Genomic DNA, 57,671 nt, shown 5'->3' on the forward strand with positions numbered 1-57,671 from the left:
CTCGACGCGCCCAAAAGCGTTCGCCGCGAGCGCGTACAGCGCCGCAATACCGAACAAGGTGAAACCTTCTCGATGGTCGTGCCGGACGAGATTTTTGAAGTCGCCAGCAGCCTGTGGGAAGCGCCCGATGAGTTTGAACAGGAAGAGTTTGAGTTTGTTTTCCCGGCTACCGCCAGCCGATAACTGACCCACAGGGAGAAGCCGCCATGCCGCAGATTTATGCCCGCCCATTAACGGGGGGGGACACGATCGCCGTGTTTTCCCCCTCATCGGCGGCCACCGCGTTTGCCCCACAGCGCTACCAAAGGGCAAAAGCATTTATTGAGTCGCAGGGGTTCTGTCTGCAGGAAGGCAGCCTGACAGGCAAAAAGGATTACTGGCGTTCTGGCTCCATTCGCGAGCGGGCGGATGAGTTTAATGCCCTTTTGCATGACCCGAACGTGCGCTGCATTATTTCGGCCATCGGCGGCTTAAACAGCAACTCGCTGCTGCCTTATATCGACTACGCGCAGCTGATGAAAGATCCCAAAATCATCATCGGCTATTCGGACGTAACCGCGCTGCTGGCGAGCATCTATCAAAGAACTGGGCTGATTACCTTTTATGGCCCGGCGGTGGTGGCTTCTTTGGGTGAGTTCCCTCCGCTGGTCGACAGCACGTTTGACTATTTCCTCAATATTCTCAGCCGGCCTCAGGCACTGCCGTACACGCTGAGCCAGCCCGCAGCGTGGACCGAGGAAATGCTCGACTGGGAAACACAATCCCGGGCGAAAACTCTGCGTCCGGGCAGTTGGTGCTTCGAGGGCACAGGCAAGGTAGAAGGCCGCGTCATTGGCGGCAACCTGAATACGCTTTACGGCATCTGGGGCAGCGAATACATGCCCGATATCAACCGGGGAGATATTCTGTTTATCGAGGACAGCCTGCAAAGCGCGGCTGAGCTGGAGAGGGAGTTTTCCCATCTTTTACTGTGCGGCGTGTTCGACCACATCGCCGCCATTGTGCTCGGCAGACACGAGCTGTTTGACGACCAGGACAGCGGAAAAACGCCGCTGCACATCCTGAGGGAAGTGCTGAATGGCCGCGAGATCCCCCTCGTCTCTGATTTTGACTGCTGCCACACACACCCGATGCTGACGCTCCCGCTCGGGGTGCGGATGCGCATCGACTTTGACACTCAGGCCATATCCCTGACCAGCCAGTGGCTGGAAGCCAATCAGTAATCGAAAGCCAGCATGCCCGAGCGCCAGACGCTGGTCGTGCGGATCAGCGCCTTATCGCGCAGGAAATTAATCAGCGTGGCGATCACTCTGTCATGGCGCAGCTCGGGGCGGGTGACGATGAATAAATGGCGGCGCAGCGGCTGGGGCAAATCCAGAATGCGCATATTCTCCGGCACCGGCAGCACCGACAGCCACGGCATAATGGAAAACCCCAGGCCCTGATTCACCAGCCCGACTATCCCGCTGTCGCTGGCCAGCTTATGCACCACCTCATTACGCAGCCCCATCTCACGGCAGCGCTCCACGGCGGGGCTTAAGGTGTTGGCGTTCGGCTGGATAAACGGCAGGTTTTCCAGCTGCTGCCAGCTAAAAGGCTGCCGCAGGCGGAAGCTGCGGGGCAGCATCAGTACGTAAGGATCGCTGATGTACGGCACGCCGTGCAGCGAGTCCGTGTAGCCCTGAATGGTAATGCCGATATCCGCCCGCCCGGACACCACCGCGTCGTTGAGGTGATGGTATTCCGTCGCGCTGTCATCAATATCCAGATGAATATCGGGCAGCGCCGTGGCCAGCGCCTCAAAGTAAGGCGGCAACAGGTTCGCCATCGCGCTGCGGAAGCAGGCCACCCGCACGCGCCCGGCAAGCTGCGGCGCTTCCGCCGCTGTCTGCTCAATACCGTCCAGAAGCTGCATGATTTTTTTCGCATCTTTGAGGATTTGCATGCAGGCGGCAGTCGGCACGCAGCCGCTGCGCGAGCGATGCAGCAGGCGCACATTTAGCTGTTTTTCCAGTTCGGCAATCGCATGGCTGATGCGCGACTGAGTACAGCCCAATGCTGCGGCTGCGGCGCTGAAACCATTGTTTTCCACTACGGCTATCAGCATTTCCAGCTGATTTAGCTTTATTCCGGCCATATTTTCAGTCAGTTATTGGAAAGAGCAGCTTTCGACAAATCGAAATTCTTCATAGATAAGGAAAACATATCACGCTTTTCGGTTGCCGCCTACCGGCCTTCCTTCCCATCATAAAGCCAGCCAGTACGGCGCATAAAAGCAAGAATGCATCATCTGAACTAAGCACTTTAAGGAAAACCTGAGCATGCCCGGCATCATTCATTACGGCACCTTTGTCGTCTCTTTCATCCTGCTGTTAATCATTCCCGGCCCCGGGAATCTGATCCTGATCACCAGCGCCAGCAAAGGCGGCGCGCGCAGCGGCTATCTCTGCCTGATGGGGATTATTCTGGGTGACCAGGTGCTGCTGTGGCTGGCTATCGCGGGCGTGGCTGCACTGCTCGAATCCTCGCCGCATGCTTTCCAGGTCATCAAGTGGCTGGGTGCCGCTTACCTGCTATGGATGGGTGTGCAGCTGCTGATGAAAGCGAAAACCAGCGCCCCGCCGCCGCCGGTGACCGGTAAAAGAACGCCGTTTTTGCAGGGCATGGTCATTACTCTGATGAACCCCAAACCCATTCTGTTTTACGTGATGTTTCTGCCGCTGTTTATCGACCCGGCGCGCAGCCTGGGGATCCCGACGTTCGCTATTCTGGCCGGTACTGCCGCCGCGCTGACCTTTATCTACTGTTCGATAATGATCTTCCTGACGACTTCGCTTGCAGAGAAAGTGCGTTCGCGGCCGGGCATGGTTTATCTGCTGGGGAAAGCCACCGGCCTGTTCCTGGCGATATTTGCGGTGAAGCTGGCATTTTTTAGCTGAGGCAGGACAAGTTATTTACGCCCGATTGCTCTGTATTTATTCTGATTCGGCATCTGGCGTTTTACAGAAATATCTCACTAATGGTTACGTGTCATTCTTTTTAGATTGCTATATTCTTTGCGCGGGTATTTCATCTAATAGGGAAATTAATTATATGAGAGTCGTCGTATTACAGGGCCAATATGGTCTGTTCAAAAAAGAAGGGCTTGATCTTTCCATGCCGGCAATACAAACCTGCCTGGGGCTTTATGCCGTATCAGAGCAGCATGATTACCTTCTCTGCGCGCATTTTGATTCAGAAGTCGGGCTGCAGCAAAATTTAAGAGAAATTAAGAATGCTTTAGCCGCTAAAAACATCAGCATGAGCAGCCTTAAAGCAACGGTCTTTGGCGGCGACGGTAAACAAAGCTACGTCCGGTGTTCCCCTCCCAGCAGCCACATAGGGAATGATATTGTCAGCTTTATCAAAGCGCAGGGAGGCAGCGCCGAGTATTCAAATGAGTATTACTCTGGCGTTATCCCCAAAACATTCAACTTTCACTATCAAAAAGGCTGCGGTATCTCCGAGGGGCAAAATCCGAAGGATTTTTCTGGCGCCAGTCAGCAGGCAATGAATTTAGCTAAGCAAAGAATGAGACTGAGGCCTGCTGAATATTCTCTCGCCCATGCAAAAATGGTAGATGTCAGCCGCTTATACTAAAATCCGTTATTTTTGACCTAAAGGAACCGCTTGGTATTATCGGGCATTATTTACAATCCCTTTATGTACAAATTAATCTCGCAGGTTCCTTTATTTTTAATAATGCAATGTACTATCCAACCATTACAAAATTAAGATAATTAATTTAGCAAAGCTGACAATACGAATTCACAATAATATCTTAATTAAGAGATTAACGGGGCATCTTAATGCCCCGAATTAAGCTTACTCAAAACGCTGTAGCGTCCTCGGTAACTGGCTAAACAATTCATAGCCGTCATCGGTGATGAGCAACATATCTTCCAGCATGATCGCCCCGACGCCGATGCCGTAGTAAGGCGTTTCCACGCTAAAGACCATGCCCGGTTCGAAGGTTTCGGTTGCCGCAGCGCTCACGAACGGCGCCTCTTCCAGGCCTAAGAACAGCCCATCGCCGTGCCCTAAATGGCCGCGATTATAGTGCGGCAAGCCATTGGCCTTGATTTTACTCATCGTGTCGTTAAACACATGGCTGAGCTTTATGCCCGGGCCAATCAGGCTGAGCATATGCTCGTGGCCCTGCAAAATGGTTTGGTAGATTCGCTCGGCCATGGCCGTTGGCTGCCCGAACACCACGGTTCGCGCCAAATCCGCCCCGTACCCGGCGACATCCACGCCGCAGTCAAATTTGATCAAATCCCCCGGTTTAACGGGTTCGCGGCTCGGGATGAGTTTTGGGGCAAAATCATCGCCCACCGAGATCAAATGGAAGCGCGACAGGTTGGTCTCCGGGTGCTGCATCACGGCTGCTTTGTAGGCGGCGGTGAGATCCCACGCCGAACAGCCCACGCCAATCGTCTTAAAAGCTTCACTGATGCCATACTCGGTGATCTGCGCGCTTTTACGCAGGAAGGCTATCTCCCACGGGCTTTTGACCATCCGTAGCTCATTAAAGATTGCCGTGGAGTCCACCAGCCGTAGATTCGGGATCACCTTATCCAGCGTCTGCTTGCCGCCGTTGCTCATCGCATTCAGCTCGATAGCGATGTTTTTATCCAGCACGCCCGCATCCGCCAATGTGGACTTGAGCAGCTTGAAAACGGCCTCCACCGGTGGGCCAATCGGCCGCTCTTTCACCACCCGCTGCGGGTTAAAAGGCTCGTCGACATCCACCCAAACCGGGAAGGTCTTCAGCTCATAGTTCGCCAGATCAAACTGCAGGCCAGCCGCCTCAAACTCGTTCATCACGATCAACGAAGGCAGCTTCTCATCCCGGAAAATGACCGCCAGCGCCGCGCCGGTGTGGCGGAAGGTGTACATAAAGAAACTGGCTAACCCGGTGACATGGCAAAAGTTGTCCGGGGTGGTCACCACCAAAGCCTCGATATTGTTCCGTGCCATGATCGCCCTGGCTTTGGCCGTGACTGCCTGGAGATGATCTGCTTTATTCATGGTGCTCGTTACCTCAGTCTTGTTTAACTTTTGCCGGAGTCGGATCGCCAGATGTTTTAACAGATCAATCGGGATTTATATAGCGGGCTTGAAACCCGGACATGAAGTCGATTTTTAACCAAAGACATTTGGTGATATTTTAGCCATACAGTATATGTGCTACTGTATGCGTTATTAACACATACAAAAGCACAGTTCTTGAGGAGGAGCCATGCCTGCATCAGCAAGTATACGAGTGAAAAAAACCGTCACCGTCACACTGGAGCCAGATCTGATTCAGGAAGCCAAAGCGGCAGGAATCAACTTGTCACAAACGTTGCGTAAAGCGCTAAAAGCCGAAATCAAGGAGATTGAAGCCGCTCGCTGGAAGAAAGAAAACGAAGCCGCAATCGACTATCTGAACCAGCTCACGGAAGAAAACGGCCTTTTATCCGACACCTACAGGACGTTCTAATCATGCAATTCACCGTCTACAAAAATACGGGAAAGCCAACGGCTTACCCGTATTTATTGAATGTTCAGAGCAACATCATTGGGCGTAGAAACACCCGAGTCGTCATTCCTTTATTCCCTGCTGAAAACTATAAAGGGCCACGCACGGACAAACTCACCCCATCCATTCATCTGGCCGGTGAAGATTTTATTGTGATGACTCATGAACTCGCGAGCATCCCTGAACGGGTCCTGGGCGCAGAACACTGCAGCGCGGCTGAACATGAAAATACAATAAAAGCGGCGCTTAACTTCCTTTTCTATGGCATCGAGTAGCCTGCTCCTCTTTCGGAAACCGAATTCGTTTTAAAGCGAGGCCTGATTGATGATAACGCGCGACAAAACAAGCAGCGACTGGGTTGATATCAATCGCGATGAAGAGAGCGGCATCGAGAGCATTAACGCCCATTTCTCCGGCCACGCTTACGACGCGCACGATCACGACGAAGTGCTTGTCGGCGTTACGCAGCAGGGGCTCCAGCGCTTTAACTGCCACCGCACCACGCACACCAGCCATCCGGGCAGAGCCATTCTGATTGAACCCGGCGCGGTGCACGACGGCCACGCTCCCGAAGCCGAAGGCTTTACTTACGCGATGCTCTACCTGCCGCAAGTCTGGGTGGGCGAGCACATGCAGCGCCGCGGGCTGGGCAACATCGCCACGCTGGAAGCCGCTTTCCATAACACCCTGGCGGACGACCCGCAGCTAAGCATTGCTATTCAGCAGGCGTTTTTTGCCGTTCACCATCGCGAAGGGCGACTCGCCCGCGACCAGACGCTCGACCACCTTATCGCCCTGCTTTCTCGTCACATCAGCCTCAGGCCGCCTTCCACCTCAAACGATGCGCTTCGGCAAATGCATGAAGTCCGGAATTATCTTCACGATCGTATGCATCTGGACATCGGCCTCGACGAACTCGCGCTGCACTCCGGCATCGACAGGTTCCGGCTCAACCGCCAGTTTAAGCAGGCATTTGGCCAGTCGCCCCACGCTTACCTGGTGCGACTCCGCCTGCGCACTGCCCGTTCGCTGCTGGCGCAGGGGAAAGAGCCAGCGCTGGTCGCCTCACAAACCGGATTTGCCGACCAAAGCCATATGGGACGCTGGTTCCAGCGCGCCTATCGCCTCTCCCCTGTCGCTTACCAGCGCCGCTGCACAAACGTTCTATACTGACCGCCCTGTTATCTTCGATGATGCTTTCTCAGAAAGATGAACGGAGAAGCAGGACAGATGTTTGATACCAAAATTGCCTTTATCGTACGCGACGATTTACCCACCTGGCAGCGCCTGAACGTGGTGGCGTTTCTCGGCACCGGCGTGGCCGCCTCCTCCCCGGAAATCATGGGCGCGCCCTACATAGATGCGAAAGGCCGCGAATACGGCAATTTGTCCGGCCAGCCGATGCTGATTTTCGAATCCGATCTCGCCGGGCTGCAAACCGCTCACCGTAAAGGCCTGGAGCGCGAGCTAACCCTGATCCCATACGTGCACGCCATGTTTTCCACCGGGCATGATGCAGCCAACCGGGAAGTGTTCAAAGCGGAAGATGCCGACAGCATGAACCTGGTCGGCCTGGCAATGCGCGGCCCGAAGAAGATGGTGGATAAGGTGATAAAAGGGATGAAGCTGCATAAGTAAGGGAAGACAAATATAAAAAAGCCCGCAATCGCGGGCTTTCAGCACATCTAGTCAATTAAGAGAGTGATTATTCCCACTCAATCGTCGCCGGCGGCTTGCCGGAGATATCGTAAACCACGCGGGAGATGCCGTTCACTTCGTTGATGATGCGGTTGGACACGCGGCCGAGGAAGTCATACGGCAGGTGCGCCCAGTGTGCGGTCATGAAGTCGATGGTTTCTACCGCACGGAGGGAAACAACCCAGTCGTACTTGCGGCCATCGCCCATTACGCCCACGGAACGGACCGGCAGGAACACGGTGAACGCCTGGCTCACTTTGTTGTACAGGTCGGCTTTGTGCAGCTCTTCGATGAAGATAGCGTCGGCGCGGCGCAGCAGGTCGCAGTACTCTTTCTTCACTTCGCCCAGCACGCGAACGCCAAGGCCTGGGCCTGGGAACGGGTGGCGGTAAAGCATGTCGTACGGCAGGCCCAGCTCGAGACCGATCTTACGCACTTCGTCTTTGAACAGCTCGCGCAGCGGCTCAACCAGGCCCATCTTCATCTCTTTCGGCAGGCCGCCCACGTTGTGGTGAGATTTGATGACGTGTGCTTTCCCGGTCGCGGAGGCCGCAGACTCGATAACGTCAGGGTAGATGGTGCCCTGCGCCAGCCATTTAACGTCTTCCAGCTTCAGCGCTTCTTCGTCGAACACTTCCACGAACACGCGGCCGATTATCTTACGCTTGGCTTCCGGGTCGTTTTCGCCCGCCAGCGCGCTCAGGAAGCGGTTTTCGCCTTCAACGTGAACGATGTTCAGGCCGAAGTGGTCGCCGAACATGTCCATCACCTGCTGGGCTTCGTTCAGGCGCAGCAGGCCGTTGTCCACGAACACGCAGGTCAGGTTTTTGCCGATGGCGCGGTGCAGCAGCATCGCGGTCACGGAGGAGTCAACGCCGCCGGACAGGCCGAGGATAACCTTGTCATCACCCACCTGCTCGCGGATGCGAACGATAGCATCTTCGATGATTTTTGCCGGGGTCCACAGCGCTTCACAGCCGCAGATTTCCAGCACAAAACGCTCCAGCAGACGCTGGCCCTGACGGGTGTGGGTCACTTCCGGGTGGAACTGCACGCCGTAGAAGCGTTTTTCTTCGTTGGCCATAATGGCAAACGGGCAGGTTTCGGTGCTGGCAACGGTCACGAAGTCAGACGGGATGGCGGTGACTTTGTCGCCGTGGCTCATCCAGACGTCCAGCAGCGGTTGACCGGCTGCGCTCAGGGAGTCTTCGATGCCGCGAACCAGCGCGCTGTCGGTTTTCACTTCTACCTGCGCGTAGCCGAATTCACGCTCGGTAGAGCTTTCAACGTGGCCGCCCAGCTGCATGGCCATGGTCTGCATGCCGTAGCAAACGCCGAACACCGGCACACCGGCTTCGAACACGTACTCAGGTGCACGCGGGCTGTTTGCTTCGGTAGTGCTTTCCGGGCCGCCGGAAAGGATGATGCCGCTTGGGTTGAACTCACGAATTTGAGCTTCGGTAACATCCCAGGCCCACAGTTCGCAGTAAACGCCCAGCTCACGGACGCGGCGCGCCACCAGCTGAGTGTACTGAGAGCCGAAGTCGAGGATCAAAATGCGATGTTTATGAATGTTTTCCGTCATTGACGTTAATTCCGAGGCAAGTGATACAAAACAAAAACACCCGGCATAAAGCCGGGTGCATAAAGATTAAGAACCCATACGGTAGTTCGGGGACTCTTTGGTGATCGTCACGTCATGAACGTGGCTTTCCTGGATGCCCGCGCCGCTGATACGTACGAATTCTGCTTTGGTGCGCAGCAGGTCGATAGTACCACAGCCGGTCAGGCCCATGCAGGAACGCAGGCCGCCCATCTGCTGGTGAACGATCTCTTTCAGACGGCCTTTGTACGCTACGCGACCTTCGATACCTTCCGGCACCAGTTTGTCTGCAGCGTTGTCGGTCTGGAAGTAACGGTCAGAAGAGCCTTTGGACATCGCGCCCAGAGAACCCATGCCGCGGTAGGATTTGAACGCACGGCCCTGGTACAGTTCGATTTCGCCCGGAGACTCTTCGGTACCTGCCAGCATACCGCCAACCATTACGGCAGCTGCGCCAGCGGCGATGGCTTTCGCGATGTCACCGGAGAAGCGGATACCGCCGTCAGCGATAACCGGAATACCGGTGCCTTCCAGCGCTTCAACCGCGTCAGCCACGGCGGTGATCTGCGGTACACCTACGCCGGTAACAATACGAGTGGTACAGATGGAGCCAGGACCGATCCCAACCTTCACCGCGCTACAGCCAGCTTCGGCCAGGGCGCGAGCACCAGCGGCGGTTGCTACGTTACCGCCGATGATTTGCAGGTCAGGATATTTAGCACGGGTTTCACGAATACGTTGCAGAACGCCTTCGGAGTGGCCGTGAGAGGAGTCAATCAGCAGAATATCAACGCCAGCAGCGACCAGCGCGTCAACGCGCTCTTCGTTGCCTGCGCCTGCGCCAACCGCAGCCCCAACGCGCAGACGGCCCTGCTCATCTTTACAGGCGTTAGGTTTACGCTCTGCTTTCTGGAAGTCTTTTACGGTGATCATGCCGCGCAGGTGGAAGCCAGCGTCTACAACCAGCGCTTTCTCAACGCGTTTTTCGTGCATTTTAGACAGCACGACGTCGCGCGCTTCGCCCTCTTTCACGGTAACCAGACGCTCTTTCGGGGTCATGTACACGCTAACTGGCTGGGCCAGGTCGGTCACAAAGCGCACGTCACGACCGGTGATGATACCCACCAGCTCGTTGTCTTCGGTGACGACCGGGTAGCCGGCAAAGCCGTTACGCTCGGTTAATTCTTTCACTTCACGCAGGGTGGTGGTTGGCAGCACGGTTTGCGGGTCAGTAACCACGCCACTTTCGTGTTTCTTCACGCGCTTAACTTCTTCAGCCTGGCGCTCAATGGACATGTTTTTGTGAATGAAACCAAGGCCACCTTCCTGCGCCAGAGCGATAGCCAGACGCGCTTCCGTCACGGTATCCATCGCTGCGGACAGCATAGGGATATTCAGACGAATAGTTTTGGTCAGCTGAGTGCTGAGGTCGGCCGTGTTCGGCAGAACGGTGGAATGAGCGGGAACGAGGAGAACGTCGTCAAACGTCAGTGCTTCTTTAGCGATACGTAGCATGGCAATATCTCAACCTGGGGGTGAATGAGAACAGATAAAATATTGCCGCGGCATTATACAGAGCGTAAGCGATTGCATCCACACTTTTTTCGCAAAACTCCTTGCTAATAGCGAAACGGAAGGTAGTATCGACCTAATAACCTGCTGATTTAGAATTTGATCCAGCTCACATGTCGACACAAAATTCCCCCTCAATTTTTACCGTTTCTCGCCTGAATCAGACGGTGCGTTTGCTGCTTGAGCAGGAAATGGGGCAGGTCTGGATCAGCGGTGAAATCTCTAACTTAAGCCAGCCTTCATCGGGCCACTGGTACTTCACGCTAAAGGACGATACCGCCCAGGTGCGCTGCGCGATGTTCCGCAACAGCAACCGCCGCGTGACCTTCCGCCCGCAGCACGGCCAGCAGGTGTTAGTGCGCGCTAACATCACGCTTTACGAACCGCGCGGCGACTACCAGATCATTGTCGAAAGCATGCAGCCCGCCGGTGAAGGGCTGTTGCAGCAGCAGTACGAGCAGTTGAAACAGAAGCTGAGCGCCGAAGGGCTTTTCGACCCGTTGCACAAGCAGCCCCTGCCCGCTCCGGCTCGCCAGGTCGGCGTGATTACCTCTAAAACTGGTGCGGCCCTGCATGACGTGCTGCATGTATTACAGCGCCGCGATCCGTCGCTGCCGGCAATCATCTACCCGACCGCCGTTCAGGGCGCAGACGCCCCGCTGCAGATTGTGCGCGCCATTGAGTTAGCCAACCTGCGTAACGAATGTGACGTGCTGATTGTCGGGCGCGGCGGCGGCTCGCTGGAAGACCTGTGGAGCTTTAACGATGAGCGGGTTGCGCGGGCAATTTTCGCAAGCAAGATCCCCGTTGTTAGTGCCGTAGGGCATGAAACTGACGTCACGATCGCCGATTTTGTCGCTGATCTACGTGCGCCGACGCCGTCCGCCGCAGCAGAAATCGTCAGCCGTAATCAGACGGAGTTACTGCGCCAAATCCAGTCCCAGCAGCAGCGTATGGAAATGGCGATGGACTATTACCTCGCCCAGCGCTCACGGCGGTTTACCCAGCTACACCACCGCCTGCAGCAGCAGCATCCTCAGCTACGTTTAGCCCGCCAGCAAACCACGCTTGAGCGCCTGCGCCAGCGTCTGACCGTGGCAATGGACGGCAAAATGCGCCGGGCGAGTCAGCAGCAGCTGCGCCTTAGCCAGCGCCTGAACCAGCAGCAGCCTCAGCCCCGCATTCACCGCGCCCAGTCTCGCTTACAGCAGCTGGAATACCGCCTGTCGCAGTTAGTAAGCGCTCAGCTTAGCCAGACGAAACAACGCTTTGGCACCGCGCTCGCCCAGCTGGAAGCCGTCAGCCCGCTGGCGACGCTCGCGCGCGGCTACAGCGTGACCACCGCCGAAGACGGCAAAGTGCTGAAGAAAACCAAACAGGTGAAGTCTGGGGACACGCTAACCACGCGTCTGGATGATGGCTGGGTCGAGAGTCAGGTCACGGGCATTAAACCGGTGAAAGCACCGCGGAAGCGCAAGCCCGCGGCGAAAAATGAATAGGCCACTCAGAGCGCGGCGGGAATAAATTCCACGCGCTTTTTAGAAATCAGCCCGTGGCCGTTCTGGCAGAAATAATCCACCGCGCCACACGCTTTCAACACCTGCAGCGGCTTATGGCAGTCCGGGCAAAGCGCTTCGAGGCGGAAGTCCTTCCCGCAGGCATCGCAGTGTGCCCCATCGTCCGTTTGTTTCAGTTCGCTTTTACACGCCGGGCAATTCAGTTCCATGTGGTATCTCCATATAGTAAAACGGGAGCTTAATGCTCCCGTCCGAATTACTTACTTTTCTTGATGTGCTTGATGAGACGCTTACGCTTACGCATCTGGTTCGGCGTCAGGGTGTTACGTTTCCCGGCAAACGGGTTTTCCCCTTCCTTGAACTGAATGCGGATTGGCGTCCCCATCACGTCCAGCGATTTGCGGAAGTAGTTCATCAGATAACGCTTGTAGGAGTCCGGCAGGTCTTTTACCTGGTTACCGTGAATCACCACGATTGGCGGGTTATAGCCACCGGCGTGCGCGTATTTCAGCTTAACGCGACGGCCACGCACCAGCGGTGGCTGATGGTCTTCTGCAGCCATGTTCATGATGCGGGTCAGCAGCGCGGTGCTTACGCGACGCGTGGAGCTGTCGTAGGCTTCACGCACGGATTCGAACAGGTTACCTACGCCGCTGCCGTGCAAAGCGGAGATGAAGTGCACACGGGCGAAGTCGATAAAGCCCAGACGGTAGTCCAGCGTCTCTTTTACCTGCTCGCGAACTTCGTTGCTCAGGCCATCCCACTTGTTGACCACGATAACCAGTGAGCGCCCACTATTCAGGATGAAGCCCAGCAGCGAGAGATCCTGATCGGAAATGCCTTCGCGGGCATCGATAACCAGCAGCACAACGTTCGCATCTTCGATCGCTTGCAGAGTTTTGATTACCGAGAATTTTTCTACCGTGTCAGTAATTTTCCCGCGCTTACGCACGCCCGCAGTATCAATCAGCACGAATTCACGCTCGTCACGCTCCATCGGGATATAGATGCTGTCGCGGGTGGTGCCCGGCATGTCATAAACGACAACGCGTTCTTCGCCGAGGATACGGTTAGTTAGCGTAGACTTACCTACGTTAGGACGGCCAACGATAGCGAGCTTGATAGGCAGATCCTGAGGATTGAAGGCTTCTTCCTCCTCTTCTTCCTCAAACTCTTCGTCATCGGACACAATGCCGTTTTTGGCGTTAAACGCGGCCCAGTAGGCTTCGTCCTCGTCCATCTCTGCCGGCTGTTCGCGCGGGTCGATATCGTCCATCCACGGCACCAGAACGTGTTCCAGCAGGCTGGTCACACCGCGGCCATGGGAAGCCGCAATCGGGTGGATTTCGCCGAGGCCCAGAGAGTAGAAGTCAATCACCGCCTGGTCCGGGTCAAGACCGTCGGTCTTGTTCGCTACCAGGAAAGTTGGCTTCTGGCGGGAGCGCAGGTGCTGAGCGATGGCTTCATCGGCAGGCATCAGGCCCGCACGTGCATCCACCATGAACAGCACAACATCCGCCTCTTCAATCGCCAGCAGCGACTGCTCGGCCATGCGCGTTTCCACACCGTCTTCCGTGCCATCGATACCGCCGGTATCAATACAGATAAACTCGCGGCCTTCGACTTCCGCACGACCGTACTTGCGATCGCGAGTCAGCCCCGGAAAATCCGCAACCAGCGCATCGCGGGTACGCGTTAAGCGGTTAAACAGGGTCGATTTACCGACGTTAGGGCGCCCAACAAGCGCGACCACAGGTACCATTATAAAAGCCTCATTACTCAAAATTTATTAATAAAACAGCGTCAATTTTCGGCTGTTTTTAAAAAGCCAAAACGGCTCCCGAACTACGGGAACCGTTTCAAACGTGACGATTATCCGACAAGTTTAGCGTTTGATGGCGTACAGCGTGCCGTCTTTTGCCTGGATAAGCAGTTTGTCGCTGGCAACCACTGGCGTCGTCTGGAAGCCGGAGCTGTCCACTTTCTGCTGGGCAACAAAGCGCCCATCATCGTTGTTGATCCAGTGCATGTAGCCTTCGCTGTCGCCAACGACCAGGTAGCCATTGTACAGCACTGGCGCGGTCAGGTTGCGGTGCAGCAGATCGCTTTGCGTCCACAGCGTTACGCCGCCGTCTACGTTCAGCGCAACAACGCGGTCATTCTGATCCACCAGGTAAATGCGGTTCCCGTCCACGATGAAGTCGTTCACCGAGCCCATCTCACGTTTCCACATGATCTGGCCGGAACGCAGATCCAGCGCCGTCAGGTTGCCGTTGTAAGCCAGAGCATAAACCACGCCATTCACGATAACCGGCGTAGTATCCACGTCGCTCAGGCGGTCAATTTCTGTCGCGCCAGTCGCCTGGGAGATACGCTGCTGCCAGATAAGCTGGCCCTGCTGCATCAGCACGGCGCTTACGCGGCCGTTATCTCCGCCGACAATAGCGGCACCAAAGGCGGTGGCCGGAGCCGATTCACCGCGCAGGGACAGCGCAGGCATATCGAGGTTAACGCTCCATTTTACCGCGCCGTCAGCTTCGTTCAGCGCCTGCAGCATACCGTTGCTGGTATGAATCAGCACCACGCCGTCGCTCACAACCGGGCGAGACAGCGCTTCGCCAGCCACTTTTGCCTGCCAGGCGATGCTGCCGTCGGAGGTGTTCAGGGCGAAGACTTTCGCTTTTTCGGTGCCAACATAAACGTGGCCGCCGTCAACGGTCAGGCCGCCGGACAGCAGAGCAGGAATATTGCTGGAGAAGAAGCCGGTTTTCTCAGAGAGATCGACCTTCCACTCTTCTTTGCCGTCATCCGCATTCAGCGCTTTCACGGTACCGCGACGGTCAGCAGCATAAATGGTGCTGCCCTGCCACGCCGGATGCAGGTTAGAGTAGAAATCACCGATTCCATCACCCACGGACGTGCTCCACGCTTTTGCCGGAGTGAACTGATTTTCCACCGTTGGCAGCGGGGACATTTTAACCACATCTTCTTCGCCGCTGAACAGGGAGCAGCCGCTGAGCAGCGTCAAGGAGAGCAGCCCAGGCACAAATAGTTTACGCAATTGCATCGGGTCCCTCTTAGCTGGACAAATTATTGATTTTCATCTGCATCATTTCACGCAGGGCCGGAGAAGCATTGGTCTGTGAACCTTTGCTCCACGCATCACGAGCGCCCTGCTTATCCCCTTTACTGAGCAGCGCTTCGCCGCGCAGGTCGGCAACCATCGCTACCCAGCCTTCGCCTTTTACGCTATTCAGGGTTTTCAGCGCGGCATCAGCCTGTTTCTGCTGAATCTGAATGCGAGCCAGACGCAGATTGATCAGCGCCTGCATGTTCGCATCTTTGGTGCTGCTAAGGCCGTTTTGCAGCTGCGTTGCCGCTTTATCCAGCTCGTTTTTATCCACGAACTGCTGCGCCAGCTCTAACGCCGCCAGCGCGCCGTAGGTGTTTTTGTTATCAGCGGCAAATTTCTCGACCGCTTCCAGCGTTTGCGGCTGGTCTGCTTTCACCGCGCTGGTCACATTCTGGTAAGCCAGGGAGGCTTCACGCATGGAGTCGTCCTGGTGACCGTTCCAGTAACGCCAGCCCACCAGAGCGCCGATACCCAGCACAACCCCGACTACCAGCGCTTTGCCGTTTTCCGCAAAGAAGCGTTTAACCGCTTCCATCTGATCGTTTTCGTTCTCGTAAACTTCCACGCAGTCCTTCTCCTTAACGAATAATCACCGGGTAATTAACCCAGTAACGCCTGCAGATGGGCGGCAGCGTCGGCTTGCGCGACGTTTTGTTGCTCACCTGTGCGTAAATTCTTAACCACGACTTCGCCTTTAGCGACTTCATCTTCGCCCAGCACCAGTGCAACGCGAGCGCCCCACTTGTCGGCACGAACGAACTGCTTCTTGAAGTTACCGCCGCCGTAGTTAGTCATCAATTTCAGGGCCGGCACCTGGTCACGTAGCTTTTCAGCCAGCAGCATTGCCGCGCCCTGCGTTCCCTGACCTGAAGATATCAGGTACATATCGACAACGGATTCTGCTTTAAATTCAGGATTAATCGCCTGAACCAGTAAAACAAGGCGTTCGAGGCCCATGGCAAAGCCAACCGCTGGCGCCGCGCGCCCGCCAAGCTGCTCCACCAGACCATCGTAGCGGCCACCGGCACACACGGTACCCTGAGAGCCCAGGCTATTGGTCACCCACTCAAACACGGTGCGGTTGTAGTAATCCAGGCCGCGAACCAGGCGCTGGTTAACGGTGTAAGCAATGCCTGCCGCATCCAGGAACTGGCACAGACCGGCGAAATGCTCGCGGGACTGTTCATCCAGGTAATCGCCCAACTGAGGCGCGTCGTTCAGCAGAGCCTGAACGTCCTGATTTTTGGAGTCCAGCACGCGCAGCGGGTTGCTGTACATGCGGCGTTTGCAGTCTTCGTCCAGCTTCTCTTTATGCTGTTCCAGGAAAGCAACCAGCGCATCACGGTAGTTAGCGCGCGCTTCCAGAGAACCGATGGAGTTCAGCTCCAGGCTGACGTGCTGGTCAATACCCAGCGCGCGCCACCAGCGAGCGGTCAGCATGATAAGCTCGGCGTCGATATCCGGACCGTTCAGGCCAAACACTTCCACACCCAGCTGATTAAACTGGCGGTAACGCCCTTTCTGAGGCCGTTCGTGGCGGAACATCGGCCCGATGTACCACAAACGCTGTTCCTGATTGTACAGAAGACCATGTTCGATACCGGCACGCACGCAGCCCGCGGTGCCCTCAGGACGCAGGGTCAGGCTGTCGCCGTTGCGATCCTCAAAGGTATACATCTCTTTTTCAACCACGTCGGTGACTTCACCGATAGCGCGTTTGAATAACGGGGTCTGCTCTACAATCGGCAAACGGATTTCGCTGTAACCGTAGCTCGCGAGCACCTGCTTAAGAATGCCTTCAATACGCTGCCAGATGGCGGTTTCGCCCGGCAGGTAATCGTTCATGCCGCGAATGGCTTGAATATTTTTTGCCACGTTTGTTCTCTGCTTTATATACAAAAAATGAACCCGAAATCAGGCCACTTACTCAGGTAAACGGCCGTGCGGGCTCAATCATACACGGGAAGCCCTGTGCTTCCCATGCTTCGCATTATTTTTCCAGCTGTTGGATATCAATACGCTGTTTTTCATCCAGCATGCTGGCTTTGGCACGAATACGCGCTTCAAGCTGCGCAATCATGTCGTCGTTGTCCATACGATCTCGCTGGCGGACGCCATCTTCGTAGAAACCACTTTTTTTATTGCCGCCGGTCACCCCAAGCGTGGAAACCAGCGCTTCACCCGGGCCATTCACCACGCAGCCGATAATGGAAACGTCCATCGGGGTGATAATGTCTTCCAGGCGCTGCTCCAGGGCGTTTACCGTCCCGATAACGTCAAACTCCTGACGTGAGCAAGTTGGACAGGCGATAAAGTTGATCCCACGGGAGCGAATGCGCAGCGACTTAAGGATGTCGAAGCCCACTTTGATCTCTTCCACCGGATCTGCCGCCAGGGAAATGCGCAGCGTGTCACCGATCCCTTCAGAGAGCAGCAGACCGAGGCCGATAGCGGATTTGACAGAACCCGCTCGCGCGCCGCCCGCTTCGGTGATCCCGAGGTGCAGCGGCTGATCGATCTGTTTTGCCAGCAGGCGATAAGACTCAACGGCCAGGAATACGTCTGACGCTTTTACGCTCACCTTAAACTGATCGAAGTTGAGACGATCCAGATGATCGACGTGGCGCATGGCGGATTCGAGCAGCGCCTGAGGCGTCGGCTCGCCGTATTTTTCCTGCAGATCTTTTTCCAGAGAACCGGCATTCACGCCGATACGGATAGGAATGTTTTTATCGCGTGCGCAGTCAACCACCGAGCGAATACGCTCTTCGTTGCCGATGTTGCCGGGGTTAATACGCAGGCAATCAACGCCGTACTCTGCGACTTTAAGCGCAATACGGTAATCGAAGTGAATATCGGCGACCAGCGGGACGCTGACCTGCTGCTTGATAAGCTTAAACGCCTCTGCGGCGTCCATTGTCGGCACGGATACACGAACGATGTCGGCACCCACGCGTTCTAATGCTTTGATTTGATTAACCGTGGCTTCCACATCGGTGGTGCGCGTATTGGTCATCGACTGAACGGCGATAGGGGCACCATCGCCGATTGGCACATTACCGACGTAGATCCGCTTGGATTTGCGACGTTGGATGGGTGCGGCATTATGCATGGTAAATCTCCACAATTACGCGTCTGAACTGGCGCTGATTATTCAGCACCGACAGTGAGACGTGCAACCTGGTTAGTTCTGATAAAGCGACTCAGGTCCACAGGTTTGCCCTGATATTGAACCTGTACTGCTGACGGTGCGCCAATTTTCAGTTTATAAGGCGCTTTACCCGCTAAATCGAGCTTCGCATCTTTGCGCTGCAGGCCGCTAAACAGCTTTTTGCCGCTGGCGTCAGTCACTTCCAGCCAGCAGTCAGCGGTGAAGTGCATAGACAGCCCCTGAGAGGCATCCGCAGTCTGATTCACGCCAGCCTGATCGGTTGGCAGTTGGCCTGCGGTTGGGGCTGGCGTTGTCTGGGCGTTATCAACAGGTGCCTGGCTTGGCGCCACAACGGCAGATTGCTGAGCCGCATTTGCAGTAGCGTTTTGCTGAGCTGGCGCAGAAGAAGAAGCGGTGTTCTCCACTGGCGTAGGCAGTTCAACAGGTTGCGCAGGTGTTGATGTAGTAGATGTTGCATCGGCAGGCGTATCACTGCCGGTGTTCAGCGGCACAGACTGGCCGCCGCTGGTTGAAAGTTCGGTGGAAGATTGATCGGCCATGGTCGACAGCTCTTCCTGCTGCGCTTTGTGATTTTGCCACCACCATGCGCCGGTCAGGCCAATCACCACGAACAGAATCAGCCAGGTAAAGCTCATCAGCCAGCCGTCGCGCTTTTTACGACGCTTACCAAGAGAGAAGCTTTGCATCGGCTCAACTTTGGCTGCCTTAATCGGTGCCTGTTTCGCCATCATCGGCAACAGCTCTTCTTCAGGAATACGAACCAGTCGCGCATAAGAGCGGATATAGCCACGCAGGAAAGTAGACGCCAGCTCGGCAGGCGCCTTGTCGTCTTCGATATCCCTGACGGTGGAAACTTTCAGGCACAGGCGTTCGGCCACAGCCTGCTGGCTGAGCCCCATTTGCTCACGTGCATTACGTAAACGCTGGCCTGTGGTTTGTGCTGCATTTGATTCGTTAGTGGCTTCAGTATTCATTAGCTACAACTGCTGGTACTGTTCAAATTAAAGAATTTGGCACAAGTCCTGTACCGCAGCGTCTCCGCTACGTCAGATTGACTCGCACCGCGAAACAAATCTGATACCTGAAGGCTAGCCCTCAGTAAAAATTCCCGATTCCCGCCATGCTGTTAGCGCTAGCTGGCATTTTTACGGGCTACCGGACTCGCCGGTTAGTTAACCATAGTCAGCCTTTGGCTGGCTGTCCGTTAACTTTACGAAATGGGCACAACTAAACTGTTGTTGCGACGCTACATACTGCCTTAAAGCCGCCAGAAACGCACCGTAATTATTATGCTGAATGATGTATTAGGCCACGTTATTGACTGTTCATGCACTTTTGCCCGTTTTTTATACCGCGCCAGGCACCCTCGCCCAGCGCGGCAAATCGCCATCTACAATCAAACAGCTTTTACGGCAATAGGTTCGCCCTGCATACGTTTACGCATAGTGCGTTTGGTACGGTCGATCACTTCCCCCGCCAACTGACCACATGCCGCGTCGATATCGTCGCCGCGTGTCTTGCGAACAATGGTGGTGAAACCATAGCTCATCAGCACTTTAGAGAAACGATCGATACGGCTGTTGGAGCTGCGGCCGTATGGTGCGCCCGGGAACGGGTTCCATGGAATCAGGTTGATTTTGCATGGCGTATCTTTCAGGCATTCAGCCAACTGATGCGCATGTTCGGTACCATCATTGACGTGATCCAGCAGAACGTATTCCACCGTGACGCGGCCCTGGTTGGCGTTGGATTTCTCCAGGTAACGACGAACGGCCGCCAGGAAGGTTTCGATGTTGTACTTCTTGTTGATCGGCATGATTTCATCGCGAATATCATCGGTCGGTGCGTGCAGCGAAATTGCCAGCGCGACATCAATCATATCCCCGAGCTTATCCAGTGCGGGTACCACACCAGAGGTAGAAAGCGTGACGCGGCGTTTGGACAGACCAAAGCCAAAGTCGTCGAGCATAATTTCCATTGCCGGAACAACGTTGTTCAGGTTCAGCAGCGGTTCGCCCATGCCCATCATCACCACGTTGGTGATAGGACGCACGCCGGTTTTCTTCTGCGCACCGATAATCTTCGCCGCGCGCCAGACCTGACCAATAATTTCAGACACGCGCAGGTTACGGTTAAAGCCCTGCTGCGCGGTTGAGCAGAATTTACATTCCAGCGCACAGCCAACCTGAGAAGAAACACACAGCGTGGCGCGGTCTTCCTCCGGGATATACACCGTTTCCACCAGTTGGTCGGCAATTTTGATTGCCCACTTGATGGTACCGTCGGCAGAACGTTGCTCTTCAGCAACTTCAGGTGCACGAATCTCGGCGATCTCTTTCAGCTTATTGCGCAGGACCTTGTTGATGTCCGTCATTTCGTCGAAATCATCACTGCAGTAGTGATACATCCACTTCATGACCTGATCTGCACGGAAAGGTTTTTCACCCAGCTCGGCGAAAAACTCGCGCAGCTGCTGGCGGTTGAGATCGAGCAGGTTAATTTTTTCGGCTTTATTGGAAACAACAACAGGTGTTGCTTCAGGCGTGTTCATTTCAGACATAATGTTTTCCGGCCTCGTTGTTACACGTTATGGCCCCTGGAGGGTTAGAAAAAGAAACGCCCCGGTGAGCAGGCTCTTCCGGGGGCGTTGCATTGTACAAATTCTATGGCATAGATGCCACGACTGAAAGCGAACAACTAAGATATTAAGTGTAAATTCGCTTACAGATTTAGAAATATCAACGTGTGCGTGGGCACACTTCGCCTTCGCCGAAGAAGTAGGCGATTTCACGGGCTGCGGATTCTACGGAGTCAGAACCGTGGGTGCCGTTTTCGGTGAAGCTGTCTGCGTAGTCTGCACGCAGAGTACCAGCCAGTGCGTTAGCCGGGTTAGTTGCGCCCAGCAGGTCACGGTGACGCTGCACTGCGTTTTCGCTTTCCAGCACGGAAACAACGATTGGGCCAGAAGTCATGAACTCCACCAGACCGTCGAAGAACGGCTTACCGTCGTGCTCGGCGTAGAAACCACGAGCCTGCTCAACGGTCAGGTGCAGCATTTTTGCGCCAACGATTTTAAACCCTGCAGATTCAAAACGAGCATAAATGTTACCAATAACGTTTTTTGCCACCGCGTTTGGTTTGATGATGGAAAAAGTACGTTCAATAGCCATGATTACCTCTGTAGATGTTCTGTGTGTCCGGGGAAACCCGGTTATGAAATTGGCGCAGATTATAAAGAGCAAGTTTGTCGTTGCCTATGGATGGAGATAACATTTTTTTAAAATAAGATTAGTTTTGGCAACACTATTGCTGCGGCGGGTGAAATTTCACGTTTTGCCGTCACTGCAGGGTAAAGGTCGCGCTGGCAACCTGCCCGGACTCATCCATCACCACGACCTGATAGTCGCCCGGTTTATTGAGCATTAAGGCCAGCCCGTCGCCTTTGCTCTCTTCGCTTTCTCCGTTAATGAACCACCACCGCTGGCCCTGCCCGCCCTGGCTGGAAAGCCGTAGCGGGAGCTGCATCTGCCCCGGTAAGCGTTTCAAAATAGTGCCGTCACGCACGCCGAGCAGCAGCAGCGGCGTGGCACTCTCTTTCTGTAGCGGTGGGCAACTGGCTGAAACTGCTGGCAAACGAGCAGCACGGCGTTCAGTCGGGGGTAGCCAGGGTTCAAGGGGCAATGGCCAGAGAGCAACTGCCTGTTGAATAGCCCCAGGGCAATCGGCTGCCACTCGCTTACCCTGCGCATCCACCCAAATAAGCTGGCGCGTTCCCTGAGCGCCTTCTTGCCCCGGTGCCAGCAGCGTGGGAGGCTGAGCATCGTCCAGAAGCCATGTTGCCAGCCGTCGACGACAGTTCACATCCCCGGCTGGCAATGCCTGGCCGCCAGGCCAGCAGACCTCTGCGGCAGTAACGGAAGTGGGCCGGAGATCGGTCGGTAAATGGAGCTGCTGCACTCGCGAATTAGCCTGCAGCAAATTATTCACCTGATTAAGCAGCGGTACCGCACTCCCTAACCCAAACTGCCCCGCCACCGGCGTGCTATCAGGCCTGCCGGTCCAGATGCCAATCAGATAGCGCGAATTAATGCCTATGGCCCAGGCATCACGATACCCGTAACTGGTCCCGGTTTTCCACGCCAGAGGGACGACGGGAGGTAAAGAAGCATCCGGCTGAGGCTGGGCCTCCCTGGCAAGAATACGGCGAATCACCCACGCAGCTCCCGGCGACATCAGAGGGCGCTCTCGCAGGGCATCACTTTCCAAAACCCGCAACTGAGCGGCCTTGCCATGACGGGCAAACGCGCCGTAGGCTGCCACTATCTGGTCCAGCCTGGCGCCACCGCCCCCTAGAATAAGCGACAGGTTGGGCTCACTGCCCTGAGGAAAGCGAAGATTAAGCCCCACGTTGCCCATCTGCCCGGCAAAACGCTTCGGCCCGTAGGCCTCAAGCACCTGAACAGCAGGTAAATTCAGCGAACGCACCAGGGCATCGCTCATGCTTACCGGCCCGTGAAAACCGGTGTCGAAGTTCCCAGGACGATAATCGCCGAACCGACGCGGAACGTCCTGCAACAACGACGCCGGATGAATCAGCCCGTCATCCATTGCCATGCCGTAAACAAAAGGCTTTAACACGGACCCCGGCGAGCGAATCGCGGTGATCATATCGACATGCCCAAATCGGCTGTCATCGTTAATATCCGCCGATCCCACCCACGCGCGAACCTGCATTGTAGTGTGATCAACCACCAGCATGGCCAGCGAGGAGCGAGGCGGCAGGCGTGATTTCCAGTCTAGCGCCAGCTCTTCCAGCTGGCGTTGTAAAGGAGCATTTATCGTGGTCGCAATCAACGTTGACTTGCTTTTCGATACCAGTGCCCGCGACAGCAGCGGAGCCAGCTGCGGCATCTGTCGTGGTGCCAGCCAAACAGGCTCCTGCAAAGCCTCATCAACCTGCTTTTGCGACCAGACGCCCTGTTCCGCCATACGGCGTAAAACCTTATCCCGCGCCTGTTGCGCTCGTTCAGGCCAGCGATCGGGTCGCAGGCGGCTGGGAGCCTGAGGCAGCACGGCAAGCAAGGCCGCTTCTGAATAACTTAGCTGCTCAGGCGCTTTTCCAAGATACGCCCAGCTTGCCGCGCCTATCCCCTGTAGTGTGCCGCCAAAGGGGGCGCGATTAAGGTAGAGCGTCAGGATCTCCGTTTTGGAAAGATGCCACTCGAGCTGAAAAGCCCGCCAGACTTGACGTATTTTGCCGCCGAGTGTACGAGGATGGGGATCCAATAAGCGGGCAACCTGCATTGTCAGCGTACTGCCACCAGAGATCACTTCCCCATTGCGCAGATCCTGCCAGGCCGCGCGCAAGATAGAGAACGGATTGATGCCAGGATGATCCCAAAACCAGCGATCCTCATAGCCGATTAGCGCTTGCAGATAGCGGGGAGAAACTTGATTCAGCGCGACGGGATAACGCCAGATCCCTTCGGCATCAGCAAAACGCCAAAGCGGCGTGCCGTCTGCCGCCACCACCACCCGGGCCGGATTGACCTCTTGCAGCGGCAACGGCCAAAGCTTATCCCCCAGCCAGATAAAAGTGGCAACCAGCAGCGGGACTATCAGCCAGAGATAGCCCCGCCGCCAGCGTAGCCTTGATCCGTTAAGCACCGACGTTCTGCTTACGGCACAACGGTCAACGTGCCGGTACTGCTACCGGTTGCCCGCCACTGCGGAACGTACATGGATTCCACCTGCGGTACGGGCACGGTGTAGCTTCCCGGCGTAACGGCTCGGGCCAGATAAATAAGCGTCGCATGCTGGCCTTCATTAAGCGGCAATGCGGCCACAAAGCGGTCATCCCTGAACTCCATATGCTGAATGTCCTGCTGCTGCATTTGGTTCAGCAGAGTCTGTACTTCACTCGCGCTGTCCCCCAGGCTGGCGCTGCTGTTAGCCAGATTCTGGTTTTCCAGCTCCAGCCCGGCCGGCAGTAAATCGACGACCAGCGCATCAGGCACGTTCTTGTCTGCCCAAACGTCCAGCCAGACCATAACCAGCTCACCGCTTTTCAGTGAAGAAAGCGGCCGGGTGTTGCCTTTCGCATCAAGAAAGTGGCGTTCAATATGCAGCACATTGCTGTAGGGAGCCGGTGCCTGCTGCGGATATCCCGCGCTGTCGAGGCGCAAATAGAGGCTGCTCATCCCGGTGTTGGTCACCTGCAGATCAGAAAGCTGCTGCGCGCTCAGATTGCGCGTTACCGACTGACTGGATGCCAGTGGCTGTGCACCAAGCGAGGTCTGCGCCTGCCAGTCGCCTTTCACGTTTTGCAGACCGTGACCGGCAATAAACAACGCATTGGTTTCCTGAGTGGATAACCAACGCTGGCTCCAGGCCAAATCAGACAGCTCAAGCAGTAGCTGGTTTTGAGCGTCGGGTAGCAGCTTATTCTCTTCCAGCAGGCTCAGCATCATCGCTTTATCCCGCAGTTCGCTACCGTAATCCGCCATCCAAATCTGTTTATCGCTGCGCTGAGTTTTCAGCCCCAAAGCAATCGCCTGTTGGCTGCGAGGTTCATCCCCCATGAGCTTCAGGGCCACGCCCAGCTGCACGAGCGGCAGCCCGGCACGCGCCTGATCGTGGCGCTGCCAAAGCTCGCGCAATGCCCCAAGGGGCGCTTTTTGCTGACGAGCCAGCACCAACCCGGCATAAGCCTGTACCGCAAAGCGGCTGGCCGGAGCGTCGTCACTGTAGCGTAAGGCAATCAAACCCGGATCCTGCAGATAGCGCAGCAGGCGCTGATTGGCCTTGCTGAGTGCATCCGCATTGACGCTGTAACCCTGTTCGCCAGCTCGCACCAGGAAGTCGGTCACGTAGGCCGTCAGCCAGTATTCTTCCGGCCCTGCTTTATCCCACAGCCCAAAAGCGCCATTGTCACTTTGCATCTCAAGCAGGCGGGCAATCCCTACATCAATGGCGTTCCGGCGCTGCTGGTCGGTAATACCTTTGATACCCAGCGCATTAAGTTCAGCTTCATTGGTGTACAGAGACGGGAACAGACCGCTGGTCGTTTGCTCAAGGCAGCCATACGGATAGGCTTTTAGCTCACGAATGTAACGCGCCAGGTTCAGTGGCGGACGCCCACTCAGCAGCAACTGCCCTTCCAGGGTAGATTCAGCAATGCCGGACAGATGCTTAGGCGGAAGCGTCCATGTCTCTCCCGGTTTAACCACGGCACCGCTGTTCACCGTCTGCGCAGGGAATGCAGGACGAACGGCGATTTTCCACTGTTTGATTGGGTCAGCCAGCGTTTCACCCGGCAGTGCGAGGCCGTTAATCACGGCTTTGATTTCACCGTCACCGAAACCTTCCAGCGCACGTACGGGAATGAACAGCGTGCCGCGAGCACCAGGCGCCAGCTTCACGTCCATCGTCGACGCGCCATTGAGCGCTAACAGCCCCTGAGCGCTGAGTACCACGCTAAGCTGCTGGGGCCTGTCCGTCAGGTTAGTAAGATCCAGCGCGAGGCGGCTGGTATCGCCACTCGCCATAAACCTCGGCGCGGCCAGTTCGCTCACCAGCGGCGCGGCAACCGTGACTTTTTCTTCGCTATTACCAAAGTGATCGTCGGTCCAGGCCTGCGCCATAACCCGCAACTCGCCGTTGAAATCACCAATCGGCAGCGTCACCGTTCCTTCACCGTTTTCATCCAGCGCAACAGGTTGGGCTTGCTGAGCGATGATAGTGACATGATTCACCGGCTTTTTACCGCCGCGACTAAGCTCATCGCCTTCATCGCCGTCACCGCCGAAGCGCAAAGCAGCCAGTCGCCCTTCGCCTTCAATCACCTGACCGTAAATGTCATAGATATCTGCCCCATAGCGCTTGCGTCCAAAGAAGGCGTCCCACGGATCCGGCGTTTTGTAATCGGTGATATTCAGCACACCGCTGTCCACGGCGGACAGCAGCACGTTAATCTGCTTCGGCACTTCGCCATTTTTCACGCTGGCCTTCACCTTCACGGTCAGGTTCTGGTTAGGCCGCATTTTGGCTGGATTTTGCAACGTCAGATCGAGACGGCGGCTCTCGTCTCCTAGCGGCAGATGAAGGATCCCGACCGCGCGCTTAGGCGTGGCGGAACGCGCCTTGTCTCCGGGGCGAATAACAACGGTGCTTAAGTAAAGATCGTGCCGCTGCCAGCTCTTATCCACCGGAATGGCAAGATCCATGCCGCCTGCCGGAACATCAATTTCTTTCCACCACAGTGGGCCGTCACTGGATTCCACCAGCGCATAGCCTTTACCTGCGGCAGGCGCGGCAATATGCAGATTGATGGTATCGCCAGCTTTGTAAGACGGTTTATCTATTTTTAGCGTCACCCTGTCCGGACGCACTGCACCGGTGCCATCGCTGTTATCCTGCCAGCTGTAACCGGCCCAGAAACGCAGGCTACTGACAAGGTTGCTCTCAGGATCTCGAACTTCCAGGCGGTACGAGCCCCACTCTACCGGGAAGGCAACTTTGCCGGTTTCTCCGGCAGCCAGCGTCAACTTCTGCTCGGCTTCCACCAGATCTTTTTGATCGTACTGAGACCGCCAGCCTTCACTTTCTTCCCAGCTCCAGTAGTAGTCCCGGCGCTCACGAATCAGGCGCACGTCCAGATCGCTTACCGCCAGCTTTTCCCCCTGCGCATCGGCATACACAATGTCGAAACCTGCGCTGCTGTCTTCATCGACGATGGGCTGAGTGCGGGTAGTGTCGGTCCGGTAGTCATAAACCTCTTTGCTGGAAAATTGAGGGCGGATCCCAGGCATTGCCTGAGCTGGCCAGATAGCCTGCTCAACGCGGCGTGTCACCGGGCGACCGCCGGACTCCAGCAGGCTAGCCTGCAAAATAAGGCGCAGAGGAGAATGCGCGTCCCCCCACTGGCTTTCCGCGCTGACGGTCGTGTGCCCTTGTTCATCCAGCGTTAGCTCAACGGCATCCAGGCTACGGGAAAGGTTTTGCTCATTGATATCGCCGAACTGGAACCCAGGCAGCTTTGCAACGGCATCACGTAAAGGGCGCAGGAATAGCTGCCCCTGAAGGCTGTTACCCGCGGCTGGCGCACCGTAGAGATAGCGCCCGGTAACGTCGAAATTGACGGTATCTTCAGGCGCTATCGGCGCGCTCTGCGCCGTGAGATTCAGCGCCATACGCTCCGGCATGAAGTCTTCAACTTTAAATGTCCAGATACGCGGCAGGTTATCCCCGGTGTTGACCCGCATTTGCCAGTTACCGGTTGCCGCGCTTTCGCTCAGAGGCCAGGTAAATTGATAAAGTCCGTTGGCAGACTGCCACACTTCGGTGCGGGTAACCTGGCCGTCCGGTTTTACGACCTCAAGCTTCACCGGCTGCGGCGGGAGCGGTTTGCCATCCCCATTCCTGAGCAGGGCATTCACGATGACAGACTCTCCGGGACGATAGAGATCTCTTGGGCCAAACATGAAGAACTGTTTGCTGTAGCCTTGCTCACCGGCAATATCAAACTCCGCCAGATCCAGCGCCGGGCGGCTGAGATCGAGCAGCGTGGTTTGCTCACCATTGCGCGCCAGCAGCAGCGTGCCTTTGTTCAGCTTCTCAAGCGTGGCATGCCCGTCACTATCACTTTTCGTTTGCCCTACCGTTTGGCCTTTTTCGTTCAACAGCGCAATCTCCACACCCGACTGCGCGGCACCGTTCTCCAGGCTTTGAGTAAAGACATCAATTCTGTCGTGGTAGCGATGCACCGAAACACCAACATCACTCAGCGTGAACAGGGTTGCAGCATTGCTGTAGGCGTAATGCCCGGCCTGGCTCATGATAGCGAGATAGACGCCGGGCTGCTGGAGAGGTTTGATATCACCCAGCGGCAGCATTAACTTCTCACGGGTATTTCGCGCAGGATTTAGGTCAAAACGCCCGGTGTAAACCAAGTCAGCCAGCTTCAGCAGATTGTCAGATTCCCAGTTTGAAACCGAGTTACGGTACTGCCACTGGCTGACAAACGCGCTTAGGGAGCTGTCTTTAATGCGATAAAAGTTAACGTCAACGTTATCGACGTTAAGCGCCATCACCGGCAACCCCGCAATCACTTTAGTCGGCAGCAAGGAGCCCCGGCAGGCAAAGCCAACGCTCGGCTGAATATCACGCGTGGCAATTTGCTTTTCAAAGCCATCTTCGAACGTCGCTTTATTGAGCGCGAGCAGCCCGCTGTCTACGGTCACAATCAGCGTGCGTTTGGGCTCCAGATGCCGCAGACGAAGTTCTTTTAGGTCGCTGGAAAGCTCCCAGGCACCGTCCACTTTGCCGCTGGTTTTATCCACGAGATGGGCAACTTTATTGAAGTCCTGATTGGGGTCGAGCGGAATCGAGAAGGTCAGCACTAACGTACTGGCACCGTCCAGCTGAACTTCAGAGGCATCGAGCAGCTTCAGCGGCTTCCCCGCAGACTGCTGAGCCAGTTTTTCCAGTTGAGCTGCATCCGGTTTAGTTTCAGCCTTACTGTTTTGTTCCGCAGCTGCAGAGGCGGTGGGCTGAACGGTTTGCTGATTGTTTTTATCGTCACAGCCGGAAAGCGCAAGCAGGCCGCAAACCAGTACGGCAAGGCTCGTCAAACGTAGTGCATTCATTCTTTTATCCCTGGCCAATAAGGGCCGCCAAACATTACGTAGAGCAAGTATTATGCGGATTAGCCAGAAAAGCGAAAGTCGGAATACTCTGCCTTGCGCGAAGCCTCGCAGGCGGCAGTAAATTTGCGGGTGTATTCATTAAGTTTTACGAAGTATCTCGCGGTGTCGGGCAAGGCCGCTTGCCGGGTTATAGAAAAACACCGACAATCCATTTTTCTTTGATGAACCGGAGGCTCATTGTGTCCACCTCTTTCTTCGTCGCGAGCGACTGGCTCGCAGAACATATTAACGATGACGATATCCAGATTTTAGATGCCCGCATGGCACCAGCAGGCCAGGAAGCACTTCGCGATATGCCTGCGGAGTACCGTGCCGGGCATTTGTCTGGTGCGGCCTATTTCGACATTGAAGCACTCTCCGATCACACAAGCCCTCTTCCTCATATGATGCCACGTGCAGAAGCGTTTGCCGTGGCTATGCGCGAGCTTGGCGTTAGCAGTGACAAGCATTTGGTGGTTTACGACGAAGGTAACCTGTTCTCCGCGCCTCGTGCCTGGTGGATGCTGCGCACCTTCGGCGTCGAGAGAGTCTCCATTCTGGCCGGTGGGCTGGCGGAGTGGCAGCGTGAAGCATTGCCGCTGGAACAAGGGGACGTGGAGCTGCCGGAAGGTGAGTTCGAAGTTAACTTCGATCCGCTGGTGATCAAACGCCTGACGGACGTGCTGCTGGTCAGCCACGAAGGTACTGCACAAATTGTGGATGCCCGCCCTGCTCCTCGATTCAACGCGTTGGCCGATGAGCCACGCCCGGGCCTGAAACGCGGCCATATTCCTGGGGCGCTTAACGTGCCGTGGGTGGACCTGGTAGAAAACGGTCAACTGAAGACTACGGACAAACTGAGCGAGATCTTCGAACGCCAGGGCGTGAGCTTTGAGCGGCCAATTATTGCCAGCTGTGGTTCAGGCGTTACCGCCGCCGTTGTGGTGCTGGCGCTGACCACGCTGGGCGTGAACGGCGTGTCGCTTTACGATGGTTCGTGGAGTGAATGGGGTGCTCGCCCAGACCTGCCCGTTGAGCCTGCGCAATAAATACAAAAAGGGAGGCACTGCGCCTCCCTTAGAATATGTATAACCGGCCGTTAAATAATGCGGTTTTGCTTGAAGTCGCGCAGGAAGCTGCCCCAACGGCGTTCATAGAACGGCGTGATGTGGGCAATCATAAAGTGGCTGATACCCTTCTCGCCTTCAACAACCTGGCAGATATCAACCGGCTCATCGCCCGGCAACGTATCGGTGGCTACGCTTCCGGCCTGACGAATAATCGCCTCGATGTCGCCGTCGGCCTCAATGCCAATCAGCAGGTTTGGCTCTTCGTCCGCCTGTTCTTTGATGGAGCAGATAAACGCACGTTTGACCGTTTTCAGGTTTTTAAACAACGTGGTCAGAGAGTCAACCATCTGCGCTGGCGGTTCAGCAACTTCGGAAAGCAGCAGTGAAGTACCGCCCTCCAGCACTTCCTGCTGGCTCAGTGGATCGCTTTCCGCGCTGACCAGATGGCTGATTTCATTTGGCGTAAATTCTTTGCCTGTCGGCAGTTTGGCGTTGAGGAACAGCGCTTCACCCAGCGTCATTTCAAATAAAGTGCGCACGGGCATTACCACAAACGCCTGCTCGTGACTGACCGCTTCCTGCAAAGCTTCCAGGGAGGTGAAGAAAGGGATCACCGAAGTGCCGTCTTCTTTTTCCCAGTGCTGCAGTTCAACCGCGCTATCGGCGTCAATCGCTTCACCTTCTGCCGCATTGCCCGGCACCCAAACGGTGGATTCCAGCAGGGTACGGAAAAATGCCGGGCGATGCGCCGGCTCGGTTGCCGCCTGCTCAAGCAGGGTTTCTAATTCGTTCTTTGTTTCTGACATTGTGATTCCGGGATAACGCTTAAGGGGTTTACCCTCACCCTAACCCTCCCCCTGAAAGGGAGAGGAAACAGTTCTGAGTCTCTCTTCCTGAAAGGGAGAGGAGAACCACTCAAAGTGTCTCCCCTTCCAGAGAGAGACTGTCGGTGTTAACTCCCCCCGAACTTTTTTCTCCCTCTCCCCTATGGGGAGAGGGCCGGGGTGAGGGGCAATATTACTTCGCTAACAGCAGATTGGCGATCGCACGCACGCCGAGACCGGTCGCACCAGCAGACCACTGCTCAACGGCACCTTTACGGTAAGTCGCAGAACAGTCAACGTGCAGCCAGCCTTCGTGGTAGTTTTCCACAAAGTGAGACAGGAAACCTGCCGCCGTGCTCGCTCCAGCAGGGTAAGAGGCGTTCGCGGTATTGTTCAGTTCGGCGAAGTTAGACGGCAGCTGGCTGCGGTGGAATTCAGCCAGCGGCAGGCGCCAGAACGGCTCGTTTTCTTCCGCCGCGCTTGCCAGCAGGCGGGCAGCCAGCTTGTCATCAAAGCTGAACAGCGCATGGTAGTCGTTACCCAGGGCCGTTTTTGCTGCCCCGGTCAGGGTCGCGCAGTCGATGATCAGCTCTGGTTTCTGTGCTGCGGCGTCAATCAGGCCATCAGCCAGCACCAGTCGCCCTTCGGCATCGGTGTTCATCACTTCAACGGTTTTGCCGTTGCGGTAGGTGATGATGTCACCCAGCTTCATGGCGTTGCCGCTGATCATGTTATCCGCACAGCAAAGGAACAGCTTAACGCGCTTGTTCAGGCCACGAGTGATGGCCAGAGCCAGTGCGCCAGTGATAGTCGCGGCGCCACCCATATCGGATTTCATGGAATCCATAAACGCGGTCTGCTTGATGCTGTAGCCGCCGGAGTCAAAGGTAATGCCCTTCCCGACCAGGCTCGCATAAACCGGTGCATCCGGATTGCCGGTTGGGTTGTAGTCCAGCGCCAGCAGCACAGGGGCACGGTCTGAGCCACGGCCAACGGTGTGGATACCGGCATAGTTCTGCTCACGCAGGTCTTCACCCTTGGTGATGCGGTAAGAAACGTGGTCGCAGGCAACATCGCACAGCAGATCTACCGCGCGGGAAGCAAGCTGCTCAGGGCCAAGCTCTTCGGCCGGGGTGTTGATGGTATGGCGAACCCAGTCGATCACTTTCAGGCGGTTATTCAGCTCTTTCTGCTCGGTTTCGCTCAGCACCGCCCAGTCAATTTTGCGGGTGCCTTTTGGGGCACGATAGCCCTGCCAGAAAGCCCAGCTTTTCTCAACGTCCCAGCCTTCACCAGCCAGCTGGACGTGCTTCAGCCCCTGGCCGTCAATTTTGCGCGCCGCGCGCTGGATCAGACCGAGATCGTCTTTGCCGGTCAGGTGTAGGGTAATGCCGTCATTGTTAATGCTATACGTCGCCTTTTCGCCCCAGCGTGCGTCCGCTGGCTGCGTGGAAAGGGTGATTTTCATGGCTTCAGTCATTTTCCAATCCTTCATTATTCAGCACAGGCAAAATGCAAAAACGGGCCGCCCAAGGCAGCCCGTGTATCATTCAGCTTCATCTAACCAGACAAGTAAAATCGCTTCCAGTACTTTCTCGTTAGAAGCGTTCGGATCGTCATCAAACTCTTCCAGCTCGCAGATCCACTGGTGCATATCGGTGAAACGCACCGTCTTAGGATCGAGATCCGGGCGGCTGTCGTACAGCGCTTCGCCGATTTCGCGGCTGTCGGTCCACTTCAGTCCCATGTAGGCTCCCGTTAGTGTTCGCGTGCGTGGTTAATGGTGTAACGCGGCATCTCAACCACCAGGTCTTCGTCGCTGACGCGAGCCTGGCAGCTCAGGCGGCTTTCCGGCTCCAGACCCCATGCTTTATCCAGCATGTCGTCTTCGTCTTCGGTGCTTTCCGCGAGGGAATCAAAACCTTCACGCACTACACAGTGGCAGGTGGTGCAGGCGCAGGACTTCTCACAGGCGTGTTCAATCTCAATGCCGTTGCGCAGCGCAACGTCGAGAATGGTTTCACCTTGCTTCGCTTCCAGAACTGCGCCATCCGGACACAGGTCCTGATGAGGCAGAAAAACAATCTTTGGCATATTAAACCTCGTCCACAGAATGGCCGGTCAGCGCTTTACGGATCGATTGATCCATACGACGTGCGGCGAATTCCTGGGTTTGCTTGTCTACGTTTTTGATTTCATTTTGAATAGCGTCGGCATCTTCGCCTGCAGCAGCAGCGCTTAACGCGGCCATCGCGGCATCAATGTCGGCACGCTCTGCGGCGCTTAGCAGCGCGGCATCCGCCGTCAACGCGCTGGTCAAACTTTCCAGCACGCGGGCAGCTTCGACTTTTTGCTCGGCCAGCATGCGTGCCTGCACGTCATGCTCGGCGTAACTCATGGAATCCTGAATCATACTGGCAATTTCACCATCGCTCAGGCCATAAGAAGGTTTCACCTGGATTGAAGATTCAACGCCGGTGGATTTTTCCATCGCCGTCACGCTCAGCAGGCCATCGGCATCGACCTGGAAGGTGACGCGAATGTGGGCCCCGCCCGCGGACATTGCCGGGATGCCGCGCAGCGTAAAGCGCGCCAGAGAACGACAGTCCTGAACGAGTTCACGCTCGCCCTGCAGCACGTGGATAGCCATCGCTGTCTGGCCGTCTTTGAAGGTGGTGAATTCCTGCGCGCGGGCCACCGGGATGGTGGTGTTACGCGGGATAACCTTCTCGACCAGGCCGCCCATCGTTTCCAGGCCAAGGGACAACGGAATCACATCCAGCAACAGCATTTCACTGTCCGGCTTGTTGCCCACCAGAATATCGGCCTGAATGGCCGCGCCAATGGCAACAACTTTATCCGGGTCGATAGAGGTTAACGGCATGCGGCCAAAGAACTCGCCTACGCGCTCACGCACCAACGGTACGCGGGTTGACCCTCCGACCATCACCACTTCCAGTACGTCTTCTGCTTCCACGCCCGCGTCTTTCAACGCGCGACGGCAGGACAGCAGCGTCCGTTTAACCAGAGAAGAGATAAGCTCGTTGAACTGCTCGCGGGTGACTTCGCCCTGCCAGCCAGCCACTTCTACACTAGCGATGGCGGCATCGCTGAGCGCGATTTTGGCGGCGATGGCGGCGTCCAGAAGCTGGCGCTGCACGCGGTCGTCGCTACGGTCGGCAATCCCGGCCTGCTCACGCAGCCAGTCGGCCAGAAGATGGTCGAAGTCATCGCCGCCCAGCGCGGAATCACCGCCGGTAGCCAGCACTTCAAACACACCGCGGCTCAGGCGCAGGATGGAGATATCAAACGTCCCACCGCCCAGATCGTAAACGGCAATAACGCCTTCTTTACCGGAATCCAGGCCGTAGGCAATCGCCGCGGCGGTAGGTTCGTTCAGCAAACGAAGAACGTGCAGCCCGGCAAGGCGAGCAGCGTCTTTGGTGCCCTGGCGCTGCGCATCGTCAAAATAGGCTGGCACCGTGATCACCACGCCATCCAGTTCCCCTTCCAGGGTTTCACTGGCTCGCGCGGAGAGCGATTTCAGAATGTCGGCAGAGATGCGTACCGGGTTCAGCAGGCCAGCAGGCGTTTCAATCATCGGCAGGCCGTTTTCACTGGCCTGCAGGCGATACGGAAGATGAGGATAACGCGTCTGGATGTCCGCCAGAGAGCGGCCCATCATACGTTTTACCGAGCTAATGGTATTCGCGGGATCCTGCGCGGCAAGCGCGCGAGCGTCAAAACCAACGATATGCTCTTGCTGCTGATAATGCACCACGGAAGGCAGCAGGTGGCGGCCTTCATGGTCGGCAAGGGTTTCGGCCTGGCCGCTGCGAACGGTAGCCACCAGCGAGTTGGTGGTGCCAAGGTCGATGCCCGCAGCCAGCCTGCGCTGGTGCGGCGCTGCCATCATGCCAGGCTCACTAATTTGTAATAAGGCCATGTATCGCTTCCAAAAATCGGGCCTGAGTTCAGGCGTTAAAAGTCGAGCAGCTTTTCTTCTAGTTGTTCAATTTGGCTCTGCAATTTATCGAGGAAACGCAGCTTGCGCACAGTGTCCGCCGCCTGTTCCCACTGCTGGTCATCCAGCTGCTGCACCATCTGCGCACTGCGGTTTTTCACCATCGTTTTTACGCGCGAGGCAAAGCTTTCAAGCTTGTCGCTGTCTTTCACCTGCTCGATATCGTCCAGCTCTTCACGCAGCTCCAGCTGTTCCATCAGGAACGCGGTGTCGCGCACGGTGTGCTGTTCATTCGCGAGGTCGAAACCGTTCAGGGACAGGATGTATTCGGCGCGGGTAAGCGGGTGACGCAGCGTCTGCCAGGCCTGGTTGATAGTGGCGGACTGGCTCACGGCCAGAAGCTGTTCTGCCTGAGGGCGGCTGGCGTATTTGTCCGGGTGGAACTGACGCTGCAGCTCCTGGTAACGGCTGGCCAGTTGCTCGGTGTTCAGGGTGTAGCCTGGCGTCAGCCCAAACAGGGTAAAATAATCCATAACAGACTCGGGTTCAGGTCAGGTAAGTGCTGTGTGGTAAAGCAAAATCCCCACGGGCCAGAGCCAGTGGGGAATTGCGCGGGATCAGACGTGGAAGCTTTCGCCGCAGCCACACTCATCCTTCACGTTTGGGTTAGTGAACTTAAACCCTTCGTTAAGGCCTTCTTTGACGAAGTCGAGCTCGGTCCCGTTTAAGAATTGCAGGCTTTTACCATCGACAACCACCTTCACGCCTTTGTCCTCGAACACGGTGTCATCCGCCATCGGTGCATCAACAAATTCGAGAACATAAGCCATCCCAGAGCAGCCTGATGTGCGCACACCCAGACGCAAACCAAACCCTTTACCGCGGTTGGTCAGGAAGGCACTTACACGGGCAGCGGCGCTGTCGCTAAGGGTAATCGACATACAACAACCTCAATAAAAATTTTAACTCGTCATACTTCGAGCCGCTGCCGGGCAGCAAGCTCGAATGCGTTAGAGTTATTTTGTTTCACGTTTGCTTTTGTAATCCGCGATAGCCGCTTTGATAGCGTCTTCAGCCAGGATTGAGCAGTGAATTTTCACCGGCGGCAGTTCGAGTTCGTCTGCGATGTCGGTGTTTTTGATCGCCTGCGCTTCGTCCAGGGACTTGCCCTTCACCCACTCGGTCACCAGCGAGCTGGACGCAATCGCCGAACCGCAGCCGTAGGTTTTGAAACGCGCGTCTTCAATGATACCGTCATTGTTGACTTTGATCTGCAACTTCATCACGTCGCCACAGGCCGGTGCACCCACCATGCCAGAACCTACGCTGTCGTCGCTGTTGTCAAAAGAGCCAACGTTGCGTGGGTTTTCGTAGTGATCAATTACTTTTTCGCTGTAAGCCATTTTTACTTCTCCAGAATCTGAAATCGACGTCCTGACGAACGATCAGTGATGAGCCCATTCGATGGAATTAAGATCCACGCCCTGTTTGAACATTTCCCACAGAGGAGAAAGGTCGCGCAGACGGCCAATGGATTTACGTACCAGCTCGATGGTGTAATCGATCTCTTCTTCAGTGGTGAAACGACCCAGAGAGAAACGGATAGAGCTGTGTGCCAGTTCATCGCTCATCCCCAGCGCACGCAGCACGTAGGATGGCTCGAGGCTGGCGGAAGTACAGGCTGAGCCCGAAGAGACCGCGAGGTCTTTCAGCGCCATGATCAGCGACTCGCCTTCAACGTAGTTAAAGCTGACGTTGAGGATGTTTGGCGCGCCATGCTCCAGGTCACCGTTCAGGTAAACTTCTTCCATATCTTTCACGCCGTTCCACAGACGGTTACGCAGCGTGCGCAGACGGGCCATTTCGGTCTCCATCTCTTCTTTTGCGATACGGTAAGCTTCACCCATGCCGACGATCTGATGCACAGGCAGCGTACCGGAACGCATGCCGCGCTCGTGACCCCCGCCGTGAATCTGCGCTTCGATACGGATACGCGGTTTACGACGCACGTACAGCGCACCGATCCCTTTCGGCCCGTAAATTTTGTGGCCGGAGAAGGACATCAGGTCAACTTTCAGTTGGCTCAGATCGATAGGCAGTTTGCCCACGCTCTGGGTAGCATCAACGTGGAAGATAATGCCACGGGAACGGCACATTTCGCCGATAGCCGCGATATCCTGCACCACGCCGATTTCGTTGTTAACGTGCATGATGGACACCAGAATAGTGTCTTCACGCATAGCGGCTTCCAGCTGCTTCAGGTCAACGATACCGTTGCTCTGCGGCGCCAGATAAGTCACTTCAAACCCTTCACGCTCAAGCTGGCGACAGGTGTCCAGCACGGCTTTGTGTTCGGTTTTGGCGGTGATGATGTGCTTGCCTTTCTTCTGATAGAAGTTAGCCGCACCTTTGATAGCCAGGTTGTCTGACTCGGTTGCGCCGGAGGTGAAGACGATTTCACGCGGGTCTGCGCCAACCAGTTCAGCGATTTGGTTACGGGCAATATCAACGGCTTCTTCAGCCTGCCAGCCAAAACGGTGGGAACGAGAGGCCGGGTTACCGAAGGTGCCGTCCATCGTTAAAAACTGCATCATCTTCTCAGCAACACGCGGGTCTACCGGCGTGGTTGCGGAGTAGTCGAGGTAAATCGGTAATTTCATTGCTCTTAAGCTCCGTACATCACTTCAATGCGAAGAATCAGGCTTAAAATATGTTGCCGTTATAGACAGGGAGCACCGCTCCCTCAACCTGATTCTAAAATTCTTGTTCTTCTGCTTATGCGCGCAGTTTGACGTCAATAGCGTCTTGAGAACGGGTGCTGCGATGATTTTCACTATGTTGACGATCGGACACGTCCAGCACTTCCTGGTTGTTAACCAGTTCACCCAGGGTGATGTTATTCAGGAAGCCGGTCAGGCGATCGCTCAGGTCGCGCCACAGCGCGTGAGTCAGGCACTTATCGCCGCCCTGGCAGCCGCCTTTACCCTGGCAACGGGTGGCGTCTACGGACTCATCAACGGCGCTGATCACTTCACCTACGGCGATGCTGCTCGCGTCTTTACCTAACAGATAACCACCGCCAGGACCGCGCACGCTGGCCACCAGGCCATTTTTACGCAGGCGGGAGAACAGCTGCTCCAGGTAGGAGAGTGAAATACCCTGACGTTCAGAAATATCAGCCAACGGAACCGGGCCCGATTCAGAGTTCAGCGCAACGTCAAGCATCGCGGTTACGGCGTAGCGCCCTTTTGATGTCAGTCTCATGTCTTACTTAACCTCAAATAGCCCCTCGAGCCGGGGGTTTTTAAAAGTGTGATTGTCACATAGCAGGACGCAAGTCTGACATTCCTGAGTAAAATGGTCAACTATTTAACCTACCATTTTACTCAAGTATTATTGGCCCGATTTTTTTGGGTTTTCCAGCGACGCCAGCATGCCGCGCAGGATGTTTAATTCCTGACTTTCCGGGCGTGCACGGGTAAACAGACGGCGCAGTCGGCTCATCACCTGGCCCGGATGGGTTGGGCGAATGAAACCGCTTTCCTGCAGCGCTTTTTCGAGATGCACATAGAAACGCTCTAAGTCATCCACCAGCGGATAAGGGGCGTCTTCCTCTTCTTTAGCCGCTTCCGGCTGCTCTTGCGTGGCGAGCCAGGCAATGCGCACTTCATAGGCGAGGATCTGAACCGCCATCGCGAGGTTAAGGGAGCTGTATTCCGGGTTCGCCTGAATGGCAACGTGATAATGGCATTTTTGCAACTCTTCGTTGGTCAGGCCCACGCGTTCGCGGCCAAAGACGATTGCCACCGGCGCATGCTGCGCTTCGCTGATGCTTTTTAAACCGCATTCGCGCGGGTCCAGCATCGGCCACGGCAGAGTGCGGGAGCGCGCGCTGGTGCCGACCACCAGGCTGCATCCTGCCAGCGCTTCATCAAGCGTATCGACGATCTGAGCATCGCCAATAACATCACTGGCGCCAGCAGCCAGGGCGATGGCCTGGGAGTCCGGTTTGACCAGCGGATTGACCAGCCACAGGTTAGTTAAGCCCATGGTTTTCATAGCACGAGCCACGGAGCCCATGTTGCCGGTATGCGAGGTTTCGACCAGCACGATTCGTACGTTTTGCAGCATTGTCATTCATAGCCTGGGAAGAATATCGCAATATCTTATCATAACCCTGGGACATATTCCGAACGCTCTGCTATACTCCGCCGCGATTTCCGTTCTTTAACATCCAGCGAGAGAGACCGATGCAACATCCAATGTTGACCATCGCCGTGCGTGCTGCGCGCAAGGCGGGTAATGTAATTGCCAAACACTACGAAACACCAGACTCCGTAGAAAGCAGTCAGAAAGGCAGCAATGACTTTGTGACTAACGTCGATAAAGCTGCAGAAGCGATTATTATCGACACAATCCGCAAATCTTACCCGCAGCACACCATCATCACCGAAGAAAGCGGTGAACATGCAGGCGAAGATCAGGACGTGCAATGGGTTATCGATCCGCTGGATGGCACCACCAACTTCATCAAACGTCTGCCACATTTCTCCGTTTCTATCGCTGTTCGTATCAAAGGCCGCACTGAAGTTGCCGTTGTTTACGATCCAATGCGTAACGAACTGTTCACCGCGACCCGTGGCCAGGGCGCCCAGCTTAACGGCTACCGCCTGCGCGGCAGCAATGCACGCGACCTGGACGGCACCGTTCTGGCGACCGGCTTCCCGTTCAAAGTGAAGCAGCACGCGACTCCTTACATCAACATCGTTGGCAAACTGTTCACCCAGTGTGCAGACTTCCGCCGCACCGGTTCCGCTGCGCTGGACCTGGCCTACGTTGCCGCTGGCCGCGTGGACGGTTTCTTCGAGATTGGCCTGAAGCCATGGGATTTCGCCGCAGGTGAACTGCTGGCTCGTGAATCCGGCAGCATCGTGTGTGATTTCACCGGCGGCCATAACTACCTGACGACCGGGAACATCGTCGCCGGTAACCCGCGCGTTGTGAAAGCCATGCTGGCTACCATGCGTGAAGAACTGAGTGAAGCGCTGAAGCGCTAAGCTTTTTTGCCTGATCTTCAATAAAGAAGAGGCAAAAACAAAAGTCCCCTCAGCTTTACGGCGAGGGGATTTTTTTATGCCCGCATTTAGCTACCCGTTCAGAAAGGCCGAATACCTCGCGCCATCGGCTGGGCGCTCAGCCACATAATCAGCGCGGCCACGACCAGGACAATTCCTCCCGCCAGTGCAAGCGTTGACCAGCCTACCTGCCGCCACAGCACCGGGGCCCGGTTCCCGCTTAAGCGAACCGCCAGCGCACGGAAGCTGTGCACCAGCAGCGCCAGGCCGGAAATGGTGATCGAGGTACCTGCCGCCATCGCCAGCGCAGACAGCACGCCCCAGCTAAAGACCCCGATCACCTTGCTGAACAGCAGCACCATAATCGCGCCAGAACAGGGGCGCATGCCCATCGACAGGACAATCATCAGCCTGGCCCGCCAGTCGCTTCCCGCCGTCAGCTGTTTTTCGTCCGGGACGTGCTGATGCCCGCAGCCGCAGTTGGCGTCATGCACATGATGCGGCGTAAACGAGGTAAATTTGGGTTTGCGGCGTAACTGAACCTGTAAACGCCGCAGCGCCCGCCAGCTCAGCAAAAGGCCCAGGCACCCGACAAGCAGATAGCAGCCCTTCTCCAGCCAGAAGCTGCTGAGATGAAGCTGCCGGGAAGGCAAAGCGAGAACGCCCAGCACCACGACCACCAGCGCAATAGCCACCAGCCCCTGCAATAAAGACGCGGCAAAGGTCAAACCGAGGCTGCTTTTAATTTTTGAGGGATGGGTCGCAAGCCAGGTGCTGATGACGATTTTGCCGTGCCCCGGCCCCAGCGCATGGAGCACTCCGTAGACAAAACTGAAAGAGAGCAGCGATAAGCCTGCGCGAGCGGGGTTGTCTGCCACCTGGCGCAGCAGCCCGCTTAATTCCTGATTGATTGAACGCTGCCAGACGGCCGAACTAAGCAGGATTTGCGGCCAGTAAAGCCACAAGGCATAAAGCCCGGCGGCGGCAAGCAAGATAAACAGCGCCAGCGGCCACAGATGGCCCCAGCGGCGGACGGGAGAAGAAGCGGTGATTATTGACATGCCAGCGTCACCTCCTGAGCAAACTGTTTCCCTAAGTCCATGTCCTCCGGCGGGGCGTCAGCTTTATCCAGCGACTGCGCGAACAGCAGCGTCTCTTCGCCAGGCTTTGGCGTGTGCACGGCAACTTTACAGCTTGAGGCCAGCTCCTGCGGCAGATGCACGTCCCCATCGTGGTCATAACTCATGTCGACAAAATAAGTCGGGTCGAAGGTTGAGAAACGGTATGTCTGTCCTTTGAGCGGCTGCGGATGCGCCAGCGGCAGAACAAACGTCAGCACCGCCTGATGATTGCTACGGCTCAGGCCATATTCCGGCGGCAAATTGCCAAACTTCACCTTCTCTTTGTTATGCCAGAACTCGGTAAAGTAGTGCTGGCCCAGCACATTAGCCATCACTTCCGCCGCCAACTTCTTCCACACCGGCGACCCCGGCTTGGCGTCGCCGGCGTCATACAACAGATCTGCTGAAGTAATGTCGTCCATCGTCCACTGCATTTTTAGCCCCGTCAGCTGCCCCTGATCAACCACAGGCGTGGTGACGATAGAGATAAAACTGTGGGGATGCGCCTGCACGCTTGCCGCCGAAAACCCTGCCAGCAGAAAGGCTACTCCTTTCAGGCTGATTCTTTTGTCGCTCATGCTTCCCTCAAGATTTAAATTCTGTGAGCCAGCCGTAATTCCGTGATGAAAAACTAAAAAGGGCAATATATTGGCCGAAACCTTTAGCTATTCTTAACTTCTGACACCACATTGGGACAGCCAGATGATGACTTTACTGACGCCGCCACCCTCTGTGCTATCCAGTTCGCAGCGCCGCTGCCACCTGCTTCTGATGCTCTATCTCCCGGAGCAGATCGTCACGCCGGAGGTCATTGCCAGCCTTAACGGCGTGGATCAGAGGCAAACCCTGCAAGATATAGCCGACACGGGCCATGAGATCCAGAGTTATCACCGTCTCTCCCTGACGCAGCAGCAGGACGGCAGCTACCGGATTGAAGGCACAGTCCTTGACCGCCGCCTCTGCCTGCTGCACTGGCTGCGACGCTCGCTGCGCCTTTGCCCGCAGTTTGTGCAAAACCACTTTAGTCCGGCACTAAAGTCCAAGCTTAAGCATCTGGGGCTTATCAAGGCGCTGTATGACGAAACTAATTTACGTGCGCTGGTGAATCTGTGTGGTCGCCGTTTAAAAAGGCAGTACGACAGCCGGGACAGCCAGTTCCTGACGCTGTTTTTGCAGTATTGTCTGCATCAGCATCACTCCGGCAATGCGCCAGTCCTGACGCCGCAGCAGCGCGAGTGGAGCCAGATGCGGCCTGAATTTGTTGTCGCCCAGGAAATAGCCCGCCACTGGAAGCGCCGCGTCATGCAGCCCGCAGACGTTGATGAACAGCATTTCCTGGCCCTGCTGTTTCAACTGCTCAGAATTCCCGATCCGATTAATGACGAACATGAACAGGATGCCCGATTACACAATGAAATCGCACGGATGATCGAACGTTTCCGCCGTCAGGCCGGGCTTTCTTTTAGCGATGAACAAGGGCTGAGCGATCAGCTTTATATTCACCTCGCCCAGGCGCTGAACCGCTGCCACTTTAATATCGGCATCGACCACAGCCTGCCCGAAGAGATCACGCGTCTTTATCCGAGGCTAATGCGAACCTCGCGAGAAGTGCTTGCGGATTTTGAACAGCATTATGGGATTCAGTTTTCCGATGCGGAAAGGGGCCTGGTCGCGGTGATCTTTGGTGCCTGGCTGATGCAGGAAAGTGACATTCAGGAAAAACAGGTGTTGCTGCTGACGGCCGACGATCGCGAGCTGGAACAGAAAATTGAGCAGCAGCTGCGCGAGCTGACCCTGCTGCCGCTCAACATTAAATATCTGGCGGTGCAGCAGTTTCAAAGCCAGGGCGCCCCGCGTGAAGTGGGGCTGGTCATTACACCCTACGCGACCTCGCTGCCGCTGTTTTCTCCCCCGCTCATTCACGCCACGCTGCCGCTGGGAGAACACCAGCAGCAGCGCATTAAAGCACTGTTAGAGGCTTAGCTTTCCGCAACCGGGCTGACTGCGGCGACTTTGGGCCGCAGGAACAGCGCCGGGGCCGCCACCAGCGCCATGATCCAGAACATCCCGCCCTGCAAATGCTGATAGAGGAAGCCCGAGAAAATCGTCATCACGGCGATACCGCCGCCCATCGCCACGGCGGAGTAAACGGCCTGCAGGCGGATCACCTCGCCGCCTTTGCGGGCAGAGATATAGCGCATCGCCGCCAGGTGGCAAACCGTGAAGCTGCCGCAGTGCAGGATTTGCGCCACAATCAGCCACGGCAGTTCGGTGGTGCTTGCCATCAGGCTCCAGCGAATAATGCCGGTCACGGTGGACAGCAGCAGCAAATCTCTGGCGCTCCAGCGGCGGAACAGTTTGTTGCTGAGGGCAAAGATAACGATTTCCGCCACCACGCCCAGCGACCATAAATAGCCCACAACGGAAGCGGAATAGCCTGCCCCCTGCCAGTAAATCGCGCTAAAACCGTAGTAGGCCGCATGCGCGCCCTGCAGCAGAGAAACACAGGCCAGAAAACGCCAGGCGCTGATAATCAGCCCTTTCCAGGCGGGCCAGCCAGCTGAAGCCTGATGCCGGGTTTCGCCCTGAGGCATAATGGAAGGCCGCAGCATCATGCCAATCAGCATCGACGCCGCGCCAAGGGTCAGCAGGACCAGAATAGCCTGAGAGCTGAACTCGCTCACCAGCTTGCCGGTAATGGCCGAGCCGATGACAAACGCCAGCGATCCCCAGAGCCGCACCCGGCCATAATCCAGCGGCATTTGCCGCTGCCAGGTCCCCGCCAGCGCATCGGTCAGCGGCACCAGCGGCGAGAAGAACAGGTTAAAGCCCACCATCGTCAGCAGCAGCCAGAGCGCGGCATGGCCCAACCAGAAACCAGCGGCAAAGACTAGTGTGGCAAGGGCTAACAGACGAAGGGCGACAACAAGGCGGGAAGGATCGGTCACGCGGGGGGCTAATAATAAACTGCCGAGGAAACGGGCAATCAGCCCTGAGCCTAACAGCAATCCGATAGTTTCCGGGGGAAGCCCGACGCCTTTGAGCCAGACGCTCCAGAACGGTAAAAATACGCCATAGCTAAAGAAGTAGGTAAAGTAACTGAGCGCCAGCCAGCGCGTGGAATGCAAAACCATGATCCCTCCCGTTTTGGAGGCGATAGTGTCGGGGATAGCTGGCTGGCATGCAAGCAAACATTAACAGCGCAATAAAACACATCAAAACAATGGCTATTGCGCGTTAGCTCACCTCAATCTCCATCTCCAGATGCGTGGTCTGGCCCGTCTCCAGCATGACTAAACCCGGCATCCCCGCCTGGTTGTGCGCGTTGACCGGATGCGTTTGCGGTTCAAGACAGATAAACGGCTGGTTCCCCATGCTGAATACCATCAAACAGGCCGCCGGGCTACGCAGACAAATGCTCATCTCCGAGTGGGTAATAACCGCCCTGCCGCTCCAGCCGGAATACCCCACGTTAAGCCACTTGTTCTCCGGCGTTTTTGCACGGGAAAAATCTGCCTGCGGGATGAACGTCCCTTCCCAGGCCAAAGGCAGGTGCTGCTCGCCTTCGGGCCAGTAGCCGCTGGCGGAAAACTGCACCTGGCTGGCTGGCCCCAGCGAAAAATAAGGATGCAAACCCAGCCCGTATATCATCGGCTTCTCGCCAGTGTGCTTCAGCTCAAGGCGGGTTAACAGCCTGTTGCCTGCCAGGCGGTAAGTCAGATTTGCCAGATAGTGAAAACCGCAGGGATACTGGCTGCACAGGCTCAAGGTGACAGACTCAGCTTCGTACTGCTCAACGTGCCAAAGCTTTTGCCAACCATCCCCGTGCAGGAAAAAGTGCTCATCGACGAGGCTGTCTGGCAGCTGGATTCGCTCGCCGTGCAGATGGAAAGCGTTCCCGGCCACCCGATTAGCCAGCGGCAGCATTGGAAACAGCGCCGGGTTCGCCGGATGAAAAATCGGTTTCCCGTGCCTGAGAGATTCAAAGCTGAGAACTGAGGCCCCCTGCGGGGCAACAGTCAAACTAAGAAAATCATTTTGCAGGTGCAGAGTATCCATTAGCGTAGCGCCTTTGCGGCCCGCGCGGGAGAAGCATTCACGCGGCCTTCAGCCAGCTGCTGCTCCAGCGCTTCGAGGCTCACGCCTTTGGTTTCCGGCACGAAGCGGCGCACGTAGATAAAGCCAGCGGCACAGATAACGCCGTACAGCAGGAAGCTGCCGGATGCGCCCAGGCCTGCATTCAGCAGAGGGAAAGTGTAAGTCAGCAGGAAGCAGGCGACCCACAGCGCTAATGTCCCCAGCGACATCGCGAGGCCGCGAACGCGGTTCGGGAAGATTTCCGCCAACAGCACCCAGGTTACCGGGGCCAGCGTCAGCGCATAGGTGGCGATGGCGGCCAGCACCAGAATCAGGACCGGCAGCCCCAGAATACCCAGGCCGTAGGCGGCACCAATCAGCGCATAGATAATTGTCAGCCCAGCGGCCCCGAACAACATCAGTTTGCGGCGGCCAATTTTGTCCACCAACGGCAGCGCGGCGATGGTGAACACCAGGTTAATCAGGCCGGTCGCAACAATCGATTTCAACGTGCTGTTAATGTCGAACCCGGCGGAGGCAAAAATCTCCTGCGCATAGTTGAAGATAACGTTAATCCCGCACCACTGCTGGAACACCGCCAGCACCATACCAATCACGATGATCGGGCGAACCTTCGGTGTCCAAAGCGCGGACCACGACACTTTTTGTGTGTCCTTGCTTAACGTTTCCTGAATATCTTTCAGCGTTGCATCGGCATAGGCTTTACTGCCGATGCGGCTCAGCATTTGGTGAGCGCGTTCGTTTTTCCCGGCGCGCACCAGCCAGCGAGGTGACTCCGGCACAAAAAACATCAGGATCAAAAAGACCACCGCCGGGAAGGCTTCAAAGCCAAACATCCAGCGCCAGCCCACCTGCCCGTTCCAGCTGGCGCTGATTTCCTGCATCGTTGCCTGGCTGGCAACCGGCTCGGCAATCATCAGGTTAATCAGCTGCGCCGCCAGCACCCCAACCACAATGGTGAGCTGGTTGACCGCCACAAAGCGCCCACGCTGTGCCGCCGGGCTGATTTCTGCGATATACATCGGACTAAGCGCCGAAGCGAGGCCAATCCCCACCCCGCCGACAATGCGCCAGAGAACAAACATATCGAAGTGACTTGCCACTGCGGTGCCCCAGGCAGACGCGGTGAACATAATTGCGGCAAGAATAAGGGGGATTTTGCGGCCAAACTTGTCGGCACACCAGCCGGAGAGTATCGCCCCAAGAATACATCCCACCAGGGCAGAGCTCATTGCCCACCCGGAAACGGCCGGGTCGGTAATAGAAAAATAGGCTTCGTAGAACGGTTTTGCCCCGCCGATAACCACCCAGTCATAACCAAACAACAGCCCGCCACAGGCGGCCACCAGACAGATGGTCCAGACGTAACCCATGCGTAGTTGCGATTGCATACTTTCCATGGTCGATCCTCATCTTGTATTTGTAGGGTAAGGGAGCGGGCGCTCATCGTCGCCCGCCAGTTATTGTTAAAGTACGCCGGTGCTAAGGGCCTGACGCAGCAGATGCGCCTTGTCATGGGCCGGGTTAAGGGTCAGCAGGGCTTCCACCCGCTGGTTGAAGGCGGCGATATCCCCCAGGCCGAGCCACCCAAGCGCCTCCACAAACAGGCAATGCTGCTGATGTTGTTTCCGCGGGTCGCCGTTGAGCGCAATCAGGTCCGGCAGGGAAACGGCGAAGAAATCGGCCTCAACCCCGTCGGCACGGTGCGCCTGCGCCCAGTCAACAAAGGCTTTGAATTGCTGATGGGCCGCCTCAAGCTCACCCAGCTGTTTGAGGGCCATAGCCTGATAGAAGAGGTAGTCCACGGGCTGGTCGTTGTAGTAGCGCCCGGCCGCCAGGGAACTCCCGCCCTTCAACGCCTGCTGGAAGTAGGATTTCGCCCGTTCGTGACGCTGCAGGAGCTGCGCACAGCACCCAAGCAGATACCAGATATCGTTGTCGGTTTGCCCGACCAGACGGCCTTCGCCGAGGTTTTCCGGGTAGCTCAGCGCCTGTTGCAGCAGCTCCTCCGCCTGGCCGTATTGGCCGGCAGACATACTGGCCAGGGCGAGCCGCTGTTGACTGATAATGTACTGCCCCGTCACTTTGCCTTCGCCGCCTTCCCACGGGTGGAACTTGCGTTCAGCCAGCACCTTCGCGGCAGCTTCCTGCTTGCCATGCTGGTTCCACAGGCTCAGCAGCTCGGCAGTGAGATCGTCACGTTTTAGCGCAACGTCACGCTTCGCCTCCAGACGGGTAAGACGCTCCTCTGGTGCGCGCCCATTCAGCTTCAGCAGGAAGTCGAGTTCAAACAGGAAGCGCGCATTATCAGGTTCGAGATCAACGGCACGCTGCAGCAGCGTTTCAGCTCGCTGAACGTCCTGCTCTTTGTTCCAGGCATGAATCGCCAGCACGCGCTGCACGGAGGCAAACTCAGGCATCTGTTCAGCGCAGAATGCCCAGCAGGTTAGCGCCTCTGCATAGCGACGTTTGCTGTACCAGAAGCAGCCCAGCAGATACTGCGCAAAACCATCCTGCGGGAGGCGCATCAGCATTTGCACTTCATCCAGCGTGTTAGGGAAGCGAACCCGGGCGGTAAACTGCTCCCGAGCCTGCACGAGATAGTTTTGCTGGCGCTGTGGATCGGATTCCAGCGAGGCCTGCCACAGCAGCGGCATCGTTTCCTGGGCATTCAGCAAGGTGAGCAGTTCACCCGCGGCATTCTCTGCCCCAAAGCTCATTAGCCAGCCGGCCAAAACGCTGACGTTAGTGCCACGTTGCCCGGTCACCTGCCGCAGCTTTTGCTTGTCACCTTCACTCTGGGTTATCGCCCAGCGGGCATAATGCAGGGCATAACTCAGCGGCCAGACGGCAAGCTGCTGCTCAATCCACGCCAGCGCCGTCGCTTTTTCTCCTTGCTGAGACAGCGCCAGCGCTTTCAGCCCCATTGCGAGGTTATTCGAGGCGTTGAACTGCAGGCTTTGGGATACCAGCGTTAAGGCGCGAGCCGTTTCCCCTTTGCGCATTGCCAGACGGGCCAGGGCATAAAATGCCGCATCCCGGCAGTTGCCGCTCCAGCTGGCCTTGTAGTTAGCATCGAAGGCGCCGTCGTAGTCGCCCAGTCGCTCTTTCGCCGAGCCGAGAAGCTGGCTGGCATCGCCATTTTGCGGGTTTTTGTTCAGGCAATGGGCGCGCTGCAGCGCCGCGTCGGCGTGCTCTTTGGCTTTTTGCCAGTTGCCCCGGTTGAATTCGAGCGTGCCCAGGGCGACGTTACAGCGGGAATCGAGCGGATCAATGTCCAGCGCTCGCCGGTAGTAGTCGAAGGCTGACCGGCTGGCGTGCAGATACTGCTCCAGATGCTGGCCAATGAAATAAAGCTCGTCGCAGTTAGCGATCTGTTCAGGCTTAGCCGGGGCCTGCGCCGCCTGCGGCAGAGGCAGCTCTTCCGCGATGTGTTCCAGGTAGCTGAGCACCACTTCGCCCTGCGCGTTGAGTAAGCTCAGCGTCAGCCGCTGCGGCCAGTCATCCGTCAGTTGATGCAGCCAGGCTTCCGCCGGTTTCAGGCTGAGCGGCGTTTGCCACAGGACTACGCCATCGCTTTCAAGACGCAGCGTCACCGCTTCCAGCGGGGAAATGGCGTAGACGCCGAGTTCCAGCCTGCCCTGCTCACGCTCAAGCTTGATGGCCGCATCGGTGCTGGCGTTTTGCAGCGTCCCCAGCTTGCTGTAAGGCAGGAAGTTTTGCACAAACACTTTTTCTTCAAATGGCGCCAGCCAGGTAAAGTCCGGTTGGTTGTCGGTGAACACGCCGGTCATCAGCTCGATGTACGGGCCGTTGGTGTCGGTCAGATTGCGATCCCAGGCCAGGCCAAAGTCGCAGTTGCCCCAGGTCCACTGCTTTTTGCCCGGCGATACATGGTGATCGGCAATGTGCAGCAGACCGCCCTGTTCGCCGTGGTGGTAGGCCCCAACAAAATCGTAATTCGACTTATCGGCCATGTAAGAGGTTGGCACCGGGATGTTTTTGTAGCGCGAGATATCCACGCCCTCTGAGTAATCCACTTTGTAGTAGGTGCCGTGGGCAATCGGGAAGGCGGAAACGTCGCGTTTGCCGTGGTCAAACACCGCGGTCACGTCTGGCGGGAATACGCTCTGATGGTCGTCACCGCCCTTCACCGCCGGATTAGCCCACCACAGGAAGTGGCGCGGCGTGGCGTTGCCGTTAAAGACTTTGCCGGTAATTTCAATCAGCGCTTTTTCCGGGTAAAGCGTAAACCCGGTCATCACCTGCAGGCCGCGCATCGGCTCCACTTCCCCCAACCAGACGGTTTGCGCCCCGCTTTCGTGCTGCTGGAAGGTCACGTCTACCGGCAGAAAAGTGGTCGGGCGGTGGTGCTGAGGCCAGTTGAATTCGATCCCACCGGAGATCCACGGCCCAATCAGGCCCACCAGCGCGGGTTTGACCACTTCGTTGTAGTACACGAAATCGCGCCCCATCACTTTGTCCCAGGCTCGGTGAATACGCCCGCCCAGCTCCGGCAGCAGCATGACGCGAATGAAATCGTTCTCCAGCCAAACCGCCTGATACTCGCGCATTTCACGTTTACCGGTCAGGGTGTCTATGACGCCATAGGGGTAAACCGCACCGGAAGATCCCTGATAGACACGATTTTCCAGGAACATCGGGTTGGGATCCTCTGCTCCGGTGGTCCAGGTAGGGAGTGAGATCGTTTCCTGCCAGACTTTAACGGCTCCGTACATAGCAACTCTCCAGTAAACAAATAACAGTGAATGGGGGATTGCCAACAGTCTGGAGCAGCTGATTATGATTTAATCGCTCAATGCTCACGCAATACAGTTAATGAGGTTTAGTAAACATGCAGCAGTCAGGTTTCAATAATCAGCGGGTACGTCAGCTCAACCGACAAACGCTGATGACGCTGGTATGGCGACACAAGCAGCTGAGTAAATCGCAGTTTGCCCGCTACACCGGGCTGTCCATTCCGGCCGTCAGCAACATCCTTGAGGAACTGGTCGATGAGGGCAAACTTAGCCACTCCAGCGAAAACCTCAGCAGCCGGGGGCTGAACAGCGGCAGCTACCAGATCCCGCCGGAGGGGAATTACATCCTCTGCATGAACGTCACCCCCACCAGCATCGAGAGCCAGCTGTGCAACGCCCAGCTGTCGCCTATAGCCGACTTTGAGCGCCGCGCTATTGTGGCCCCTTCTCCCCAGATGCTGCTGTCGGCCATCGAAGCAATCTGGCAGCAACAGCGAAAAAGCTGGCCGAAAAAAACGATCAATCTCGCTCTGGGCATACATGGACAGGTAGATCCGGTGACCGGCGTGTCACAAACCATGCCGCAGGCTCCCTGGCGGGAGGCAGTGGAAATTAAATACCTGCTGGAAGAGAAGCTGAACATCGAAGTCAGGCTGGATAACGACTGCGTGATGCTGGCCCTGGCAGAAAAGTGGCAAAACAACGGCAACCGGGAAGATTTCTGCGTGCTTAACGTGGATTACGGCATCGGCTCTTCGTTTGTGATCAACGGGCAAATCTATCGCGGCAATCTGTACGGCAGCGGGCAAATTGGCCACACCATAGTTAACCCGGACGGCATGGCCTGCGACTGCGGGCGCTATGGCTGCCTGGAAACCGTGGCTTCGCTCAGCGCGCTGAAAAAACAGGCCCGCATCTGGCTCAAAACGCACCCTGAGGCGCAGCAGCACGATCCGGAAAAGCTCACTTCCCGGCAGCTGGTTCAGGCGCTGCATGCCGGGGATGAAAGGGTCGCCCGCTGGGTAGAAGATTCGGCCAATGCGATTGGGCTTAGCCTGTATAACTTCCTTAATATTCTCAACATTAACCAGATCTGGTTCTATGGCCGCAGCTGCGAGTTTGGCGAAAACTGGCTGAGCGCCATTAAACAGCGCATTGGTTTTAATCCGTTCGACCACGGTGATGGCCTGAAGAGTCACGCCACGCAAATAAACTTCGGGCAGCTCACCCGCGCTCAGCAGGTGATGGGGATTGGTTATTTATATGCCGAGACTGCGCTGATGGAATAACGAGATGGCGTCGGGCGTCATTAATAAAAACATTCATTAACACAAACAACGCGGTAGAGGCGCAGCGGCAATGGCAGGCTCAGAAGTTGTGTATTAACTTTAAATTGAGTCCACTACAGGCGAGCCCGCTATGAACACAGTCCGCTATTTCGATTTTGGTCAATCTCGTGCCCTGATCCTGCTTATTGCCCGTATTGCGTTGATTCTGCTGTTCATTATTTTCGGCTTGCCGAAGCTCAGCGGGTTCAGCGGCACCGTGGCGTATATGGAGCATCTTGGCACCCCACTCCCGACGCTAGCCGCCGCGATTGCGGTGTTTATGGAAGTTGTTGCCGCTATCCTGGTGATCATCGGGTTCTTTACCCGCCCGCTGGCCATTTTGTTTGTGTTTTATACCCTCGGCACGGCGCTTATCGGTCACCATTACTGGAATATGACCGGGGATGCAGTGATGCCTAATATGATTAACTTCTATAAAAACATCAGCATAGCTGGTGGTTTCCTGCTGCTGGCGGTCACCGGCCCTGGCGCGATTTCCGTCGATAAGCGCTAAATTTCTGCCTCACTTAAAGGCCGCTAATGCGGCCTTTTTCATTTGTTTCCCGCTCATTTTTCTTGATACGCTTCAGCTCACAATTTCGTAACATTTTTTGCTGGCTTGCGCCCTCTTTGCTGCCAAAAACGTCCCCTTAACGGCAAATTGTTTATTAATTGTTTCCTATATGTTTCATTTCTGACTGTTAATTAACACCAACATGTCCGTCCAGTTTAAAAAAACATCATATATTTAACTATTTTTTAACTAAACTAGATCTAAAAACAAACAATAATGGGCGTGCATCACATTTAGAAAAACTGCGATTCATTCCCTCTTCCCTTCGTTGCTAGTCTCCTCTCCGTGACATGCCTCAGTCCCTAATAAAAAAGGTACACCTATGAAATTCAAACTCGCATTACTCAGTGCAACCCTGATTTCTGCATGCATGTTGTCCGGTACGGCCGTTGCGGCGGATAAGTATGAAATCGCAGTGGTGGCGAAAGTCACCGGGATCCCATGGTTTAACCGGATGGAAACCGGCGTCAACGAAGCGGCAAAAAAACTCAACGTTAACGCTTACCAGACCGGGGCCTCAACGCCCGATCCGGCTCAGCAGGTGAAGGTGATTGAGGATCTGATCGCCAAGAAAGTGAACGCCATTATTGTGGTGCCTAACGATGCCAAAGTACTGGAGCCAGTACTGAAAAAAGCGCGCGATCAGGGCATCGTGGTGCTGACGCATGAATCCCCTGACCAGCAGATCGGCCAGTGGGATATCGAAACCATCGACAGCGAAAAATATGCTCAGGCCAACATGGACGAGCTGGCGAAAGACATGGGTGGCAAAGGCGGCTATGCGATTTACGTCGGGTCGCTGACCGTGCCGCTGCACAACGCCTGGGCGGATTCCGCCATTAAATATCAGAAAGAAAAATACCCGGATATGTTCGAAGTGACTTCGCGCCTGCCGGTGGCGGAGAGCATCGACAAATCCTATTCCACCACGCTCGATCTGATGAAAACGTATCCGCAGATGAAAGGCGTGATCGGCTTTGGCTCCCTCGGCCCAATCGGCGCGGGCCAGGCGGTACAGAAGAAACGTGCGAAGGACAAACTGGCGGTTGTCGGCATTGCCATGCCGGGCCAGGCGGCACCTTACCTGATGCGCGGCGACATTAAAAAAGCGCTGCTGTGGGATCCTAAAGATGCCGGTTACGCACTGGTTACCGTGGCCGATCAGCTGCTGCAGGGCAAAGCCGTGACCAAAGACCTGACCATTGACGGTCTGGGCAAGGCCGATGTCGACATGGATAAGAAAGTGATCCGTTTTAACAAGATCCTCGAAGTCACCAAAGATAACGCTCAGTCACTCGGTTTCTAAGGCACTCCGCCAACACCAGGGAAACCGGAATGCCGGTCAGCCGACCGGCATTCTCCAACAAGATTATTTTGTGGCGCCCACGTCGGGCGCCGGCAGGGGCATTACCCATGACCGACACATCCGCATTTATCACTCTTGAGAATATCAGCAAGCAATTCCCGGGCGTGCGGGCGCTGGATAACGTCAATCTGACGCTCAGAAAAGGCGAAGTTCATTGCCTGGCCGGGCAAAACGGCTGCGGTAAAAGCACGATCATCAAAGTGATTTCCGGCGTCTATCATCCGGAAAAAGGGGCGCAGATTGCCCTCGACGGCAAACTGTTTCACAGCCTGACGCCCACGCTTTCCGCGCATTACGGCATCCAGGTGATCTACCAGGATCTGTCGCTGTTCCCCAATTTCAGCGTGGCCGAGAATATCGCCGTGCACCGCTATCAGCCCGGCGGCAGCCTGTGGGTTAACCGCAGCGTGATGAAAGCCCAGGCGCTGGCGGCCATGCAGCGCATTGGCGTCACGCTCGACCCGGACAAAAAAGTCGAAAAACTCTCGATAGCCGATCGCCAACTGGTGGCGATTTGCCGCGCCATTGCCGCAGACGCCCGGTTGGTTATTATGGACGAACCCACTGCGTCGCTTACCCGCCAGGAGGTTAACGGCCTGCTGCGGGTGGTGAATGAACTCAAAGCGGACGGGATTTGCGTGGTGTTTGTCAGCCACCGTCTGGACGAAGTGATGGAAGTCGCCGACCGCATTAGCGTGATGCGCGACGGGAAGCTGGTCGGCACCTGGCAGGCCAGCGAGCTGGACAGCAACGAGCTTGCGTTCCTGATGACCGGGCAACGCTTCCACTACAGCCCGCTGCCGGAAAAACCTCCGGTAGAAAAACAGCCGATGCTGGAGCTGCGCGGCCTCAGCCGCAAGGGCAAATACCACAACATCAATCTGTCGCTGCGCAGCGGCGAGATCGTTTCCATCGTCGGCCTGCTCGGGTCGGGCCGCACCGAACTGTGCATGAGCCTGTTCGGCATGACTCAGCCGCAAAGTGGTGAAATGCTGATCGACGGCGTGCCGGTGACGTTTCGCAATAACCACGATGCGATCAAACACGGCATCGGCTACGTGTCAGAAGATCGCCTGACTCAAGGCCTGATCATGGAGCAGTCGATCTACGACAACACGATTGTCACGGTCTTCGACAGGCTTCATACCCGCAGCGGCCTGCTCGATCATGAAAAAGCCCGTCATCTGGTGGCCGATCTTATTCGTGAGCTAAACATCAAAGTCTCCGATGCCGGGCTGCCGGTAAAAACCCTTTCGGGCGGCAACGCCCAAAGGATTGCCATCGCCAAATGGGTAGCGACTAACCCACAAATATTGATTCTCGACTCGCCCACGGTGGGCGTGGATATCGCCAATAAAGAAGGTATTTACCAAATCGCCCGTACCCTGGCGGAACAGGGGCTGGCGGTACTGATGATTTGCGATGAAATCCCTGAGGCGTATTACAACAGCCACCGCGTGCTGGTGATGCGCCGGGGCGAGCTGGTCGCAGAGTTTAATCCTCATCGCAGTAGCGAGCAGGACATTGCTGAGGTGGTCAATGAATAACCCTCGTTTTTCCCGCCTGGCCGGGCAACATGAGTTCTGGCTGGGTCTTCTGGTGGTGGCTCTGGCCGTTGGCCTGAGTATCAGCACCGATGAGTTTTTGTCCCTCGGTAACCTGACGGATGTCGCCACCAGCTACGCCATTCTCGGTATTCTGGCCTGCGGGCTGTTTGTGGTGCTGATTTCCGGAGGGATTGATATTTCGTTCCCGGCGATGACCGCCATTGCCCAGTACGTGATGGCAAGCTGGGTCATTGCCCACGGCGGTAATTTTGCGCTGGCGTTGGTGATTTCCATTGCCGTGGGGCTGCTGCTCGGGCTTATCAACGGCTTCCTGGTTTACTGGCTGCGGGTCCCGGCGATCATCATCACCATTGCCACCCTCAACGTTTACTACGGCCTGCTGGTTTACCTCACTAAAGGCACCTGGCTGTACGGCTTCCCGGACTGGTTTATGAACGGCATTAACTGGTTCTCTTTCACCGCCAAAGACGGTTACCAGTACGGGTTAACCCTGCCGCTGCTGTGCCTGGCCGCAGTGATTATCTTTACCGCCGTGCTGATGAACTACACGCGCCTTGGCCGCCAGATTTATGCCATGGGCGGCAACCGCGAGGCGGCATCCCGGCTGGGGATGAACCTGCTTAAGCTGCACTTCTACGTCTACGGCTATATGGGGATTCTGGCCGGTATTGCCGCCGTCGTTCAGGCGCAGATCACCCAGTCCGTTGCCCCAAACTCGCTGCTGGGCTTTGAGCTAACGGTCCTGGCGGCGGTCGTGCTCGGCGGGACAAGCATGAGCGGCGGGCGCGGGACGCTCACCGGCACCCTGCTCGGGGTTATCCTGCTGGCATTCTTACAAAACGGTCTGACGCTGCTGAGCGTGTCCTCTTACTGGCACGCCGTGTTCAGCGGCGTGATTATCCTGGTCAGCATCAGCGCCACGGCCTGGAATGAAAAACGCAAACTCGCAAGGGAGCTTTGAGATGAAAACCTTCGCCAGATTTTTACCCGGTGACGCCATCATCCGGCTGCAGTGCGTGATTATTGTGGTGGTTGCCGTGGCGTTTTCGCTGCTGCTGGGCGGGCGCTTCTTTAGCCTCGCCAACTTCCAGTCCATCGGCTCTCAGTTGCCTATTCTTGGCATGCTGGCGCTGGGTATGGGAATGACAATGCTGACCGGCGGGATCAACCTGTCGATTATTGCCGGGGCGAACGCCTGTTCGCTGGTGATGGCGGCCATTATCGTCAGCCACCCGGATAACCCGCTGTTCTTCGCGCTGGCGCTGCTGGCGGGTATTGCCGTGGCGGTGGCTATCGGCACGCTAAACGGCGCGCTGGTCGCCTGGGTCGGCGTTTCGCCTATTCTGGCTACGCTCGGCACCATGACGCTGATTTCCGGCCTCAATATTTTGCTGTCCAACGGCACGGTGATTTCCGGCTTCCCGGCGGCAATTCAGTACCTGGGCAACGCCACGCTGCTCGGCATTCCGGTCGCGCTGCTGCTGTTCCTGCTGGTTGCCGTCCTACTCTGGGTATTGCTGGAGCACACCACGCTGGGGCGCAGCCTTTATCTGGTCGGCTCCAACGAACAGGCCACGCGCTTCAGCGGCGTTAACACCGTGCGGGCGCAGATATCGGTGTACGTGATTTCCGCGCTGCTCGGCTGGGTGGCCGCCATTCTGATGATGGCCAAGTTCAACTCCGCCAAAGCCGGGTACGGTGAGTCTTATCTGCTGGTCACCATCCTTGCTTCTGTGCTGGGCGGCATAAACCCGGACGGCGGCTTTGGCCGCATTATCGGCCTGGTGCTGGCGCTCATTGTGCTGCAAATGCTGGAAAGCGGCTTTAATTTGCTGGGGATCAGCAGCTATTTGACCATGGCGCTCTGGGGCGCGGTGCTGATCCTCTTTATCGCATTACAGAATCGTAAAGCCTGAGTTCAGGAGAATCATTATGGCGAGTTACTTCATTGGGGTGGATGTAGGGACGGGAAGCGCCCGCGCGGGCGTCTTTGACCTGAATGGCAGAATGGTAGGCGAGGCAAGCCGGGCGATTGAGATTTACCGCCCACAGGCGGACTTCGTTGAGCAATCCTCGGACAATATCTGGCAGGCGGTTTGCAACGCGGTGCGGGATGCGGTTAACCAGGCCGACATTAATCCGATTCAGGTAAAAGGGCTGGGATTCGACGCCACCTGTTCCCTGGTGGTACTGGATAAAGAAGGTAAGCCGCTGACCATCAGCCCTTCAGGGCGCAGCGAACAGAACATCATTGTGTGGATGGATCACCGCGCCATTACCCAGGCCGACAGAATTAATGCCCTGCACCACCGCGTGCTGGACTACGTGGGCGGGATTATTTCCCCGGAAATGCAAACGCCAAAATTGCTCTGGCTTAAACAGCACATGCCGAATACCTGGTCTAATGCCGGTTACTATTTTGACCTCCCGGACTTCCTGACCTGGCGCGCCACCGGGGATGATACCCGCTCGCTCTGCTCCACCGTCTGCAAATGGACCTACATGGGCCACGAAGACAAATGGGACAGCAGCTACTTCCGCCAGATTGGGCTGGAAGATCTGCTGGAGCACGATGCGGAAAAAATTGGCCGCTATGTAAAAACCATGGGGGAGCCACTGGGCCACGGCCTGACGCAGCGCGCCGCAAGCGAGATGGGGCTGATTGCCGGCACCGCCGTCAGCGTCTCGATTATTGACGCCCATGCCGGCACGCTCGGGACGCTCGGCGCCTGCGGCGTTTCGGGCGAAGTGGCAGACTTCGACCGCCGCGTGGCGCTCATCGGCGGCACCTCTACCGGGCATATGGCCATTTCAAAAGAAGCTCGTTTTATTAATGGCGTTTGGGGGCCTTACTACTCCGCCGTGCTGCCGGGCTACTGGCTCAACGAAGGCGGCCAGTCGGCCACCGGAGCGCTTATCGACCATATTATTCAGTCTCATCCGTGCTATGAGACGCTGCTTGCCCAGGCGAAGACTCAGG

Annotated in this window: 51 protein-coding genes (2 of these 51 only partly in view); 19 read left to right on the forward strand and 32 right to left on the reverse strand. The window is 56.3% G+C overall.

Annotated features, from left to right (window positions below; all coding sequences use genetic code 11):
- Both WFN87_RS10820 and WFN87_RS10825 read left to right on the forward strand, forming a co-directional pair.
- Nucleotides 1–183: the 3' portion of an AAA family ATPase gene (locus WFN87_RS10820; protein WP_336709020.1), read on the forward strand. The gene continues 324 nt to the left of window position 1, outside the view; only the last 183 of its 507 coding nucleotides appear in the window; its start codon lies off the left edge, out of view; its stop codon occupies nucleotides 181–183.
- 23 nt (nucleotides 184–206) lie between these two features.
- Nucleotides 207–1,223 (forward strand): S66 family peptidase, encoded by a 1,017-nt coding sequence (locus WFN87_RS10825; RefSeq protein ID WP_336981968.1) that lies wholly within the window; start codon nucleotides 207–209, stop codon nucleotides 1,221–1,223.
- On the opposite strand, the gene WFN87_RS10830 is transcribed toward WFN87_RS10825, so the two are convergent.
- Nucleotides 1,217–2,137, reverse strand: coding sequence for a LysR family transcriptional regulator (locus WFN87_RS10830; RefSeq protein WP_336981966.1), 921 nt, complete (start codon nucleotides 2,135–2,137; stop codon nucleotides 1,217–1,219). The genes WFN87_RS10825 and WFN87_RS10830 overlap by 7 nt on opposite strands.
- 184 nt (nucleotides 2,138–2,321) lie before the next feature.
- Here WFN87_RS10830 and WFN87_RS10835 point away from each other — a divergent pair, with 184 nt between their 5' ends.
- The gene (locus WFN87_RS10835) at nucleotides 2,322–2,939 is read left to right on the forward strand and encodes a LysE family transporter (protein WP_336709017.1); all 618 of its coding nucleotides are present in this window, start codon (nucleotides 2,322–2,324) and stop codon (nucleotides 2,937–2,939) included.
- A gap of 154 nt (nucleotides 2,940–3,093) precedes the next feature.
- Nucleotides 3,094–3,639 (forward strand): hypothetical protein, encoded by a 546-nt coding sequence (locus WFN87_RS10840; protein WP_166990506.1) that lies wholly within the window; start codon nucleotides 3,094–3,096, stop codon nucleotides 3,637–3,639.
- Nucleotides 3,640–3,864: 225 nt separating this feature from the next.
- On the opposite strand, the gene WFN87_RS10845 is transcribed toward WFN87_RS10840, so the two are convergent.
- Complete coding sequence (locus tag WFN87_RS10845) at nucleotides 3,865–5,070, reverse strand: M24 family metallopeptidase (protein WP_336981963.1); 1,206 nt, start codon at nucleotides 5,068–5,070, stop codon at nucleotides 3,865–3,867.
- A gap of 211 nt (nucleotides 5,071–5,281) precedes the next feature.
- On the opposite strand from WFN87_RS10845, the gene WFN87_RS10850 reads away from it, so the two are divergent.
- Genes WFN87_RS10850 through WFN87_RS10865 form a run of 4 tightly spaced genes read left to right on the forward strand, consistent with a single transcriptional unit; the run spans nucleotide 5,282 to nucleotide 7,201 of the window.
- On the forward strand, nucleotides 5,282–5,524 hold the full coding sequence (locus WFN87_RS10850) for a type II toxin-antitoxin system CcdA family antitoxin (protein ID WP_034809527.1): 243 nt from the start codon (nucleotides 5,282–5,284) through the stop codon (nucleotides 5,522–5,524).
- 2 nt (nucleotides 5,525–5,526) lie between these two features.
- Nucleotides 5,527–5,838 carry a CcdB family protein gene (locus tag WFN87_RS10855; protein WP_008459397.1) on the forward strand — a complete coding sequence of 104 codons (312 nt, stop codon included), beginning with the start codon at nucleotides 5,527–5,529 and terminating at the stop codon, nucleotides 5,836–5,838.
- A gap of 49 nt (nucleotides 5,839–5,887) precedes the next feature.
- Complete coding sequence (locus WFN87_RS10860) at nucleotides 5,888–6,736, forward strand: AraC family transcriptional regulator (RefSeq protein ID WP_336981960.1); 849 nt, start codon at nucleotides 5,888–5,890, stop codon at nucleotides 6,734–6,736.
- Nucleotides 6,737–6,793: 57 nt separating this feature from the next.
- On the forward strand, nucleotides 6,794–7,201 hold the full coding sequence (locus WFN87_RS10865) for a DUF2000 family protein (RefSeq protein WP_336981958.1): 408 nt from the start codon (nucleotides 6,794–6,796) through the stop codon (nucleotides 7,199–7,201).
- A gap of 67 nt (nucleotides 7,202–7,268) precedes the next feature.
- Here WFN87_RS10865 and guaA read toward each other — a convergent pair whose 3' ends face one another.
- On the reverse strand, nucleotides 7,269–8,846 hold the full coding sequence (guaA, locus tag WFN87_RS10870; RefSeq protein WP_336981956.1) for a glutamine-hydrolyzing GMP synthase: 1,578 nt from the start codon (nucleotides 8,844–8,846) through the stop codon (nucleotides 7,269–7,271).
- Between the two features lie 66 nt (nucleotides 8,847–8,912).
- The gene (gene guaB / locus WFN87_RS10875) at nucleotides 8,913–10,379 is read right to left on the reverse strand and encodes an IMP dehydrogenase (protein WP_008459401.1); all 1,467 of its coding nucleotides are present in this window, start codon (nucleotides 10,377–10,379) and stop codon (nucleotides 8,913–8,915) included.
- Nucleotides 10,380–10,549: 170 nt separating this feature from the next.
- Between guaB and xseA the strand changes: the two genes are divergently transcribed.
- Nucleotides 10,550–11,935, forward strand: a complete 1,386-nt coding sequence (xseA, locus tag WFN87_RS10880) for an exodeoxyribonuclease VII large subunit (protein ID WP_336981954.1) — start codon at nucleotides 10,550–10,552, stop codon at nucleotides 11,933–11,935.
- A 5-nt stretch (nucleotides 11,936–11,940) separates the two neighbouring features.
- On the opposite strand, the gene WFN87_RS10885 is transcribed toward xseA, so the two are convergent.
- From WFN87_RS10885 to WFN87_RS10935, 11 genes are all read right to left on the reverse strand, one after another.
- Nucleotides 11,941–12,162 (reverse strand): zinc ribbon domain-containing protein, encoded by a 222-nt coding sequence (locus WFN87_RS10885; protein ID WP_008459403.1) that lies wholly within the window; start codon nucleotides 12,160–12,162, stop codon nucleotides 11,941–11,943.
- 47 nt (nucleotides 12,163–12,209) lie between these two features.
- Nucleotides 12,210–13,715: a ribosome biogenesis GTPase Der gene (gene der, locus WFN87_RS10890; protein ID WP_008459404.1), complete on the reverse strand. Its 1,506-nt coding sequence runs from the start codon at nucleotides 13,713–13,715 to the stop codon at nucleotides 12,210–12,212.
- 123 nt (nucleotides 13,716–13,838) lie between these two features.
- Nucleotides 13,839–15,020 (reverse strand): outer membrane protein assembly factor BamB, encoded by a 1,182-nt coding sequence (bamB, locus tag WFN87_RS10895; protein WP_166871687.1) that lies wholly within the window; start codon nucleotides 15,018–15,020, stop codon nucleotides 13,839–13,841.
- Between the two features lie 10 nt (nucleotides 15,021–15,030).
- Nucleotides 15,031–15,651, reverse strand: coding sequence for a YfgM family protein (locus tag WFN87_RS10900; RefSeq protein ID WP_336981951.1), 621 nt, complete (start codon nucleotides 15,649–15,651; stop codon nucleotides 15,031–15,033).
- Nucleotides 15,652–15,686: 35 nt separating this feature from the next.
- Complete coding sequence (gene hisS / locus WFN87_RS10905) at nucleotides 15,687–16,961, reverse strand: histidine--tRNA ligase (protein ID WP_336981949.1); 1,275 nt, start codon at nucleotides 16,959–16,961, stop codon at nucleotides 15,687–15,689.
- A 115-nt stretch (nucleotides 16,962–17,076) separates the two neighbouring features.
- Nucleotides 17,077–18,198 (reverse strand): flavodoxin-dependent (E)-4-hydroxy-3-methylbut-2-enyl-diphosphate synthase, encoded by a 1,122-nt coding sequence (gene ispG / locus WFN87_RS10910; protein ID WP_008459408.1) that lies wholly within the window; start codon nucleotides 18,196–18,198, stop codon nucleotides 17,077–17,079.
- A gap of 38 nt (nucleotides 18,199–18,236) precedes the next feature.
- The gene (rodZ, locus tag WFN87_RS10915) at nucleotides 18,237–19,232 is read right to left on the reverse strand and encodes a cytoskeleton protein RodZ (RefSeq protein ID WP_166990476.1); all 996 of its coding nucleotides are present in this window, start codon (nucleotides 19,230–19,232) and stop codon (nucleotides 18,237–18,239) included.
- A gap of 422 nt (nucleotides 19,233–19,654) precedes the next feature.
- A complete protein-coding gene (locus WFN87_RS10920) occupies nucleotides 19,655–20,818 on the reverse strand; it encodes a bifunctional tRNA (adenosine(37)-C2)-methyltransferase TrmG/ribosomal RNA large subunit methyltransferase RlmN (RefSeq protein ID WP_008459410.1) in 1,164 nt (387 codons plus the stop codon).
- A 178-nt stretch (nucleotides 20,819–20,996) separates the two neighbouring features.
- Nucleotides 20,997–21,428, reverse strand: coding sequence for a nucleoside-diphosphate kinase (gene ndk, locus WFN87_RS10925; protein WP_039296136.1), 432 nt, complete (start codon nucleotides 21,426–21,428; stop codon nucleotides 20,997–20,999).
- Nucleotides 21,429–21,597: 169 nt separating this feature from the next.
- A complete protein-coding gene (gene pbpC, locus WFN87_RS10930) occupies nucleotides 21,598–23,925 on the reverse strand; it encodes a peptidoglycan glycosyltransferase PbpC (RefSeq protein ID WP_336981946.1) in 2,328 nt (775 codons plus the stop codon).
- 11 nt (nucleotides 23,926–23,936) lie between these two features.
- Complete coding sequence (locus tag WFN87_RS10935) at nucleotides 23,937–28,904, reverse strand: alpha-2-macroglobulin family protein (protein WP_336981944.1); 4,968 nt, start codon at nucleotides 28,902–28,904, stop codon at nucleotides 23,937–23,939.
- Nucleotides 28,905–29,143: 239 nt separating this feature from the next.
- On the opposite strand from WFN87_RS10935, the gene sseA reads away from it, so the two are divergent.
- Nucleotides 29,144–29,992, forward strand: a complete 849-nt coding sequence (gene sseA / locus WFN87_RS10940) for a 3-mercaptopyruvate sulfurtransferase (RefSeq protein WP_336981942.1) — start codon at nucleotides 29,144–29,146, stop codon at nucleotides 29,990–29,992.
- Nucleotides 29,993–30,042: 50 nt separating this feature from the next.
- Here the strand turns inward: sseA and sseB are convergent, their stop codons facing one another.
- From sseB to trmJ, 11 genes are all read right to left on the reverse strand, one after another.
- Nucleotides 30,043–30,819, reverse strand: coding sequence for an enhanced serine sensitivity protein SseB (sseB, locus tag WFN87_RS10945; protein WP_039296146.1), 777 nt, complete (start codon nucleotides 30,817–30,819; stop codon nucleotides 30,043–30,045).
- 211 nt (nucleotides 30,820–31,030) lie between these two features.
- On the reverse strand, nucleotides 31,031–32,317 hold the full coding sequence (gene pepB / locus WFN87_RS10950; RefSeq protein ID WP_336981939.1) for an aminopeptidase PepB: 1,287 nt from the start codon (nucleotides 32,315–32,317) through the stop codon (nucleotides 31,031–31,033).
- Between the two features lie 66 nt (nucleotides 32,318–32,383).
- Nucleotides 32,384–32,584, reverse strand: coding sequence for a Fe-S cluster assembly protein IscX (gene iscX, locus WFN87_RS10955; protein WP_016537752.1), 201 nt, complete (start codon nucleotides 32,582–32,584; stop codon nucleotides 32,384–32,386).
- An 11-nt stretch (nucleotides 32,585–32,595) separates the two neighbouring features.
- Nucleotides 32,596–32,931, reverse strand: coding sequence for an ISC system 2Fe-2S type ferredoxin (fdx, locus tag WFN87_RS10960; RefSeq protein WP_008459424.1), 336 nt, complete (start codon nucleotides 32,929–32,931; stop codon nucleotides 32,596–32,598).
- A gap of 1 nt (nucleotide 32,932) precedes the next feature.
- The gene (gene hscA, locus WFN87_RS10965) at nucleotides 32,933–34,783 is read right to left on the reverse strand and encodes a Fe-S protein assembly chaperone HscA (RefSeq protein WP_336981937.1); all 1,851 of its coding nucleotides are present in this window, start codon (nucleotides 34,781–34,783) and stop codon (nucleotides 32,933–32,935) included.
- Nucleotides 34,784–34,818: 35 nt separating this feature from the next.
- The gene (gene hscB / locus WFN87_RS10970; protein WP_336981934.1) at nucleotides 34,819–35,334 is read right to left on the reverse strand and encodes a co-chaperone HscB; all 516 of its coding nucleotides are present in this window, start codon (nucleotides 35,332–35,334) and stop codon (nucleotides 34,819–34,821) included.
- A gap of 84 nt (nucleotides 35,335–35,418) precedes the next feature.
- Nucleotides 35,419–35,742: an iron-sulfur cluster assembly protein IscA gene (gene iscA, locus WFN87_RS10975; RefSeq protein WP_008459427.1), complete on the reverse strand. Its 324-nt coding sequence runs from the start codon at nucleotides 35,740–35,742 to the stop codon at nucleotides 35,419–35,421.
- 75 nt (nucleotides 35,743–35,817) lie between these two features.
- Nucleotides 35,818–36,204, reverse strand: a complete 387-nt coding sequence (gene iscU / locus WFN87_RS10980) for a Fe-S cluster assembly scaffold IscU (protein WP_008459428.1) — start codon at nucleotides 36,202–36,204, stop codon at nucleotides 35,818–35,820.
- Nucleotides 36,205–36,246: 42 nt separating this feature from the next.
- Nucleotides 36,247–37,461 (reverse strand): cysteine desulfurase, encoded by a 1,215-nt coding sequence (gene iscS, locus WFN87_RS10985; RefSeq protein ID WP_008459429.1) that lies wholly within the window; start codon nucleotides 37,459–37,461, stop codon nucleotides 36,247–36,249.
- 115 nt (nucleotides 37,462–37,576) lie between these two features.
- Nucleotides 37,577–38,065, reverse strand: a complete 489-nt coding sequence (gene iscR, locus WFN87_RS10990) for a Fe-S cluster assembly transcriptional regulator IscR (RefSeq protein ID WP_008459430.1) — start codon at nucleotides 38,063–38,065, stop codon at nucleotides 37,577–37,579.
- Nucleotides 38,066–38,194: 129 nt separating this feature from the next.
- A complete protein-coding gene (gene trmJ / locus WFN87_RS10995; RefSeq protein ID WP_008459431.1) occupies nucleotides 38,195–38,932 on the reverse strand; it encodes a tRNA (cytosine(32)/uridine(32)-2'-O)-methyltransferase TrmJ in 738 nt (245 codons plus the stop codon).
- 119 nt (nucleotides 38,933–39,051) lie between these two features.
- On the opposite strand from trmJ, the gene suhB reads away from it, so the two are divergent.
- Entirely contained in the window at nucleotides 39,052–39,858 is an 807-nt protein-coding gene (gene suhB / locus WFN87_RS11000; protein ID WP_085938908.1) for an inositol-1-monophosphatase, read from the forward strand.
- Nucleotides 39,859–39,956: 98 nt separating this feature from the next.
- Here suhB and WFN87_RS11005 read toward each other — a convergent pair whose 3' ends face one another.
- A complete protein-coding gene (locus WFN87_RS11005) occupies nucleotides 39,957–40,937 on the reverse strand; it encodes a nickel/cobalt transporter (protein WP_336981931.1) in 981 nt (326 codons plus the stop codon).
- Nucleotides 40,928–41,575 carry a DUF1007 family protein gene (locus WFN87_RS11010; RefSeq protein ID WP_336981929.1) on the reverse strand — a complete coding sequence of 216 codons (648 nt, stop codon included), beginning with the start codon at nucleotides 41,573–41,575 and terminating at the stop codon, nucleotides 40,928–40,930. The genes WFN87_RS11005 and WFN87_RS11010 overlap by 10 nt, the downstream gene beginning before the upstream one ends.
- Before the next feature lie 124 nt (nucleotides 41,576–41,699).
- Between WFN87_RS11010 and csiE the strand changes: the two genes are divergently transcribed.
- Entirely contained in the window at nucleotides 41,700–42,980 is a 1,281-nt protein-coding gene (gene csiE, locus WFN87_RS11015; protein WP_336981927.1) for a stationary phase inducible protein CsiE, read from the forward strand.
- Here csiE and WFN87_RS11020 read toward each other — a convergent pair.
- The 4 genes from WFN87_RS11020 to WFN87_RS11035 all read right to left on the reverse strand — a co-directional run bounded on the left by WFN87_RS11020 (nucleotide 42,977) and on the right by WFN87_RS11035 (nucleotide 49,834).
- The gene (locus WFN87_RS11020; RefSeq protein ID WP_336981924.1) at nucleotides 42,977–44,131 is read right to left on the reverse strand and encodes a 3-phenylpropionate MFS transporter; all 1,155 of its coding nucleotides are present in this window, start codon (nucleotides 44,129–44,131) and stop codon (nucleotides 42,977–42,979) included. The two genes, csiE and WFN87_RS11020, sit on opposite strands and share 4 nt — an antisense overlap.
- A 103-nt stretch (nucleotides 44,132–44,234) precedes the next feature.
- Entirely contained in the window at nucleotides 44,235–45,056 is an 822-nt protein-coding gene (locus tag WFN87_RS11025; RefSeq protein ID WP_336981922.1) for an aldose 1-epimerase, read from the reverse strand.
- Nucleotides 45,056–46,495 (reverse strand): sugar porter family MFS transporter, encoded by a 1,440-nt coding sequence (locus tag WFN87_RS11030; protein ID WP_336709005.1) that lies wholly within the window; start codon nucleotides 46,493–46,495, stop codon nucleotides 45,056–45,058. The genes WFN87_RS11025 and WFN87_RS11030 overlap by 1 nt, the downstream gene beginning before the upstream one ends.
- Before the next feature lie 66 nt (nucleotides 46,496–46,561).
- Nucleotides 46,562–49,834, reverse strand: coding sequence for a DUF5107 domain-containing protein (locus tag WFN87_RS11035; RefSeq protein WP_336981920.1), 3,273 nt, complete (start codon nucleotides 49,832–49,834; stop codon nucleotides 46,562–46,564).
- 116 nt (nucleotides 49,835–49,950) lie between these two features.
- Between WFN87_RS11035 and WFN87_RS11040 the strand changes: the two genes are divergently transcribed.
- The 7 genes from WFN87_RS11040 to WFN87_RS11070 form a co-directional block, all read left to right on the forward strand.
- Entirely contained in the window at nucleotides 49,951–51,144 is a 1,194-nt protein-coding gene (locus tag WFN87_RS11040; protein WP_166990439.1) for an ROK family protein, read from the forward strand.
- 130 nt (nucleotides 51,145–51,274) lie between these two features.
- Nucleotides 51,275–51,697, forward strand: a complete 423-nt coding sequence (locus tag WFN87_RS11045) for a DoxX family protein (protein WP_336981918.1) — start codon at nucleotides 51,275–51,277, stop codon at nucleotides 51,695–51,697.
- Between the two features lie 382 nt (nucleotides 51,698–52,079).
- Nucleotides 52,080–53,063 carry an autoinducer 2 ABC transporter substrate-binding protein gene (locus tag WFN87_RS11050; protein WP_008459446.1) on the forward strand — a complete coding sequence of 328 codons (984 nt, stop codon included), beginning with the start codon at nucleotides 52,080–52,082 and terminating at the stop codon, nucleotides 53,061–53,063.
- 107 nt (nucleotides 53,064–53,170) lie between these two features.
- Nucleotides 53,171–54,670 carry a sugar ABC transporter ATP-binding protein gene (locus tag WFN87_RS11055; RefSeq protein WP_336981916.1) on the forward strand — a complete coding sequence of 500 codons (1,500 nt, stop codon included), beginning with the start codon at nucleotides 53,171–53,173 and terminating at the stop codon, nucleotides 54,668–54,670.
- Nucleotides 54,663–55,652 (forward strand): ABC transporter permease, encoded by a 990-nt coding sequence (locus WFN87_RS11060; RefSeq protein WP_039305740.1) that lies wholly within the window; start codon nucleotides 54,663–54,665, stop codon nucleotides 55,650–55,652. The genes WFN87_RS11055 and WFN87_RS11060 overlap by 8 nt, the downstream gene beginning before the upstream one ends.
- A 1-nt stretch (nucleotide 55,653) precedes the next feature.
- On the forward strand, nucleotides 55,654–56,607 hold the full coding sequence (locus WFN87_RS11065) for an ABC transporter permease (protein WP_336981915.1): 954 nt from the start codon (nucleotides 55,654–55,656) through the stop codon (nucleotides 56,605–56,607).
- A 16-nt stretch (nucleotides 56,608–56,623) separates the two neighbouring features.
- Nucleotides 56,624–57,671, forward strand: partial view of an FGGY-family carbohydrate kinase gene (locus tag WFN87_RS11070; protein ID WP_008459450.1) — the 5' portion only. It continues 590 nt past the right edge of the window; the window shows 1,048 of its 1,638 coding nt (coding positions 1–1,048); its start codon is at nucleotides 56,624–56,626; the stop codon falls past the right edge of the window.

The organism is Cedecea sp. AS113, from assembly GCF_037152415.1.
In the GTDB taxonomy this organism is placed as follows: domain Bacteria; phylum Pseudomonadota; class Gammaproteobacteria; order Enterobacterales; family Enterobacteriaceae; genus Cedecea.

Excerpts from the sequence above, each read along its gene's own strand:
- WFN87_RS10825 (WP_336981968.1), top strand. The coding sequence starts at position 207 with ATGCCGCAGATTTATGCCCGCCCATTAACGGGGGGGGACACGATCGCC.
- WFN87_RS10830 (WP_336981966.1), bottom strand. The coding sequence starts at position 2,137 with ATGGCCGGAATAAAGCTAAATCAGCTGGAAATGCTGATAGCCGTAGTG.
- WFN87_RS10835 (WP_336709017.1), top strand. The coding sequence starts at position 2,322 with ATGCCCGGCATCATTCATTACGGCACCTTTGTCGTCTCTTTCATCCTG.
- WFN87_RS10840 (WP_166990506.1), top strand. The coding sequence starts at position 3,094 with ATGAGAGTCGTCGTATTACAGGGCCAATATGGTCTGTTCAAAAAAGAA.
- WFN87_RS10845 (WP_336981963.1), bottom strand. The coding sequence starts at position 5,070 with ATGAATAAAGCAGATCATCTCCAGGCAGTCACGGCCAAAGCCAGGGCG.
- WFN87_RS10850 (WP_034809527.1), top strand. The coding sequence starts at position 5,282 with ATGCCTGCATCAGCAAGTATACGAGTGAAAAAAACCGTCACCGTCACA.
- WFN87_RS10855 (WP_008459397.1), top strand. The coding sequence starts at position 5,527 with ATGCAATTCACCGTCTACAAAAATACGGGAAAGCCAACGGCTTACCCG.
- WFN87_RS10860 (WP_336981960.1), top strand. The coding sequence starts at position 5,888 with ATGATAACGCGCGACAAAACAAGCAGCGACTGGGTTGATATCAATCGC.
- WFN87_RS10865 (WP_336981958.1), top strand. The coding sequence starts at position 6,794 with ATGTTTGATACCAAAATTGCCTTTATCGTACGCGACGATTTACCCACC.
- guaA (WP_336981956.1), bottom strand. The coding sequence starts at position 8,846 with ATGACGGAAAACATTCATAAACATCGCATTTTGATCCTCGACTTCGGC.
- guaB (WP_008459401.1), bottom strand. The coding sequence starts at position 10,379 with ATGCTACGTATCGCTAAAGAAGCACTGACGTTTGACGACGTTCTCCTC.
- xseA (WP_336981954.1), top strand. The coding sequence starts at position 10,550 with ATGTCGACACAAAATTCCCCCTCAATTTTTACCGTTTCTCGCCTGAAT.
- WFN87_RS10885 (WP_008459403.1), bottom strand. The coding sequence starts at position 12,162 with ATGGAACTGAATTGCCCGGCGTGTAAAAGCGAACTGAAACAAACGGAC.
- der (WP_008459404.1), bottom strand. The coding sequence starts at position 13,715 with ATGGTACCTGTGGTCGCGCTTGTTGGGCGCCCTAACGTCGGTAAATCG.
- bamB (WP_166871687.1), bottom strand. The coding sequence starts at position 15,020 with ATGCAATTGCGTAAACTATTTGTGCCTGGGCTGCTCTCCTTGACGCTG.
- ispG (WP_008459408.1), bottom strand. The coding sequence starts at position 18,198 with ATGCATAATGCCGCACCCATCCAACGTCGCAAATCCAAGCGGATCTAC.
- rodZ (WP_166990476.1), bottom strand. The coding sequence starts at position 19,232 with ATGAATACTGAAGCCACTAACGAATCAAATGCAGCACAAACCACAGGC.
- WFN87_RS10920 (WP_008459410.1), bottom strand. The coding sequence starts at position 20,818 with ATGTCTGAAATGAACACGCCTGAAGCAACACCTGTTGTTGTTTCCAAT.
- ndk (WP_039296136.1), bottom strand. The coding sequence starts at position 21,428 with ATGGCTATTGAACGTACTTTTTCCATCATCAAACCAAACGCGGTGGCA.
- WFN87_RS10935 (WP_336981944.1), bottom strand. The coding sequence starts at position 28,904 with ATGAATGCACTACGTTTGACGAGCCTTGCCGTACTGGTTTGCGGCCTG.
- sseB (WP_039296146.1), bottom strand. The coding sequence starts at position 30,819 with ATGTCAGAAACAAAGAACGAATTAGAAACCCTGCTTGAGCAGGCGGCA.
- pepB (WP_336981939.1), bottom strand. The coding sequence starts at position 32,317 with ATGACTGAAGCCATGAAAATCACCCTTTCCACGCAGCCAGCGGACGCA.
- iscX (WP_016537752.1), bottom strand. The coding sequence starts at position 32,584 with ATGGGACTGAAGTGGACCGACAGCCGCGAAATCGGCGAAGCGCTGTAC.
- fdx (WP_008459424.1), bottom strand. The coding sequence starts at position 32,931 with ATGCCAAAGATTGTTTTTCTGCCTCATCAGGACCTGTGTCCGGATGGC.
- hscA (WP_336981937.1), bottom strand. The coding sequence starts at position 34,783 with ATGGCCTTATTACAAATTAGTGAGCCTGGCATGATGGCAGCGCCGCAC.
- hscB (WP_336981934.1), bottom strand. The coding sequence starts at position 35,334 with ATGGATTATTTTACCCTGTTTGGGCTGACGCCAGGCTACACCCTGAAC.
- iscA (WP_008459427.1), bottom strand. The coding sequence starts at position 35,742 with ATGTCGATTACCCTTAGCGACAGCGCCGCTGCCCGTGTAAGTGCCTTC.
- iscU (WP_008459428.1), bottom strand. The coding sequence starts at position 36,204 with ATGGCTTACAGCGAAAAAGTAATTGATCACTACGAAAACCCACGCAAC.
- iscS (WP_008459429.1), bottom strand. The coding sequence starts at position 37,461 with ATGAAATTACCGATTTACCTCGACTACTCCGCAACCACGCCGGTAGAC.
- iscR (WP_008459430.1), bottom strand. The coding sequence starts at position 38,065 with ATGAGACTGACATCAAAAGGGCGCTACGCCGTAACCGCGATGCTTGAC.
- trmJ (WP_008459431.1), bottom strand. The coding sequence starts at position 38,932 with ATGCTGCAAAACGTACGAATCGTGCTGGTCGAAACCTCGCATACCGGC.
- suhB (WP_085938908.1), top strand. The coding sequence starts at position 39,052 with ATGCAACATCCAATGTTGACCATCGCCGTGCGTGCTGCGCGCAAGGCG.
- WFN87_RS11005 (WP_336981931.1), bottom strand. The coding sequence starts at position 40,937 with ATGTCAATAATCACCGCTTCTTCTCCCGTCCGCCGCTGGGGCCATCTG.
- WFN87_RS11010 (WP_336981929.1), bottom strand. The coding sequence starts at position 41,575 with ATGAGCGACAAAAGAATCAGCCTGAAAGGAGTAGCCTTTCTGCTGGCA.
- csiE (WP_336981927.1), top strand. The coding sequence starts at position 41,700 with ATGATGACTTTACTGACGCCGCCACCCTCTGTGCTATCCAGTTCGCAG.
- WFN87_RS11020 (WP_336981924.1), bottom strand. The coding sequence starts at position 44,131 with ATGGTTTTGCATTCCACGCGCTGGCTGGCGCTCAGTTACTTTACCTAC.
- WFN87_RS11025 (WP_336981922.1), bottom strand. The coding sequence starts at position 45,056 with ATGGATACTCTGCACCTGCAAAATGATTTTCTTAGTTTGACTGTTGCC.
- WFN87_RS11030 (WP_336709005.1), bottom strand. The coding sequence starts at position 46,495 with ATGGAAAGTATGCAATCGCAACTACGCATGGGTTACGTCTGGACCATC.
- WFN87_RS11035 (WP_336981920.1), bottom strand. The coding sequence starts at position 49,834 with ATGTACGGAGCCGTTAAAGTCTGGCAGGAAACGATCTCACTCCCTACC.
- WFN87_RS11040 (WP_166990439.1), top strand. The coding sequence starts at position 49,951 with ATGCAGCAGTCAGGTTTCAATAATCAGCGGGTACGTCAGCTCAACCGA.
- WFN87_RS11045 (WP_336981918.1), top strand. The coding sequence starts at position 51,275 with ATGAACACAGTCCGCTATTTCGATTTTGGTCAATCTCGTGCCCTGATC.
- WFN87_RS11050 (WP_008459446.1), top strand. The coding sequence starts at position 52,080 with ATGAAATTCAAACTCGCATTACTCAGTGCAACCCTGATTTCTGCATGC.
- WFN87_RS11055 (WP_336981916.1), top strand. The coding sequence starts at position 53,171 with ATGACCGACACATCCGCATTTATCACTCTTGAGAATATCAGCAAGCAA.
- WFN87_RS11060 (WP_039305740.1), top strand. The coding sequence starts at position 54,663 with ATGAATAACCCTCGTTTTTCCCGCCTGGCCGGGCAACATGAGTTCTGG.
- WFN87_RS11065 (WP_336981915.1), top strand. The coding sequence starts at position 55,654 with ATGAAAACCTTCGCCAGATTTTTACCCGGTGACGCCATCATCCGGCTG.